We start from the raw sequence: 57671 nt of genomic DNA on the forward strand, positions 1-57671 counted from the left end.
TTAGAAAGGAAAAAATTGAGCGAAGCTTCGCAGACTCAAAAGAGCTGCACGGGCTTCGCTATTGCCGGTTACGGGGATTGAAGAAAGCAAGCGAACAGGCTCTCCTTACGGCAGCCTGCCAAAATATGAAAAAGATTGCAACACAATTAGCAAGGCTAGAAAAAGTGTGTTGCAATTCTTTAGGTTGATTACCTCCCTGTTGATTTCCGCGGAAGGCACGCAGACTCCTGCGGGAGTACGGGGCAGGGGAGACCCCGCAGGCGCTTCAGCGCCGAGGAGGCTCCCCGGCACGCCCGCGGAAAGCGAAGTGCCTGGAGCGCAAATCAACAGACATGTTGCAAAGCATATATATTGATAATATTATAACAAATTAACGCGGTGAATTGTTAAAGTAATTGTAGAAAATAAAAGCTGTCGAAAGTTTCTCGACAGCCTGAAACGCTCAATGTGAGCGTTTTTTTAAATCATCCTATTAACGGAAGTCCGCTTTAAATTCGCCAGTCATTTTTTGGTGGCCGTTGTTTTCTTCAAACAATTGCTCTTGTTCTAAGTCGAAACGGTTCATAATTGGTAAATCGTTTACTGAGAAGAGGTAAGAGTCTTCTGATGCAGAGTGTTCATACCAAGCCCAGTTTGGAACAACGAAGTAATCGCCTTTTTTCCAATCGAAGCGAATGCCATTAATGACTGTGTGACCTGATCCTTTGTGTACTTGGTAAACAGTTGAGTGTGTATGGCGTAAAGCCTTTGTTTGGAACCCATGTGGTAAATGCTGCATTCGAGTGCCAAGCGTCGGGTTCGCCGATTTACCTGTAGATGGGTTAATGTAATCTACTGCATATCCATGGTGTGGATTTGGATCGAATTCCATCAAGCCTTTAATTCCTTCTACCGTTCGATCCCATTTATAATTAGCAAGTGGAGCAACTGTGAATTTTTCATCACCAACAGGACGAACCATGCCGCCACGATAACGAATCTCTGAAAAGTTATCTGGAATATCTGGTTGTTGTAAACCATCCTCATAAGGTTCAAAGAACGTACCACCGATTGCGTAAAGAGTAGGGATATCTAAAGCATCCATCCAATACATCGGCTCTGTACCTAAATGGGCATGCCCATGCCATAAGCCCTTTGGAGTAATTAAAAAGTCGCCTTCTTCCATGAAAATACGCTGACCTTGTACGATTGTGTATGCACCTGATCCTTCAGAAATGAAGCGCAAGGCACTTTGTGAGTGACGGTGCGAGGGAGCTTGCTCACCAGGCAATAACATTTGAATAGCTGCATAAATCGTTTGAGTAGTAGATCCCCATCCCCAAGGTTCACGATAAGTTAAGCCAGGATTTTGGAAATAAATCGCACGACGTTCACCGCCGCGTTCTGGTGTGAAGATTTGAGCGGCTTCAGCCATTTTCTTTTTAAGCAATTCATCGCTCCAAAGATAAGCTTGTGCTTGAGGCTTTGGCGTTTTGTGCATAATTGCAGGAATTGCTTCCCAAAGAGGTCCTAAGTTGTATTGTTGAATATCTTTTGTGTAATCGGTTACAATCGAGCTTTTCATAAACTCTTGGACTTCAGGATTTGATTCAGCCATTTTACAATCTCCTTTATTATTCAAATTTTATAGAGAAAAGGGGAGTAGCGTATGCTGCTAGACCCCTTGCAAATCCTAATTAAACAGTGGCTAAGACTTCAGTTGTCTTTACTTTATTTTCAAGGGTACCAATTTGGTCGATTTCAATACGAACGACGTCTCCATCTTTTAAGAATTGCTGAGGATCCATTGCAAATCCAACGCCTCCAGGGGTTCCTGTTAAAACAACATCTCCTGGCTCTAATGTCATTAAATTGGATAAGAAAGCTACTAATTTTTGAACGGAGAATACTAGATTGGCAGTATTCGTTTTTTGACGTACTTCACCATTTACTTTTAGGACAACATCTAAGCCAGATGGATTTTGTAATTCATCTGAAGTTACTAAATATGGTCCCATTGGTGCACTGCCATCTACTGTTTTTCCTTGTAACCATTGAATAGTGCGGCGTTGAATATCACGATAGGTTACGTCATTTGTAATGGTATAACCTGCTACATAATCTAATGCATCTTCTTCGGAAACATTGCGGGCTTGTTTGCCAACAACAAATGTAAACTCTGCTTCATAGTCAAGTTTGTCAGAAATTGGATAGTGTGGTATATCGTCCTCAGGCCCTAAGATTGTATTAGCAAATTTTGCAAAAATAACTGGGTGGGATGGGAGTTCACGACCCATTTCTAAAATGTGCTCGCGGTAGTTGTGACCAACACAAATAATTTTGCCTGGCCGCCCGACAGGTGCTTCTACCTTAACTTCCTCGCGATTGTAAATCACTTTTTTATCAAAGCTTTCAGGATTAGCTAAAATGAAATCGATTGCATTTTGCGCTAGTTGCAGCGACTCTTTACCACCTTGGTATAACTCGTCTGTATTTTCCGGCACATATGCTTTAGCGATTGCTTCGTATCGGTATTTCCCTTCTGCTTTTAACTGTGCTTGGTACGCATAGTTTAAGTCGATTACTTGGTTGTCCACGATTGCCCCTGCACGAGTATGCCCAGCGACAGTAAAATTAATAAGTTTCATTGTTGTCCTCCTCGTTTTCACTAATTGTGAAACTAGTTCACTATTTATAAAAAATATTAATAGGTTTTGATAAGATTGTCAATATTATTTGTTTTCAGAAAAAATAAAATCCTATTATCATTTCATATCTCCTCAAATATCCAGGATTACAAAGTAAAAAGCATAAACTTCTATAGAAGAACTTCATGCTAAAACGCAGATGGAAGAGTAGGAGATTATTTTTTGAAACCATAATATTCTGAAATTTCCTTTGCGGTTTTGAGAACGTATTGTCCAATCGGATGGTCCGCTGATTTTGGTACTGTCTCAGTAATACCAACGATGGTAATGGCACCGAGCAGTTCATTGTTGAAATTTAATAAAGGGACACTAAAAGAAGAGACATGATTGATTAACGGTTCAGTTTTTGATGCAAAAAACAACTCTCTTGTTTTTTCCTTTTCACCTTCATATTGCTGTAATTCACTTTCATTGAGCTGGGATAATTCTTCTTCTTCCCATTCTTTCATGAGGACATCTTTTTCAAAAGCAGAAAAAACGACGCCAGTTGAGGAGGAGAGCGGCAAGTGTGTCCCCATTTGTGCTCCGATATTGATTCCATAATCTGCACTTAAAATATATGAAATGAGTGGGCCTTTTATCGAAGGAACAGCCAGTAGTACTGTTAGGCTCGTGTGCTCGGTGATCTTTTTGAAATAGGGTATAACCACTTCAATTAAAGAAGTTTGACCTAAAGCAATATTTCCTAACTGTACTAATTTATGTCCAAGCGTATACGTGTTTGTATGAGGATTACGATTGATTAATCCAAATTGGCATAGTGTTGCCAAATATTTATATAAATTACCTTTTGTCATAGAAGTTCGGTTTTGAATATCAGTAAACTTTAGAGGCTCTTTATCCATTGCTAAGATTTCTAATATGTTTAAACCAAGTTGTAATGACTGAATACCTGTAGCTTTCGTTTCAATTGTCATAATGATCCCCCTCTTTTCAGTTGGTTTTGGATAGTGTAGTAGATAAATTGATTAAAAGAAATTTCAGAATTTAAAAATTTTTGTATTGACGAAATAGTGAAAGATGATTTAAAGTTTACTTATCAAGAACATTGTTCACTATTTGTAGAAGATAATAACTTATTTAGGAGGAATTTTCAATGACTAATGTAAGCGATATTATTGTAGTAGGTGGAGGAATCGGTGGTTTAGCCGTAGCCCTATCAATCCAGGAATCTGGTAAATCAGTAGCAATATTTGAGCAAGCACCTGAATTTGGAGAAGTAGGTGCAGGGATTCAGTTAGCACCAAACGCGTTAGAAGTGTTAGACCGCCTAGGAGTAAAGGAAGAAATTTTAAAGCATGCGGTAGTACCAAAACGTCTTGTTCTAAAAGATGTGTATACTGCAGAAGAGTTAGCAACTCTTAATTTAGGGGAAGATTTCCAAAAAGAATTCGGTCAGCCATATATCGTATTGCATCGCTCTGACTTACACAGAGTTCTTTATGAAGCATGTCAAAAAAGCAGCAATATAAAATTCTTTACAAACCAAACCATTCAAACCGCAGAGCAAAATGGTGATACTGTAACCATTGTCAACCAAAATGGTGAAACGTTTAGTGCGGAAGCAGTAATTGGTGCGGATGGGGTAAAATCAAACATGCGTAAGCTATTGATTGAAGATGAACCAGTAAACTCTGCGTATGTAGCTTACCGTGGAACGATTCCAATTGAAGAAGTGGCTAATAACTCAAACTTAGACTTAGATGATGTCATCATGTGGATTGGGCCAAACCTGCATTTAGTACAATATCCAGTTCGTCGTGGAGAGCTTTACAACCAAGTAGTGGTATTTAAATCCTATGATGCTACTGTAGAAGACTGGGGAAATCCAGAAGAACTTACACGTCGTTTTGAAAATAGTCATCCAAAAGTGCAAAACGCATTAACTTACATTAACCGTCAATTCCGTTGGCAAATGTATGACCGTGAACCAATCGACAATTGGACAAAAGGCAACATTACACTATTAGGGGATTCTGGTCATGCTATGCTTCAATATTTAGCTCAAGGCGGTGTTCAAGCATTTGAAGATGCATTTGTCCTAGGTGCGAAATTAAAAGAACATAATACTTACGAAGAAGCATTTAAAGCCTACCAAGAAATGCGAATTCCACGTTCTGCAATGGTACAAACAACAGCACGTAAATGGGGCGAAATCATTCACGCGGAGGACCCAACGACCATTTCACTTCGCAACTTTATTTTCCAACAACACAAACCAACTGATTACAAGATTGTTGATTTCTTATATGGCTATTTCAATAAAAATTACCAACGTGTCGATTGCTAATTTACAACTTTACGCAAATCAAAATGCGTTAGAGCTAACTCTAGCGCATTTTTAATCTATTCTTATAATACTATTTAGCACGAAAGTGTTGAAAGTTCACAATAAGTGAATTGAAGGGGGCGTATTCTATGACAACAGCAGTACTGAATGAAAAATTGGAAACTTTTAAAAAGAGTATAGATGATATTGTAGCAGTAGTGAAAAATACGGATGAGGCGACACTTTATGTTAAACCTTCTGAAAAAGAATGGTCCCCCATGCAAATTGTTTCTCATATTTTAGAAGCGGTAGATTTTTGGGTAGCCGATTTGGAAGCATTGTTAGTTGTTCCAGGTGCAAAATGGGGACGGAATCATGAACATGTACGTCGTTTAGCTGCAGTAGATGGAAACATTGTTTCTCGTATTAAGAAAGAGTATGCCATAACTAAACTACTAAACTTAGTACCGAAGGTTGAGGCAGCACTTGCTAGAGTTAAAGAAGAGGATTTAATAAAAACAGCTCCAAGTTATAATCCAAACTTTGACGGAAAACCGTTATCATTCTTAGTCGACCATTTAATCGTTCAGCATGTAACAGGTCATTACGGGCAAATGGTACGTCATTTAGAAAAAGTTCGATAAACAAAACTATATAATAACTTCCTTTAAAGCTCCTAATTTTGCAGGCTCCTTTTACTTTCATATGTAACAGGGGCTTTTTCTTTTTAAAGACGAAGAAGATATGCTTTGAACAGCTCGAAAATATTACAATTTTATGAAAACTATTATTAAGACATAGTTTAAATGAATAGGAATGATATAATTTTCATGTCTACTACAATTCCTTTTTGAATTCCTCGTTTTCATCACAATTGATTCTACAGTTTTATGATTCTATAATGATTTTTCCAATTTATCCTTTCTACATTTTGTTATCTTAAAAAGACTTCCAATCAGATGTTAATGCAGATATTGAATTGCTTTTTAGTGAAGTTACAAACGTGAAGCGAAAAGTGAATAAACTTGAACATTCCAAAAGGTATTTGGATCAGTTTCCGGATAAAAATGAAGGTTAATTCTTTGGAATTATGAACATAACTTTACCTGGGTTAATGAAAGGATTGATGATATGATGGGAAAACCAGAAACCGTTGAAAAGATAGTAGTGTTTGAACAGTCTGTAACCAAAACAAAAAAATTTCGGCTTGATTATCCTGTGTCTGAAGACTTAATGCGGGTTATGGTAAGTGACGTTTTTAGGGATTTTATGATTTATGCTTTTGATCTATATTATGATAATGAAAATCTGTCATTGCTTAAGGAATTTGTGGCGGAACATAAACCTAAGGCGGAAAAACAGCAAGGATTACTCGACAATTTGTTTTGGTGGCGGTTAATGTATGATTCCGGATCGCATCAAGTGAATAGCTGTTTTGATGATTATATTTCCGATAAACACTATACGCTCAGAGACAAGCCTTTCATTAAATCTTGGCTAAGGGAGTGTAATAAGGTTGTACCGAAATTCTATTTTATTGGCCATAAATATAATGATCGTTCCTTTGTGGCTATTGATATTCTAACTCATGAATCTCTGGAAATCATTGTGTATGATCCAACTGCTATCCCTCCTAAAGAAGGAGAAATCGCCATGGGGACGCTAATCCCGTTAGGCGGCGGATTATATTTCCCAATTGTTGATTTTTATCATTTCGATTATGAGGCAAGAGAAGCAATAGCCAGCTGCCTGCATCACCATTATGAAAAACATTTAAAAACTTCATCAATGAAAGAGGCATTTTTCCACGTAGTATCCGTTATGCTGCAAATAGAAAGAATGATCTTCATGAAAAATCAGGAAACATTCTCTTCAAAATAAATTCTTCAATTTAAAAAATCCTTTACTCATCACATCTCATCTCAGATTATGAATCCTTACATTTTAGCAAAGAAAAATAAAAGAAAGGGAATACAAAATTTAACAACTCGTTCATAAATTGGTAATATCTTCTGGACATCCTATCATCTTAAGGAAATCATGACGAATTACGCAGATAAGGTTAAAGAGTTAAATCTTTTTCCAAATAAAGAAGGTAAGATTTTTTTTCTGTGACCGGTCAAAAGAAAATTAGTTCTGGTTGGAGAGACTTAATACCTGGGATGCCCTTTTTATAAAAAAAAGGCATCATCCAATTCTCTGGATGGTGCCTGATTCTTTTAATACACTGCATATCAAAAAAGCTCATTTTAAAAATAGTTTAATGATAAAGTACTGAATCAAACTTAAAAACGCTAAAAGGGAAAAATTATAGAGACTAAATTTAATAATATATTTTTTACTCTCGGTTGGATTTGCCTGAATGAATAGTTTGTAAGAAATCACACTGGCTAATGATGCAATAATGGTCCCTAGTCCTCCAATATTCACTCCCAATAATAAAGGTTTCCAATCTGTTGTGAATTCTGCCAGGAGGATAGAAGCAGGGACGTTACTAATAAATTGGCTTAAAAATATCGAACTAAAATAGACGGAAGTAGTGTCTTTCAAATTTGCACTGGCAAATGCTTGTAATGTGTTTGAATTGGAAATATTTCCGATAAAGATAAAAAAACAGATAAAGGTAAACAGCAGCAGATAATCAATCTTTATCAATAATTTTACATTCAAAATGATCACGGATATGAATGTAACCACGAAGGCAATCTGGTAACTGACCATTCCAAAAATAGAAGCGATGATTATTGCTAGGATTAATCCCCAGACAGCTGGTTTTTTCCAATCGTCTAATAGCATGGGAGTAAGAACTACTTTCAAGTCTCTATTTTGCATTCTTTTTATAAGGATATATATAGAACATATCCCAAGGACAGCCATGAATAGGACGGTCGAAAAAAAGGACAATGGCTTGATTCCATAATGAGAATAAATGAACAAATTTTGCGGATTTCCCATTGGTGTTAAACTGCTTCCAATATTGGCTGCAATAGTTTGCAGGATAATTGTCTCCATCATGGGAATTTTGGTTTTTCTGCTAATAACAAGAGTCAAAGGTACAAAAGTAAGCAGTGCTACATCGTTCGTCACAAACATTGAAGTGAAAAAACATAACAAAATTAATATGGCTGAAACGGAACGGCTATTATTACATTTATTAATGATAGCTATTGCGAATTTATCAAGAAATCTAAGTTCTTCCAACGCCTTTATGGTTAGCATCAGGCTAAATAAAATAAATAGCACTTGAAAATTGATATACTCCAATTTTGGAGGATAAATTAAAGAGCTTGTCATTGCTAAAATAAGTGAAATGGTAAAGACAATGTCTTTTTTTAGAAAACTAAATTTCAGTTTGATTCTTTTGTTTTCTTGTATTAGTACAGATTCTTTCACAACACACCACCGGTAGTAGATAGAATATAACAACTATATGATTCTAACATTTACAGTTATGTTTGGAAACCTATCGATGATAATACCTAAAATTAGTTATGATTTATAACAAAAATATGTTGGTATTGTCTAAAATGTAAATGGTTCTAAATTCTATTTGATTATACATATTGTTTAAATACATGGAGGTGGTAATGTGGAAACGATTCGAAATATGTTTGAGCATTTACATTGGTCTAATCATCGAATTCTAGAAACCTTGAAAAATATGGAAGGAGAGAACAAACAAGTTAAGAATCTATTCTCACATCTGCTTTTGGCAGAACATGTGTGGTTTACTAGGTTAAAAGGATCGGACAGTTCCAAATTACCTATTTGGGCAGATGTCAGTTTAGAAGCCTGTGCAGAACTTGTTAATCAAAATCTGCAAAACTTTAAAGAATTTCTTTCTGGCTTATCCAATTCTGATCTCGAACAGATCGTTTCATACAGAAATAGTAAAGGCAAAGAGTTTCAAAATTCGGTAAGGGATATCCTGACCCATGTTGCATTACATAGTCAATATCACCGAGGACAGATCAATCTACTTCTGAGGGCTAATGAAAGCGAACCTGTTAATGTAGACTTTGTTACTTTTAGGAGATGAAGAGGGTAATAAATGGTGAAAGCCAGAAAGCCAAAAAAAGTTCCTGGTACCATCAAATTTGGATGGTACCAGGAACTTTTTTTTGGTGTTTACCTTTTTCACCAAACCAACTAACTTTGCTTTGCTTTCATATAAACCTCTTCGTAGGGTTGGATTACAACAAAGCCTTCACCTTCGAACCTCATTTGAATGGACTCACCGCTGCCTCTTCCAAGAAAAGTCTTTAAACTACGAAAATGAATAAGACATTGAAGTGAACTTAATAATAATGATATTCAGGCAGAAAAAGTGCTATTATTACCGGATCCAATTCTTTCTCCTGATGCAGGAAAATCTTTAAATTAGGTTTTTAAAGATACCTAAGACAAATATCGAAAAGGAGTAATGATATTGAATAGTGAAAATCAGTATGTTGCAGCTACGCTTTCACCTAATTTGATCAATGAAATTCAATCACTAGAAGAAAAAATAAGTGAGCAAGCTCATAAAAAAGTAGTGGTTATCGCGTACGAAAATGATGAAAATTAATTAATTAGTGATTTTCAGGGGAAATAGGACGCATATTTCTTTCTTTGCAAGGCTGGAATCAAATATTCGTAATAAAAAGCTAAAACCTTCATAAATTTGAAGGTTTTTCTTTATCGCAACATCTAAACTAACATTAATAATTTTAATCTCAATTAATGAATGAAAAGATAATTTGATTTCAAAAGTTTGGGTTTATTCGGGAATAAATACAATGATAAACTAGGACTTCCATTTTAGAAGGTCCTAGTTTAATTAAGGTTATCACTTCAAATACAATTTAGTTGGATATGCTCCACTAAAACAGGCGATACAGCGACTGCTCGTTTCTGCAAGATCTACATCTACCGCCTCTAATAACCCTTCCGTACTTAAGAAGGCTAATGAATCTGCTCCAATCACATTTCCCATTGCTCGTTCATGTTCATGTTTGTTAGCAAAAAGTTCTTCTTTGGTCGGCATATCCACTCCATAAAAACAAGGATTTTTTACCATAGGGGAACTAATTCGTACATGGACCTCCTTGGCACCTGCCTGACGAATCAATTCAACAATTCGCTTGCTTGTCGTTCCGCGAACAATCGAATCATCAACAAGCACGACCCGCTTATCCTCGAGAATTTCACGCACAGCACTTAATTTTAGACGAACGGCCAAGTCCCGCAATTCTTGGGTTGGTTCAATAAATGAACGACCGGCATAGGGGTTTTTGATGATTCCCATTTCATATGGAATTCCTGCTTGTTGGGCATAACCCATTGCTGCAGGGACACTCGATTCTGGAACGGCAACGACAACATCAGCTGGTGTCGGATGTTCTTTTGCTAAAATTTGGCCTAATTCTTTACGTATGGCTAATACACTTCTTCCATGAATCACACTATCTGGACGAGCAAAATAAACAAATTCAAAGGAGCAAAGGGAAACGTCACCTTTTGCAGCAAATCTGCCTGTTTTTATTCCCTTCTCGTTAACAAGAAGCCATTCGCCCGGTTCAACATCCCTCCAGAACTTAGCATCAACCGCATTTAGCCCACATGTTTCTGAAGACGCGATAATGGATTCACCAATTTTTCCAAGGCTAAGGGGACGTAACCCATGACGATCTAGGGCAATCAGCATTTCTTTATCGGTCATGATCAGCAAAGCAAAGGAACCGTCAATCCGCTTCAGGACATCCGGTCCAGCTTCATTAAAATATTTTTTACTGGAACGGGCTATTAGGTGAGCAATAATTTCCGTATCAGTTGTTGTCTGAAAGATGGCACCCTGTTGCTGGAGAACCTTCCGTTCGATATTGGCATTCACTAGGTTCCCGTTATGGGCAACGGCCAAATCGCCCTCACTGTACTTAAAAACAAGAGGTTGTGCGTTTTGTAGTAAACTTGCACCAGAAGTAGAATATCGTACATGACCGATGGCCATATTTCCCCTTAGTCCATCAAGGATCTCACGTGAAAATACTTGGGTAACTAATCCCATTCCCCTGTGATACCTGAATGATTTTCCATCGCTAGCCACAATTCCTGCACTCTCTTGGCCACGGTGTTGAAGGGCATGTAGTCCATAATATGTTAAATCGGCCGCTTGGGGGTGATTAAAAACTCCAAATACACCGCATTTCTCCTGCATTTCTGAATCCATTTTAGTATTCCTCCCGTTGATGTCATTTCATTATTTTTGGCGAAAGCAGAATTTTTATCCTTATCTCTCATATCTAGTTGATTTGTATTGGTTTTATAAAAAATAAAAGTTTTTTTTGATTAAAAAAAGTAAAGGAGTCTGTTTCAGGAAAACCTAAAATTATGAAAAATTTAAAAAGGATCAGGGAGGAGAAATACTTTGACATTAATTAAACCCACCTCAACCATTGGTATCTTAGGGGGAGGCCAGCTTGGAAGAATGATTTCAATTGCTGGTAGAAATATGGGATATCGCTTCATTACCTTGGATCCGACACCTAACTCACCCTGTGGACAAGTTGCAGATTTTCAAATCACAGCTCCATATTCTGAGCTTAAAGCAGTTAAAGAACTAGCAGATTCCTCAGATGTTATTACTTATGAATTTGAAAATGTAGATTCTACTATAACCTCCATGTTAGAAACTACATCCTTTGTACCTCAAGGAAGCGAGCTGCTCAAAATAACCCAAAATCGGATTCGGGAAAAATCCACGTTAAAGTCCATCAATGTGCCAGTAGCTCCTTTCTTGGTCATACAATCGGAGAATGACATTGAAACGGCTATCGATTGTTTGGGATTGCCTTTCATAATGAAAACAGCTACCGGGGGATACGACGGGAAAGGGCAATGGGTAATAAAAAAAAGGGATGAAATTCCAATTGCAAAGGAGGCTTGGAATAAGGCAGGGATGGACATGATCATCGAACAATTTATCCCGTTTAGTAAAGAATTATCAGTGATTGTTGCCCGAAATATTAAAGGTCAAACAAAAACTTTCCCAGTAGCTGAAAATGTCCATATTAATAATATCCTGCATCAGTCTTTCGTTCCTGCTAGAATCACCGATGAGCAAAGGATTCAAGCGGAAACTACAGCATTGAAAATAGCAGACTCCTTACAAGTAGTTGGATTAATTGCGATAGAGATGTTCCTTACGAATGATGGTGAAATTATCGTGAACGAGTTAGCACCAAGACCTCATAATTCCGGGCATTATTCAATGGACGCATGTATTACTTCTCAATTTGAGCAACATATTCGAGCAATATGTGGACTGCCCTTAGGAGATACTACCCTTTTAACTCCGATTATAATGGTTAATATTTTAGGTCAGCATCTAAGGCAAGTGCTAGATAAAATAGAACAGCTTCCTCCAACAGCCAAACTACATTTATACGGCAAAAAGGAAAGCGTAGAAAATCGGAAAATGGGTCACATTAATTTTTTAGGTTCAACTCTCGAGCAAATAGACGAGCAAATTAAGGATCTTGGAATTTGGTCATAAGGATACGCGGCTATTTTAGTTGTCCGGCTAAAAACATAACCAAACAGTGAAAAGAGTGAAAAATAATGGAAAAATTAGAACAGCTTTATGAAGGTAAAGCGAAAAAAGTGTTTAAAACATCAGAACCAGGAAAGTATTGGATTGAATATAAAGATGATGCCACTGCCTTCAATGGCGAGAAAAAAGGTCAAATAGCAGGAAAAGGAACTCTAAATAATGAGATTAGTGCCATTTTCCTAAGTTTATTAAAAGAAAAAGGCGTGGATAATCATTTTATTAAAAAGATTTCATCAACAGAGCAGATTGTTCAGCAAGTAGAGATTATCCCGATTGAGGTTGTCGTTCGAAATATAGCGGCGGGCTCACTTGCAAAAAGGCTGGGATGGGAGGAAGGGAAGGAACTCCCAGAAACAATTGTAGAATTCTACTATAAAAATGATGAGCTGGGGGACCCTTTGATTAACAATGATCATATTGCCATTCTTGGGCTGGCTAAAGAGTCTGAAGTAGCAGCCATTCGAAAGGAAGCATTAAAAATCAATGATATTATGAACGAATATCTGTTAAACAAAGATATTATCTTAGTGGATTTTAAATTAGAGTTCGGAAAAACCCCAGCAGGAACTATTATCTTAGCAGACGAAATCTCTCCGGATACGTGTCGATTTTGGGATGCCCATACAAAGGAAAAGTTAGATAAAGATCGGTTTAGGCGGGATTTAGGGAACGTTGAGGAAGCCTATCAAGAAATATTAAGAAGAATTGGGGGTAGTGTCAATGTTTAAAGCAACGGTATATGTAACCTTAAGAGAAAGTGTATTAGATCCTCAAGGGAATGCCGTTCATGAGTCGCTGCATTCACTAGGATATGATGAGGTTGGAGATGTACGAATAGGAAAATACATGGAGCTTGAAATTAATAGCGATGATCAAAAGGCGGCAGCAGAACGAGTAAAGGATATGTGTGAGAAGCTGTTAGCCAATACGGTGATTGAAGACTTTCGGTTTGATCTTACTAAGCAGGAAGGATAGGAGGGGAATAAGTTGAACTTTGCGGTACTGGTTTTTCCTGGCTCAAACTGCGATGTGGATATGTATAAGGCTGTTTTAGATACGATTGAACAGTCGGTCGAATATGTATGGCATCTAGAAACGGACCTATCAAAATATGATGCGATTCTTGTTCCAGGGGGATTTTCCTATGGAGATTATTTGCGGCCAGGGGCTGTTGCGAGCTTGTCTCCTGTCATGGAGCAGGTGAAAATTGCGGCTGAAGAAGGGAAATTGATTCTTGGTGTCTGTAATGGATTTCAAATACTTACTGAAGCTAATCTTTTGCCAGGTGCTTTAAGAAGAAATCAACGGTTAAAATTTCATTGTGACACCATTGATTTAAAAGTAGAAAACAACCAAACTCCGTTCACATTAGACTATCAGGAAGGTGAAACGATACGTATTCCCATTGCCCATGGCGACGGAAATTATTATTGTGATCAAGAGACATTGGATCAATTAGAAAAGAACAATCAAATCGTATTCAGGTATAAAGGGACGAATCCAAATGGGTCGATTTCTGAGATTGCAGGGGTAATCAATGAGAGAGGAAATGTATTAGGTTTAATGCCCCACCCGGAACGTGCAGTTCATAAATGGCTGGGAACAGATGACGGAAAACGTATGTTTTCATCTATCTTAAGTTACTGGAGGAAACAACATGGTACAGCATAAAGAACCAAATCCTGAGCAAATCGCCCAGCAGAAGGTCTATCAGGAAATGGGATTAACCGATGAAGAATTTGATAAAGTAATCGAAATTCTCGGGCGGAAACCAAATTATACCGAAACGGGCATATTTAGTGTCATGTGGTCCGAACATTGCAGCTATAAAAATTCGAAGGTAGTGCTCAAACGATTTCCAACTTCCGGCCCGCATGTCTTGCAAGGCCCTGGAGAAGGAGCAGGTATTGTTGATATCGGTGATAATCAAGCAGTCGTGTTTAAAATTGAAAGCCACAATCATCCTTCAGCCATTGAGCCCTATCAAGGTGCTGCAACGGGGGTTGGCGGTATTATTCGGGATGTTTTTTCCATGGGTGCCCGCCCGATCGCTTTATTGAACTCTCTTCGTTTTGGTGAACTTGATAACCCGAAAACCAAATATATCTTTGAAAATGTGGTTGCGGGTATTGCCGGATATGGTAACTGTATGGGCATTCCGACGGTTGGCGGAGAGATCTACTTTGATTCCTCCTATGAAGGGAATCCCCTTGTTAATGCCATGTGTGTGGGTTTAATCAGCCATGATGAAATTCAAAAAGGCGTGGCTAAAGGGATTGGTAACCCTGTCATTTATGTTGGAGCTGCTACCGGAAGAGACGGCATACATGGAGCGACATTCGCTTCAGAAGAATTGAGTGAAAATTCCGAAGCGAAACGTCCAGCCGTCCAAGTGGGCGATCCTTTTATGGAAAAATTGCTGCTGGAAGCCACTCTTGAATTGATCGCCTCTGGTCATGTGGTCGGGATACAAGATATGGGTGCAGCAGGGTTAACCAGCTCAAGCTCTGAAATGGCCAGTAAAGCGGGAAATGGTGTTGAATTGGATCTTGATCTCGTTCCACAGCGTGAAAAAGGAATGAATGCCTACGAAATGATGCTCTCCGAATCACAAGAAAGAATGCTGGTTGTTGCGAAAAAAGGAAAAGAAGGGGAAGTAAAAAAGATATTTGATAAATGGGGACTCCACTCTGCTGTGATTGGCCGGGTGACTGATGATAATCAACTCCGTTTACTGCACAAGGGAGAGGTTGTTGCGGAAATCCCGGCAGACAAGCTGGCAGAAGATGCGCCCGTGTATTGTAAGCCATCGAAAGAGGCGCCATATTACGAACAATATTCATCATTAGACACAGCTGAAAGTATTGAAGAGCCAAAGGATTATCATTCTGTACTAAAGCAGCTGCTAGCATCGCCTACGATTGCCAGCAAAGAGTGGGTATATCAACAATATGACTATATGGTTAGAACTAATACAGCCGTCCTACCTGGATCGGATGCGGCTGTAGTTGCTATCCGTGGTACACGAAAAGCCTTGGCGATGACAACGGATTGCAACGGAAGATATGTATATCTTGATCCGTTTGTTGGAGGAGCTATCGCGGTAGCAGAAGCAGCGCGTAATGTCGTTTGTTCCGGTGCGGAGCCTTTAGCTATTACCGATAACTTGAACTTTGGAAGTCCAGAAAAGCCGGAAATCTTCTGGCAGTTTGAAAAGGCAGCGGATGGGATTAGTGAAGCGTGCCGTCAACTCAATACTCCGGTTATTGGCGGAAACGTCAGCCTATATAACGAAACAAAAGGAGAAGCTATTTTTCCAACACCAACCATTGGCATGGTTGGGTTAATTAAAGATATTGACCATATTACTACTCAGGAATTTAAAAAAGACGGAGATGTAATCTTTTTAATTGGGGAAACCCAAGCCGAAATAGGCGGGTCGGAATACCAAAAAATTATGTCAGGAAAGATCGAAGGGCGCCCGCCCCAGTTAAACCTTGATTTGGAAATAAAGATTCAAACCTTTACCCTTAAGATGATTCAAGAAGGATTAGTCCAGTCAGCTCATGATACGGCGGAAGGCGGTTTAGCAGTAGCAATAGCAGAAAGCTGTATTGGTGGGAAGTTGGGAGCAGAAATCAAGTTAACCGATGAACTGCGAGCGGATTTAAGTCTCTTTAGTGAAACTCAATCTCGAATCATTCTTTCCGTTTCTCCGGAACATGCGGAGAGGATAAAGGAAATGGCGCAACAGCAGGAGGTGCCTATAAATGAAATCGGAAGGGTGAAAGGTCAGGAAATATCAATTACACATAATGGAAAGACCGTTATTTCTCAACCGATTACTACATTGGAAGAAGCCTGGAAGAATGCGATTCCTAACATTATGCGTTCGGGATTATTAAAAAAGCTCAATATGCAGGAAATCTCTGCAAGTTTACCGTAAAGGAGAGAAACGAATGAGTGATGCTTACCGACAAGCTGGAGTCAATATCGATGCGGGCAATGAAGCCGTTGAACGAATGAAAAAACATGTAAAAAAAACTTTCCGTCCAGAGGTTCTAACGGGATTAGGAGGGTTTGGGGCTCTATTTAAACCAGATTTAACGAAGATGGAAGAACCTGTTTTTGTTTCTGGTACGGATGGAGTAGGGACCAAATTGAAAATTGCTTTTGCCATGAACAAGCATGATACGATTGGAATCGATGCGGTTGCCATGTGTGTGAATGACGTCATCGTCCAAGGGGCCGAGCCGCTTTTTTTTCTAGATTATTTAGCCTGCGGGAAGATCATTCCGGAAAAGATTGAATCCATAGTTAAAGGAATTGCAGATGGTTGTGTGCAGGCGGGGTGTTCACTAATTGGCGGGGAAACTGCGGAGATGCCGGGAATGTATCAGGACGAGGAATATGATATTGCAGGCTTTACCGTTGGTATGGTAGATCAAAAACATGTCATTGATGGTTCGGAAGTAAAAGAAGGTCAAGTTCTAATTGGTTTAGCTTCAAGTGGAGTACATAGCAATGGTTTTTCACTTGTCCGAAAAGTTCTATTGGAGGATGCTAAGTTCTCATTAGGTGACTATGTGGATGAATTGGGGGCTGAACTGGGAAGTGTATTGCTTGAACCAACCAAAATTTATGTAAAATCCATCCTTTCAACTGTTAGAAGATATAATGTCTATGGTCTTGTTCATGTAACGGGAGGAGGTTTTTATGATAATATTCCACGAATTCTTCCAAAAGGCTTTCAAGCTGAAATTAAGGAGGGATCTTGGAAGGTCCCAGGAATTTTTTCCTTTATTCAAAAATCAGGCAAAATTTCAGATTATGATATGTTTCGTACCTTTAATATGGGAATTGGAATGATATTAGTCGTAGATTCTGCAGACACCACAGCTATTATCGAGCACCTGCAAACGTTGGGTGAGGATGCCTACGTAATTGGTACAGTGCAAAAAGGTACTGAAGACGTCGTATTCAAGAAGGAGTAAGTATGAAAATTGCAGTTTTTGCTTCTGGTACGGGTTCTAATTTTTCAGCGATTCTAGAATTCATTCATTCGAAAAAAATCAATAACGTTGAAGTGGTTTTACTGGTCAGTGACCGTCCGGAAGCCCTTGCAGTCCAGAAAGCAAGGGATGAACGGATCCCGGTGTTTACTTTTTTGGCTAAGGATTATCCAAACAAACAATCTTATGAAGTAGAGATTCTTGACGAGTTAACACAAAGGGAGGTTGATTTTATCGTATTGGCTGGCTATATGAGACTGCTTGGGAATGTATTACTCCAGGCTTATGATCGGAAAATCATTAATGTCCACCCGTCTTTATTACCAGCCTTTGCAGGAAAGGATGCCATTGGTCAAGCGCTCAATTATGGGGTAAAGGTGACAGGGGTCACGGTCCATTATGTCGACGAAGGAATGGATACAGGTCCTATAATTGCCCAACAAGCAGTCATAATCGATTCAGACGAGACAAGAGAAACCTTAATTAAAAAAATTCAGGAGCAAGAGCACAGATTATTACCAGAAGTGATCCAAAGACTGGCGAATAGGGAGGCAGCGAGATGAGAAAGGCTAGATGCATTGGATTTATTGAAGGAAAAGAAAAACCTGGAGGTAAAACGAAATGAAGGTGTTAGTCATAGGGGGAGGAGGCCGTGAGCATGCGATTGTATGGAAACTGTCTCAAAGTCCTAAAGTTACTCAAATTTATTGTGCTCCGGGAAATCCTGGGATTGCAGAGTTAGCAACATGTGTTTCAATCGCGGTTTCAGATATAGAGAAATTAGCCGCTTTTGCTAAAAAGGAACAAATCGATCTTACTTTTGTAGGACCAGAAGAGCCTCTCTCATTGGGGATTGTCAATTATTTTAAAGAACAGGGATTAGCGGTATATGGCCCTTCAAAGGAAGCGGCATTGATCGAGGGAAGTAAGGCGTTCGCTAAAGAATTAATGATGAAGTATGAGATTCCAACAGCTAAATATGCTGCGTTTACAAACTATGAGGACGCACTAGCTTATGTTCGCAGCGAAGGGGCACCAATTGTGATCAAAGCGGATGGCCTAGCTGCAGGAAAAGGTGTGGTTGTAGCAAAAACACTGGAAGAAGCTGAGGAAGCACTTAAAAGTATGCTAAAGGAAGTTACGTTTGGTTCGGCAGGAGCGAGGGTGGTAGTGGAGGAATATCTTGAGGGAGAAGAAATGACTCTGCTTGCTTTTGTGAATGGGACTATTGTAAGGGCAATGGTTCCGGCACAGGACCATAAGCCGGTATATGATGGTGACCAGGGACCAAACACCGGAGGAATGGGAACTTATGCGCCGTTACCACATATTGATTCATCAATGGTTGAGCGGATTATTCATGAAATCGTCGAACCAACGGCAAAAGCGATGGCAGCGGAAGGCTGTCCTTTCGAGGGGATTCTATATACCGGTTTGATGCTGACAAAATCAGGTCCAAAGGTCATTGAATACAATGCACGCTTTGGCGATCCGGAAACACAAGTAGTTCTCCCACTGCTAGAAACAGATTTACTTGATATCTTGCTGGCAAGTCTCACTGGAGAATTAGAAAAGGTAGAGGTGAAATGGAAAGTCAAGGCCGCAGTGTGTGTCATTATGTCTTCAGCCGGCTATCCGGGCCCATATGAAAAGGGTCAAGTAATTAACGGATTGGACCAAGTAGCTTATCCGACAATCGTCTTCCATGCCGGTACAACGGAAAAGGAAGGCGCGATTGTAACAAATGGCGGACGAGTTCTTGGAATTACTGCGATTGGAGAAAATCTTGGACAAGCAAGAGAATTAGCTTACCAATCAGTAGAAAATGTATCTTTTATAGGTGCTCATTACAGAACAGATATAGGATCTAAGGCATTCCGTTAACTAATATCTACTTTTAAAGAAAACACAAGGGTAATCACCACGAGTAATAATTTTGATGTGGGCTAGGAGCAGGTACTACGCTATTCTATTCTTTTACCAAATGGAAAGCCTGTTTATAAGCAGGCTTTTTTGTATTTTAAGCGAAAATACAATCCCAACTGTATCAATAATGTCTATAAATATGTCCACCCCAGATGTACAAATGAACCAAAGTGTCTTTTTATGGTGCCTGACACCGAAGCGGTGTCATCGAAAATCCAATCTATTGGAACTGCTCTAATACGCGGAAAAAATCAATCGCGAATTGGTAAAAGAGATTTTCGGAGGGTGCTAGGTCTCTATATTTTGGAGTGATTAAGCCGACTGTTCTTTTCACTTGAGGGGAATCAATCGGTATTTTTACTGTAAACCGTGGAATGGAGTCATGAACGGTGCTTTCTGGTAAAAGGCATACCCCTATGCCTGCTGAAACTAGTCCCTTTAATGCATCTAAATCCTCTCCCTCTGAGGTAATATTTGGTACAAATCCTGCTTCTTTGCATGCCTCGACTGCAATTTTTTGGAGAATATACCCTTTTGGGAATGAAACGAAGGAATCGTTTCGTAACTCACCTAGATCTAATCTCTTTCGGTCGGAAAGTGAATGGTTTGCAGGAAGCAAAGCAGAAATGTTTTCTGTAAATAAAATCTTTGCTTCAATATCAGGATCTCTGGTTGGGACAGGGCCAATAAACGCTATATCAATTTCTCCATTTTTAACGGCATCAATTAAGTATTGATAGGAGCCCTGACGCAAATGGAAAACAACGTTTGGTTGTTTTGTTCTAAAAGCAGAGATAACCGTTGGTAGCCAATAGCTTGCTAAACTTGTTGGATAACCAATTTTAATTGTGCCGGATTGAGGATCTAAATATTCATCAATCTTTTCTTTTGCCTCATCAATAAATTTTACCGCCTTTTTTATATGAGTTAAAAAGATCATTCCGATCTGGGTTAACTTAATATTTCTTCCGGTTCGTTCAAATAGACGAACACCAAGTTCATCTTCAAGCTTGGCAATCTGAAAACTTACCGCGGATTGGGCTACATTTAGATTTTCAGACGCTTCTGTTACATGTTGGCGTTCAGCTACCTCCATAAAATACCGTAATTGACGCAATTCCACGCTAATTCCCTCCATTCATATTAAAATCAGATTGATTTAATCTTAATTATATATTGTTTATATGTATATTTAAACATAAAATTACTTCATACTGATTTATCGGAAAATTAAGAACGGGGGAGATAATAATGACATATCAGCAACTACCAAAAGCACAAGGTCTCTACCGCCCAGAATATGAACATGATGCATGCGGAATTGGATTATATGCCCACATTAAAGGGTATGCAACTCATGAGATTGTAAAAAAAGGACTAAGCATGCTTTGTAAGCTAGACCATCGCGGGGGACAAGGAAGTGATCCATTCACAGGAGATGGTGCCGGTCTCATGGTCCAGATTCCAGATAGCTTTTTCCGCAAAGCCCTCCAGAATGTGCAATTACCTGAAAAGGGTCGCTACGGGGTAGGGATGCTTTTTTTCTCAAATAATGATTCAGAAAGAGAAAATATAGAATCTTATATTAATAAAATGATTGAACAAGAAGGACAGACGGTTCTCGGCTGGAGGACAGTGCCTGTCAATGCTGAAACTATTGGTGAAACAGCCAAGCAAAGCCGCCCGTTCATCCGTCAAGTATTTATTGGCGCAAACGAGGGACTGTTGGATGAATTATCTTTTGAGCGTAAATTATATATCATTAGAAAACAATCAGAACTATGGGCTAAGGCATCGGATTTACGTTTTTATTTTGCCAGCCTCTCAAGCAGAACAATTGTATACAAAGGTTTATTAACACCGGAACAGGTAGACAGGTTTTACCTTGATTTACAGGATAAGAGTTTTGTATCGGCTTTCGCTTTAGTGCATTCCCGCTTTAGTACAAATACGTTCCCTAGCTGGGAAAGAGCTCATCCAAACCGCTACCTGATCCATAATGGGGAAATTAATACACTTCGCGGTAATGTCCATTGGATGAAGGCGCGTGAAAAGCAATTTGTGTCGGAAGCATTTGGTGAGGACCTGCAAAAGGTGCTCCCAATCTTAGATACAGATGGAAGTGACTCTTCGATTTTGGATAACGCACTTGAATTCTTGGTGTTAGCTGGTCGGAAACCTGCTCATGCTGCGATGATGCTGATACCTGAACCATGGTCAGAAAACCCGCATATGACAAAGGAAAAGAGAGCTTTTTACGAGTATCATAGCTGCCTGATGGAACCTTGGGATGGTCCAACAGCTATTTCCTTTACGGACGGCAAACAAATAGGGGCAATATTAGATCGGAACGGCCTTCGTCCAGCTCGTTATTACGTTACTGATGATGATTATATTATTTTTTCGTCAGAGGTTGGCGTCATCGATGTCGAACCCGAGAAAGTATTATATAAAGAACGTTTAAGCCCAGGCAAAATGCTTTTGATTGATTTAGAAGAGGGCCGAATTATTTCGGATGAAGAAGTAAAATCCGAGATGGCTGAAGCTCTTCCTTATCAACAATGGTTAGATGAGCAACTGATTCGATTAAATGACGATGGACAGAACGAAGAAGAGGTTCTATCGGATTTTCTGGTTCGCCAGAAATCATTTGGCTACACATACGAAGATATATCAAAATATTTAGTTCCTGTTGTGAGCGAAGGAAAAGATCCAATTGGAGCAATGGGTAATGATATGCCATTAGCGGTTTTATCTGACCGTGCTCAATCCTTGTTTAACTACTTCAAGCAATTATTTGCTCAAGTAACCAATCCGCCAATTGATTCACTTCGTGAGGAAATTGTCACATCAACGATGACATTATTAGGGGCGGAAGGAAATATATTGAATCCTTCAGAATTAAACTGCCGCCGAGTTCAACTGGATACACCGGTAATTACCAATAGCCAACTGGAACAGCTAAAATCATTGGATTCAGTTGATTTTAAGAGTAAGGTAATTGACATCCTGTTCGCTGATGATATCGAAGGTAGTCTTGACAGGATTTGCCAAGAGGCGGATGCTGCCATCTCTGAAGGTGTAAGTCTACTAATCTTATCTGATCGTAACATGAATCAGAAGGAAGCTGCGATTCCTTCCTTATTGGCTGCAAGTGCCCTTCATCAGCATCTGATTCGTGAAGGCAGTAGAACGAAAGCAAGCATCATTATTGAATCTGGGGAAGTACGTGAAGTTCATCATTTGGCCGCTTTAATTGGCTATGGTGTTGATGCCATCAATCCGTATCTTCCGTTCGCAACATATAAGCAGGCTATCTTAGATGGAAGCTTACCATTCACATATGAGGAAGCAATCAGCAAGTATGTAAAAGGAATGTCTGAGGGCGTTGTAAAAGTCATGTCCAAAATGGGAATTTCAACCGTTCAAAGCTATCGCGGTGCGCAAATTTTTGAAGCAGTTGGAATTAGTGGAGATGTCATTGAACGTTACTTTACTGGTACAGTTTCTCAGCTCGGCGGTATCGGTTTAGATACGATTGCCGAAGAAGCAAAAATGCTTCATACAGTGGCTTACGCAGATTCTTATGATCAAACATTAGATTCAGGAAGTAACTTCCAGTGGAGAAAAACAGGGGAACATCACGCGTTTAACCCTGGAACCATTCATACCCTGCAATGGGCTTGCCGTAAAGGCGATTACGAATTATTTAAAAAGTATTCCAAGCTAGCAAATGAAGAGAGAATTGGATTCTTACGGAATTTGTTCTTATTTGATGAATCGAGAACGTCTTTACCAATCGAGGAAGTAGAAACAGTCGATTCCATTGTTCGTCGTTTTAAAACAGGAGCAATGTCATTTGGATCCATTAGTAAGGAAGCGCATGAAACCTTGGCAATTGCGATGAATCGCTTGGGCGGAAAAAGCAACTCTGGTGAAGGCGGGGAAGATTCAAGCCGCTTTATCTTGGATGAAAATGGCGATAATCGCCGAAGTGCTGTGAAGCAAATTGCTTCAGGCCGTTTCGGAGTGAAAAGTCACTATCTTGTCAATGCTGATGAGCTTCAAATTAAAATGGCACAAGGGGCAAAGCCAGGTGAAGGCGGACAGCTGCCTGGAAACAAAGTTTACCCATGGGTGGCAGATGTTCGTGGTTCTACACCAGGAGTCGGGCTGATTTCACCGCCGCCGCACCATGATATCTACTCGATTGAAGACTTGGCACAGCTGATTCACGATTTGAAAAATGCGAATCGGGATGCCCGAATCAGCGTTAAGCTCGTATCCAAGGGCGGAGTAGGAACGATTGCGGCAGGTGTTGCGAAAGGTGCAGCTGATGTTATTGTAATCAGTGGTTATGACGGCGGAACAGGAGCATCACCAAAAACAAGTATCCAACATACGGGATTACCATGGGAGCTTGGACTTGCCGAAGCACACCAAACGCTAATGCTTAATGGCTTGCGTGAACGTGTCGTCCTTGAGACAGACGGTAAATTAATGACTGGAAAAGATGTCGTAATGGCTGCCTTATTTGGGGCCGAAGAGTTTGGTTTTGCGACTGCACCCCTTGTCGTGCTCGGATGTGTCATGATGCGCGTATGTCACTTAGATACTTGCCCGGTTGGAATTGCTACACAAAATCCGGAGCTTCGTAAAAAGTTCACAGGAGAAGCTGATTACATCGTAAACTATATGCGTTTTGTTGCCCAAGAAGTACGTGAACTAATGTCTGAGCTTGGCTTTAGAACCGTTGACGAAATGGTAGGCCGTACAGATGTTTTGAAAATGAGTGACCGTGCAAAAGCACACTGGAAAGCAAAGGATCTAGATTTAACTCCATTGCTGCATCAACCTGAAGGAGTTCGTACGTTCAAGACTCCACAAAATCATAAAATTGATGATTCACTTGATATTCAAAAAATCTTGCCGGCGGTTCAACAAGCATTACAAGATCGAATTCCAGTAGATGCGAGCTTCCCGATTTCGAATGTGAATCGTGTCGTTGGAACAATCGTCGGAAGTGAAGTATCGAAGCGTTACGGTGAAGAGGGACTTCCTGAAAATACGATTACTCTTAGATTTACTGGATCTGCAGGTCAAAGTTTCGGTGCCTTTGTTCCGAAAGGCGTGACATTAGAGATTTCGGGTGACGTAAACGATTTCCTTGGAAAAGGCTTATCGGGCGGAAAGTTGATTGTGCAAGCAGACGAATCTTCTAAACTATCGGCAGGCGAAAATGTAATCGCTGGGAATGTTGCTTTATATGGTGCGACAAGCGGCGAAGCGTATATTAATGGACGTGCCGGTGAACGTTTTGCGGTCCGTAATAGTGGTGTGAACGTTGTGGTCGAAGGAATTGGTGACCATGGCTGCGAATATATGACGGGCGGACGCGTTGTTATTTTAGGTGATGTTGGCAAAAACTTTGCGGCAGGGATGTCTGGCGGAATTGCGTACGTATTAGCAGACGATCAAGATGCCTTTAAGAAGTTATGTAACCAAGAGATGATTGAGATTGAATCTTTAACGAAAAACGATGCGAATGAACTTAAGCAAATGATTCAAAATCATTTCTATTATACGAACAGTGTGAAAGCAGGCTGTGTTCTAGAGAACTGGGAAAATCATGTGAGAAAATTTAACAAAGTCATTCCAAAAGACTATAAACGCATGTTGGACCAAATTCAGAAGCAAAAGGAAAAAGGCCTAACTGATGAAGAAGCGATTATGAGTGCGTTTTTAGCCAATTCTTCCAAACAGAAAAATACACCTAAACAGCCAGAAGCTGTACTACGCTAAGAAAGGGGAGAGGAAGATGGGAAAAGCAACAGGATTTATGGAATATAATCGAGAAAAAGGAAAAGAACGAAATCCCCTTACGCGTTTAAGCGACTGGAAAGAGTATTCAGCTCCCTTCTCGGATCAAACCTTAAGCAGACAAGGAGCACGGTGCATGGATTGTGCCACTCCTTTCTGCCATATAGGAATGGAAATTCAGGGAGCAACATCAGGCTGTCCGATTCATAATCTTATTCCAGAGTGGAATGATTTGGTTTATCGCGGCCGTTGGAAAGAAGCACTCGATCGTTTGCTAAAAACGAATAACTTCCCTGAGTTTACAGGGCGAGTTTGTCCAGCTCCGTGTGAAGGTTCATGTACGTTGGCTATTACTGATCCAGCGGTAACGATTAAAAATATTGAGCAGGCAATTATCGATAAAGGTTTTGAAAATGGCTGGATCACGCCTCGTATTCCAGTTTCACGGACCGGGAAGAAAGTAGCGATTATCGGTTCCGGCCCTGCAGGATTGGCCAGTGCAGATCAACTAAATCAAGCAGGTCACTCAGTAACGGTTTTTGAACGTTCAGACCGTGCTGGTGGATTACTTATGTATGGCATTCCAAATATGAAGCTTGATAAAGAAGTGGTGGGGCGTCGAATCAGCTTATTGACCCAAGAAGGTATCAAGTTTGTTACCAATACCGAGGTTGGAAAAGATATTTCGGCTGAAGAACTGCAAGCACAATTCGATGCCGTGATTCTATGTACAGGTGCGCAAAAACAGCGTGAACTAGTGATTGAAGGTCGCGAGGCGATAGGGATTCATTTCGCAATGGAATACCTATCTAAAGCGACGAAGAGTTATTTGGATACGAATTTTGAAGATGGTCAGTTCATCAATACGGAAGGTAAGGACGTCATCGTCATTGGCGGTGGCGACACAGGAGCGGACTGTGTAGCCACAGCCCTGCGCCAAAACTGCCGAAGTGTGGTTCAGTTTGGTAAACATCCTCAGTTACCAGAGACTCGTAATTCAGGTAATATGTGGCCAGCCTACCCTAATGTTTTTACTATGGACTATGCCTATAAAGAGGCAGAAGCAAAGTTTGGTGAAGATCCACGTCAGTATTCTATCCAAACGAAGAAAATGGTGGCGGATGAAAACGGCAACTTAAAAGAACTTCACACCATTCAAATGGAAAAATTGAAAGACGATGAAGGTCGGTTCTATTTTAAAGAAATACCAGGTACAGAAAAAGTATGGCCCGCTCAATTTGTGTTTATTGCGATTGGATTTGAGGGAACGGAGCAGCCGCTTTTAAGCCAATTTGGTGTAAAAGCTGCCAATCAAAAGATTGAAGCAGCATACGGTGAGTACAGAACAAACGTAGAAAGTGTATTTGCTGCGGGAGATGCAAGAAGAGGGCAAAGTCTTATTGTCTGGGCCATCAACGAAGGACGTCAGGTTGCACATGAAGTGGACCGTTATTTGATGGGGAAATCCTTATTACCAAAATAATTGTAGAGTTTAATCAAAGACCTGATTCATCACATTATTGAATTCAGGTCTCTTTTTTATGAGTTAAAGTACAAGTTCCTGCGAAATAGATGTTTATTAATTGACAATGTTTATTATTTAAAAATAAAGGCGAAGTAGAAGATTTTTAAATTAATTAATCAAAAAATAAAGAATGCACTTTAGAAAGAAAAAAACTAGCCTTTTTTAAGGTTAGTTTTGCTGTTCTAAAATAATAATTATTTGGTTAATTGATTTCGATCCTCAATCTGTGGTGGTTCTTCCATCCAGCCATTTTTGATCATAATCTTTCCCCCATCTTGAGCAAAAGTGAAAATATTTTTTGCATTAAAAGACATTTTAGCCGGCAAGTCACTCCGTAAACAAAATCCACTGCCTAATGCATTACTTCCGAGCCCAAATGAAGCTAACAAATTGGTATTGTACATCATCAATTTGTCAGAAAATGGCGCAGTTTTTGACGCTGTTGCTTTTCCAGCATGAGTAGCTGGGGGCTCAATATAACTTTTGCGTAAGAATTCACCTAAATCTATTTCGATTTTTTGGGACAATTCCATTCCTTTGGTAAGATATTTTTGAACCTCTTTATCAGAAGCAACTTGAGCGAATCCAATCATTAATTGCATCCCTACAAGGTTAGTTTCAATTGCATGATGGATAAGAGAAACTTCAACAGTATTCAGGGATCTAGATTCACTAAACCAAGTAAACCCATCCATATAATTTTTATCCTGTACAAAATTTACCTGTTTTGGCATTGATACAAAAGGTGGACGTACTAGTACCCCTTTTTCTAAAAGGAATTGCGTTGCTTGGCTGTTCATTGATTGTGATTCAGCTGTCATTCCGATAAATAAATCTTCAATATCCTTTCGATAGGACATGCCTGTGAAAAGTGCATAAAGGCTCATTTCCACTTTAGTCATCAAATGTAAATACATAATATCGAACATAAAATCAAATAACTTTGGAACGCTTTTATTTACATCGTTTTCTGTAAAACCAATTGGAATTACTGCGCCTTCTTGTTGAAAAATACTTTTAATCATCTCAATGTTTTTGGCGGCACCATTATAATACGACTGTAACAGTTGTTTTCCTTCAAGATCGGAGTGCTCGATAAAATGTTCCAATACTCTAAGCATCATGGTTTTTTCTTGATAAGCCATCCACAAATTTGCTAATTCTGATGAAGTAATAGGTGCTCGGCTCGAAGTCGTCATGCTAAACCCCCCTAGTTTTATTATTATAATGTAACCATTAGGAAATTATTTTATGAAATGCTACAGTGTGCTTCTTCTAAAAAATGAATAAAATTAAACTAAATTTTTTAATTGCCAAAAACAATTTTCGCGAATTTAAAAGGCTATAGTGGAAATTATTAATATTGAGTTATTTTTTGTTGACTTTATAAACTGTAAATATTAAAATTACATTAATCTTCTTGAGGAGGAAGCATTAAAGTGAATAGTGATTTTACGATAGCCGTCCATAGTTTAGTCTATTTAGCTTATTTACCAGATCATATGGCAAGCAGTGAGTCAATCGCTACCAATGTTTGTACAAACGCCGCACGGATTCGGAAAATCATGAGCTGTTTGCGAAATCATGGATTTGTTAAAACAAAAGAAGGTATCGGCGGTGGTTATATTCTCGACTGTAACTCTCAAGAGGTATCATTGGCAGATATTTATCGGATAGTTTCACGCGGAAGCCTAAAACCAAACTGGTGCACAGGTGATCCGGACCAAAAATGTGTGATATCGTCTAATACCCAGGTGGTTATGGATCAAATTTTCAATGATGCTGAATTGTATTTTGAAAAATATTTAGAGAATATTACTCTTAGTACTGTTTTAGAAAAAATTAAACGTTGCACATGATTTAGTTTTTTCTTTCATGTATTCTGTATATTATTTTATTACAGTATGACACGATATTGATGATATACTTTTTTTAAAAACCAAACTGTAACTTTTTTTATAACATTTAAGGGGTGTAGATGACGATGGCCGATAACAATCGATTTGAAAATGGGGATTGGGTACATGGAAGGTCAAAAGATGGAGAACTGATTCAAGGGTATGTTGAAACCGTAGACTCTCACAAAGAAATGCTTCAAGTAAATGTGGTCGACAGTGACAATGAAAAAGTGATTGGAAAATCGATTTGGATCCTAAATAAACGGGCTGAAAAGCTGCCAGAGTTAACAGGTAGAAATGAAAGTGAGCTTTTAGCTTTAATAGATTTAGCTTTACTTTTTAAAGATGAGCAGTGGTTTATGGAATTATCTGCGAAATTAGCATCTAGTAAAAAAATTCCAAAAGTGAATAATAAGAAATCTGAATATAAAATCAGTGGAAACAGAATTAGGGATTTAGATGCAAAAAGGTAATTATTAAATATTTGTCTGAGAGAAAAATAAAGTTTTTAAAAAATATAGCTATGTTAAACTTGTATGTTGATTTCCGCTCCAGGCGCTCAGCGCCGCGCGGGCGGTCCGGGAGCCTCCTCGGCGTTTTGCGCCTGCGGGTGTCTCCCTTGACCCTCTTTTCCCGCAGGAGTCTCGCGCCTTCCGCTCCAATCAACATAGTGCCAAAATTCACAATGAGCCTAAAAAGAGCCAAAAATATTAAATTAAATTGGAGGAAAAAATAATGGCTATTTCACACGTTACAGATCAAACTTTTGCTTCAGAAATGAAAGAGGGTTTGGTGTTAGTAGATTTTTGGGCGCCATGGTGCGGCCCTTGTAAAATGATTGCACCTGTATTGGAGGAAATCGATGCTGAAATCGGTGATAAAGTTGGGATTATCAAACTTAATGTAGATGAGAACCCAGAAACAACACGGGCATTTGGCGTCATGAGCATTCCAACGTTGATTCTTTTCAAAGACGGTGTTGAAGTAGAAAAGGTTATCGGCTTCCAACCAAAAGAAGCTTTGACAGAATTAATTTTAAAGCACACTTAATATGGTAGGAATTTGCTTTGAACGAAACGGTAAACTATAGGATGAAGTTGTAGATTGGGCAAAGTAATTTCCAATTTAAAAATTAATGAACAAGGTGGAGGAGTAAAGTATGATGAATGTAAAATATGCACCATTATTTGAGTCATTTACGATAGGAAAGGGGATTCAATTAAAAAATCGCATTGTCATGGCACCCATGACCAATTTCTCATCAAATCCTGACGGGACCGTCTCAGATGCGGAGGTCAAGTATTATCAACGACGTTCCAATGGTGTCGGAATGGTCATTACAGCATGTACCTATGTGACCAGGAATGGTAAAGGATTTCATGGTGAATTTGGTGGAGACCGAGATGAGATGATCCCAAGTTTGCGTCGTGTGGCATCAGCGATTAAAGAGAAGGGCGCAAAAGCGATTTTGCAAATCTTCCATGGCGGACGCCAGGTTCCACCTGAATTAGTAGATGGTGATGTGGTAAGTGCTAGTGCAGTTCCTTCAGAAGTTGCAGGAAAACCTGTACCCCGGGCATTGACTGAAACAGAGATCGAATCCATTATTCGCGATTTTGGAGAAACCACTCGACGAGCCATTGAAGCAGGTTATGATGGTGTTGAATTACACGGTGCCAATGGGTACCTGATTCAGCAATTCTTTTCCCCTCATTCTAATCGTCGTGTAGACCGATGGGGTGGGACTCTTGAAAAACGTCTAACTTTTCCTCTAGCGGTTATTGATGAAGTAAAAAGAGTTGTTGCTGAATATGGGAAAGAGCCTTTCTTGGTTGGCTATCGTTTTTCCCCTGAGGAACCTGAAACACCTGGGATCACAATGGCTGACACACTCGCACTAATAGATACACTTGCAGAAAAAGACCTTGATTACCTTCATGTTTCATTGCAGGATTTTAGATCAACACCTAAACGGGGAGTTGAGGATACACGTTCACGTCTTGAAATCATTCAGGAGCTTGCAGGTGACCGAGTTCCAGTAATCGGTGTCGGTTCGATTTATACAGCTGATGATGCCTTAAAAGCATACGAAACAGGAGTCCCTTTAATCGCATTGGCACGTGAACTAATTATTGATCCTGAGTGGGTGCAAAAAGTGGAACAAGGTAGAGAATCTGAAATTGTCACCAAAATAAATAAGAATCATCAGCACGAACTGGAAGTACCAGATCCCCTTTGGCAGGCCATTATTCATTCACCTGGATGGTTTCCGGGAGTAGAATAGATCAGTTGATTACTTGCTAAACGAATAAAAGTAGCTTATCTAATTTTGATAAAATAAGTATCCCTGTCAGCTTTCTGGTTTGTCGAAAAGAAATAAGTGAATTATAATGACAACAGTGAATGTACTAGAATTTGGAGGGAAAAGAATGAAATTTCCTAATGATGCTGATGGAGATGCTTTACGAAGTCTATATAAAGAGGGATTAGATTTTAAAAAACAACAATCAGTGGAATTTTTTGTTGCTGTACCTGATCAAACAACAGGAGAAAAATTAACACAAGTACTAAAAGAAGAAGGATTCAATTGTTTCTTAGATCAAGACGACGAAACTGACGAGTGGGCATGTTGTTGCTCTAAAAGGATGTTATTAAATTATAATGAAATAGTTAAAATCCAGAATAATTTAAATAACTTAAGCAAACCACATGGTGGTTATTCTGACGGTTGGGGTGTTTTTGTAGATTAAAAGGATTGAGTGAGGTATTTATAATTTTAGCGTTGTAGTGTGATAGTAGTCGATTTTTTTTGAAGATATAAAAATAATCTGGATCGGACATGTTGCTGCATGTTCGGTCTTTTTAATTCTAGGACTTATTTTTTGTGAAATATTTCACAAAATGTTCAATAATAGGGCGGATAGGATAATGATTTATCATGTATATTATCACTATGTTCATGTTGTTTATATATTTAGGGGGATTACTGATGAAAAAGATATTTCAGATACTATTAACACTGGGGCTTATTATGACACCATTTTATGCACATGCTCATGTGAAGTGGTTCACAAAAGTAGTGCCACATAAGGAGTCTATTGATCATATATTATCACCGATGTTTATATTTTTAACGCTAGTTGCGGCCATTGTTTTAGCTGCATTAACCTTGATCATTCCGAAAATGACTGAATGGGGACCAGTGAAAAAACTGGAGGATAGACTCTCCAGTTTAAGAAAGTATTCTCGGTATCTACTAAAATACGGGACCGCTATTGCACTAATAATTCAAATGGTAAATGGAACACTTTTTGCGCCTGAGTTTCATGTTAGCAGCACTTATATTATTGTATTGACGTGGATTACCATTGGATTATTATTGATTCCGCATCATATCTCGACAAAAATTGGTGCTTCGATTTTATTAGGATTATTTATTTATGTTACCATCCATCATGGCATTTTTTATATGTTAGACTACGGATTTTATGTAGCTATCATTGGTGTTTTATTAGTAGGAAATACAAAGCTGGAGCAGGCAGGGTTTCCATTTCTCTATCTAGGAACAGGACTATCGCTTAGCTGGGTAGCTGTTGAAAAATGGGTTTACCCAGGTATGGCATTAGATATAATCACAAACCATCATGTACCTACATTTGGCTTTGAACCAGGATTATTTGTTGTGATGGCCGCATTTATAGAGTTTGTCGTTGGTTATTTATTGGTTGTCGGTATTTTAAATCGAGTGCTTGGTTTTGTAGTAACAGGCATTTTTATCTCAACCACGATGCTCTTTGGAATGACAGAAGTCATTGGCCATTTCATGATTCACGTTGTTTTAGTCATCTTCATTATTGAGGGGGTTTCATTCTATAACCCTCCCATTAAAATGCATAAATCAAAAACAGATCAGTTTATCTTTGTATTTTTAAACTTCATTTTTGTTCTTGCGACCTTTCTATTGATTTACTATCGTTTCGCATAAAGAGCTTTGTAGATGTAAGCTAGATTGAATGAAGAACGAGTGGAATTTTATTGGACATAAATAAATGAAAAAGCCCTTGGCCCAATCAGCTATTTAGATTGGTCCAAGAGCTTTAAACTTGATACGGCTGGGGAAATATGAAATTCCTTCCCAATCTCAGGTAGTAATGTTGTTTTAAAAAACTATGCTAGAAAAATTAATAGATTGAGAGTTAATGGTAAATTCGAATAGTGCAAACACATCCAGCAATTGGATTGTGCCGTGGGTTTATTTCGGTGTTAAGAAAAATTTCCTTGTTATTAATTTGTAAATCACAATTAAACTTCTTTTACTTGAAATTAATATTGTCCCACATTTACTTTATGTGGTAAAATCTGAATATTATAAATTTTTAAAAGTTTATGATGATGATAAAAGAAACCGTTTTCTTTATCTTGCGAGATGAGAATACATATATAGTGGTTTGATTTGGGGAGGAATAACAGATGAAAAAGAGTTTAGCGTTATTATTTTGTGGGGTATTATTGTTGCTTTCGGCATGTGGAGGGGGAAGTAAGGAAACTGGCGGACAGACAAAGGACAAAAACGAGAAAGTGGTGAAAATAGGCATTACGCAAATTGTTGAGCATCCGTCACTTGATGCTGCACGAGAGGGTTTTATCGCGGCTCTAAAGGATGCCGGCTATGAAGAAGGGAAGAACTTGAAGCTTGATTACCAAAATGCCCAGGGAGATATGAACAATAATATGTCTATTGCCCAAAAATTGGTTGCAGACAAGAATAACCTTATTTTGGCTATCGCCACCCCTAGTGCTCAGGCGGTGGTTAAGCAGACGAAGGATATTCCAATATTGTTTACCGCCATTACTGATCCAGTTGGGGCCGAACTTGTCAAAAGCCTGGAAAAGCCAGGCGGGAATGCAACAGGCACATCTGATACGCACCCAGATGCGATAAAGAATACGATTGCTGCAATTAAAACATTTATCCCCGATGCCAAGAAGGTAGGCATCATATATAACAATGGTGAACCCAACTCTGTTGTAAATGTTAAACACGCGAAAACCGCAATAGAGGCAGCAGGGCTGGAGGCGATTGAAACAACCATAACTGCTAGTACCGAAGTAAAACAAGCAGCCGAGTCAATGGTAGGGCGTGCGGACGTATTATACATTCCAAAGGACAACACCGTTGTTTCTGCCCTAGAATCGGTTATAACTGTAGCCAACGCCCAAGATATCCCAACCTTTGTCGGTGAAGGCGATTCTGTAAAACGTGGAACCTTCGCATCTTATGGATTTGACTATCACGATCTAGGCTACTCTACCGGTAAAATGGCTGTGGAAATTCTCAAAGGAAAGAAACCTAACGAAATTCCAGTTGGCTTCCCGGAAAACCTTGAGCTGTTTATCAACAAAAAAGCTGCTAAGGAGGAAGGAATCACCTTAACAGAGGAGATGCTGAAGAACGCGAAGATAGTAGGAGAATAAAATCTATATTTCTTTATAACTGAGAGGTTCCTTGGAAAGGAAATATATTTCTCAAAAAGCACTTGCTCGTGTTAGTTAAAGGTACCGTTTTGAGGTGCACGAATACAAATTGACTCACGAAATGGCATGCGAATTGACGCATGCCATTTTTTTGTTTTATAACTTTAACTTATTACAGACATTAAACCCCAAATAATTCAGCGAATTTAGCTTGATCAAATCCTAGGATGAACTCTTCGCTATCTTCGTCTTTGATAATGGTTACTGGTGTAGCAGAAGCACCTAGTTCAATAAGTTCTTGCAGATATTGATCGTTTTTACGAATATCTTTTTCTTCGAACTCAATCCCATTTTCTTTTAACCATAGTTTTTCCGCATGACAAGGTGGGCACGTCTCTTGGGAATAAATAATCACTTTTTTCATTTTACGACCTCCACTTCATAATAGTTATTCTACACTGAATTCTCTTTTTCTGTGTACATTTATATTCTTTAGTTCAATATTCAACGGAATCTACATTTAATTAAAAACGAACATTTTTTAATATTTTTTTATCAACGTTCGTGTTTTATCTTAAAATATTACTTGATTCATGTAAATTAATAAGTTAATATAGTCAAATAACAAACAATGTGAGTGAGGTGAAAAATATCTTATCTCAAGAAAAGAAGTGGAACAGGATATTTCGTGAAAACTCACAGCAGTACAATTTAAATCATTACTATTACTCTATTTACTTAGATGGATCAATTGAAAACCAGTTCATCTGATGTCACCCACATTTGAGAACAGTTGCTAATTTTTATTTTATACTACGATTTAACAAAAATAATACTATTGTAATATATCTAAATATTCTTTATAATACTATTAATTAGAAAATAGTTTAGTTGATTAAGTGGAGATTGAACTTATACATCTAAATGGCCAATGAATGTTGCAATATTATCTTAAACAAGTGGGGGAATATATCTTGAAAAAACTAATGAACATGTGGAATCAAATGAGTCTAGTAAAACAAATAATTGTAGGTTTAATTATTGGTGTTATCATGGCTGTAACGATCCCAGAAGCAGCAAAACCCGTTGTGATATTAGGTTCTTTGTTTGTAGGTGCTTTAAAAGCAATAGCACCAGTTTTGGTTCTCTTCTTAGTTATGTCAGCCATCGCTCAACACAAGAGTGGTCACCAAACGAATATGAAGTCCATCATTTTCTTATACCTTCTAGGAACCTTTTTAGCTGGATTAATTGCTGTTATTGTAAGCTTTATTTTTCCTGTAGGTTTAACACTTGCAAAGGGTGCTGAGGAGTTGGCAGCTCCTGGTGGTGTGGTAGAGGTGCTCAAAGCATTACTGATGAACGTTGTAGATAACCCAGTGAAGGCCATATTTAATGGGAACTATATTGGTATTCTAGCTTGGGCTATAGTCCTTGGTGTGGCTTTGAAAAATGCTCCGGATACGACTAAAACAATGATTTCTAATTTTTCAGATGCAGTATCCAAAGTAGTTACATGGGTCATAAAGTTTGCACCATTTGGGATCATGGGCCTAGTCATAGAATCTATTACGACAAATGGAATTGAATCTTTACTAAGTTATGGAAAATTACTTTTAGTTTTGATAGGCTGCATGGTCTTTGTGGCACTTGTTGTTAATCCAATCATTGTGTTTGCGGCCATTCGTCAGAACCCATACCCGCTTGTTTTTAAGTGCATAAAGGAAAGCGGTATTACAGCATTTTTTACACGTAGCTCGGCTGCAAACATTCCAGTCAATATGAGATTATGTGAAAAACTAGGATTAGATAAGGATACCTATTCTGTATCAATTCCACTAGGCGCCACCGTCAATATGGCTGGTGCAGCTGTTACGATTTCTGTTTTGACACTTGCAGCGGTTCATACATTAGGAATTCAGGTGGATATACCTACAGCAATCATCCTCAGCGTACTCTCAGCTGTATGTGCTTGCGGTGCTTCAGGGGTTGCTGGTGGTTCCTTATTACTTATTCCTCTAGCATGCAGCTTATTCGGAATTCCAGCAGATGTGGCTATGCAGGTAGTTGGGGTAGGCTTTATCATCGGAGTTTTACAAGACTCTTTCGAAACGGCGCTGAACTCATCCACAGACGTCCTATTCACAGCGACTGCTGAATTTAATAAGATGCGTAAAGAAGGAAAAAACATAGATATCCAAAAAGCATCATAATAAAGTGAAAACCCTCTATCAGCGGATAGAGGGTTTTCACTTTATTATATGACTTATTTCTTATCCAAGAAAAATGGTCAACCTATTACATACTCTAATAGCTCGTGTCAGACATCTTTTTGTAACGAACATTATACATTTTTTTGTATATTTATAAATTGGAAAACCCATATAGATTGAAAAAACTTCCTTCTAATGCCTAAAACATGAAAACGCTTACTAAAAAAACAGCATAAATATTCAAAAAATTTACTAAAAAAGATTGTCAAACTATGTTTTTTAAAATATAATCTATTTATTGATGTAACAAAATATAACATGAAATTGCGAGGTAATATAACATGACAAAAACATTATTTTCAAACGCACCTGGAGTTGCAACAACTTTAGAACAAATTAAAGAAACGATCAACGAAAAAAGTGTTGAACTATTACACTTGCAATTTGTAGATATAGAAGGGATTTTAAAGCACGTTACTGTAACAGTTGAACAACTAGAAGATGTCGTAGAAGGTAAAATGATGTTTGATGGTTCTTCGATTAAAGGTTTTTCACCTATTAATAAATCTGACCTTTATCTTCAACCAGATTTAACTACTTTTGCGGTTCTTCCTTGGACTGTTGAAGAGGGTTATGCGGAAGCACGATTCTTATGTTCTGTTAAGAACCCAGACGGAACAATGTTTGAAGGAGATACAAGAAATGTGCTGAAGAAAACGGTGGATCGTGCTGCCGATCATGGTTACACCATTTCAGTTGGTCCTGAGTTAGAGTTTTTCCTTTTTAAAACGGATGAAAATGGGTATGCAACGGAAGAACTTAGTGATAAAGCAGGCTATTTCGAGCCATCTCCACATGATCTTGGCGAGCGCGTTCGTTTAGAAATTTACCGTGCCTTAAAAGCAATGGGCTTTACGATTGAAGCATCTCACCACGAAGTTGCAGAAGGTCAACATGAAATTAATTTTAAGTATGCTGATGTATTAACGGCAGCTGACCTATCAACTACCTATAAATGGGTCGTCAAGACGGTTGCGAAGAAATTCGGTTTGCATGCTACATTTATGCCGAAACCAGTATTTGGAATCAACGGTTCTGGAATGCATGTCAACATGTCTTTCTTTGAAGGAAGTGAAAATGCCTTCTTCGATCCTTCAGATGAGTTACAATTGTCGGACAAAGCCTACCAATTTATTGCTGGTGTTCTAGAAAACGTGAAGAGCTTTACGGCTGTAACAAACCCGCTAGTCAACTCTTACAAGCGTTTAGTGCCAGGCTATGAAGCACCTTGTTATATCGCTTGGTCTGCTTCTAACCGTTCAGCACTAATTCGTATTCCAGCCAAGAAAGGTTTGGCGACACGTGTGGAATTACGCTGTCCAGATCCATCCGCAAACCCTTACTTAACGTTTGCTGTTATTGCTGCAGCAGGTTTAGATGGAATCGAACAAGGATTAGAAGCGCCAGCTCCAATTAATGAGGATATCTTCCATATGACGGAAGAGGAAAGAGCCTTCCTGGGTATTGATAACCTGCCTGGTAGCTTAGCAGAGTCAATCAAAGCATTAGAATCAGGTGAGATTGCTGCTAAAACACTAGGAGAGCATGTATACAGCGAGTATGTTTCATTGAAGAAATCAGAATGGGATAGCTACCGTACAGCAGTTCACTCATGGGAAATCGATAACTATCATACAAAATTCTAATTAAAAAAGCGGGACAACAGGGCTGGTTAAAGCCCTAGTTGCCCGCTTTTTTTATTTGTATACAAGTAATGAAAAGAACAGCCTCTAATAAGAGACTGTTATCCAGTATTGGTTTCTTGCACAAATTAATAATTCCAAGCTGGATTAATCCTGAATGCTATTTCACTTACAGTGATGCCACGCCCTCTTGAATACGTATAATCCGAAGATAAGGAATGCTAGGAAACCAATTACAGCGATAAGGAAGTTTAGAACGGTAACAATTAGACCACTTAGGCCGATTACTCCAAGCAACATAGTGACCCAGCCCAATACTACAAACAATAACCAAATGGCACCTGTTAAAAATCCAAGAAAAATTCCAAAAATCCCATAGCAAGAATGATTAGGACTCATATAAATTCACCCCCTGTCTGTCTATGGTTGTTCGATATTAATGTATGCAGTTGCTTGACAACTTGTTTATGCAAACACGAAAAGCGGGCTCAAAAAAGGCGCTAAGAAAAAGTTTCTGACACTTTTGCACTAATTGTGTTTATATAGTAGTAGAGGAAAACGTTATTGGGATTGGGCCAAAAGAATACTATCCCTTCATACATAACGAACAATAAAATGGATTGTTAGGAGAAAGGAAGATTTCTATGAAATTAAACACAAAACTATGTGACCTACTGGATATTGCCTATCCAATTATCCAAGCTGGAATGGCTGGAGGTCCTACAACCGTGGATCTCGTTGCTAGTGTATCTAACGCTGGTGGGTTAGGGACTTTGGGTGCGGCCTATATGAAACCGGAGGAAATAAGAAAAGCTATCAGGGAAATTAAGGATCGGACAACAAAGCCATTTGCCGTGAACTTGTTTTGTACAAATTTGAAAGATCAATATGAAGGAGTAGAAGAGTCACAGAAGGTACTTAATGACATTAGAGGGAAATTAGGGATTGAATTCACAGAACAACAACTCGTAACAAACAACTTTTTTGAGGAACAATTTGAAGTATTAATCGATGAAAACGTACCTGTCATTTCAACTGCATTCGGTGTCCTTCCCAAAGGTCAAATGACAATCGCAAAGCAACATAACATCATCATTACTACCATGGTAACCACCGTTCGTGAAGCGAAACTTGCTGAGGATAGTGGGGCAGATATTATCATTGCCCAGGGGAGTGACGCTGGTGGTCATCGAGGAACTTTTGAAATTGAAAAAAACACCCATGGTGCAGCAATCGGAACCTTTTCACTTGTTCCTCAGATCGTGGATGCTGTTACGGTGCCGGTTGTTGCTGCAGGGGGAATAATGGATAGTCGCGGCCTAGTTGCCTCATTAGCTTTAGGTGCGCAGGGGGTGCAAATGGGGACCGCTTTCTTAACGACCCTTGAGTCGGGAGCACATCCTGTATATAAACAATCACTAATCAACAGTACAGAAGAAAGTACGGTTATAACGAAAGTATTTTCCGGCCGTCCAGCGAGGGGAATCAACAATGCTTTTATTCAAACGTACCATGACGCCAATATCTCTCCAGCTGATTTCCCAACCCAAAATACCCTGACAAATGATATTCGTAGAGAAGCAACTTTGCAAAATAATCCCGAATATATGTCATTATGGGCAGGTCAGGCAACAAGACTATTACAAAACGAAGTATCCGCTAGTAAAATTATCCATGAATTAGTTACAGGTGCCACACGTTTACTATCTTTCAAATAGTTTGGGACAATCCATGCTTCTAAAACTCGTTGAAAAGAGTGTATGGATATTTCGAATTCCTACCATTGTAGCGTTGAATATAGTAAAATAAGTGAGGATTAAAAAATTAACTACAGAAATTGAAATAGTGTGGAGGATCTAAAGTGACATACCAACAAAACAAAAGATTTAAACTTTTTTCATTGAATTCAAATCAAAAGCTAGCAGCAGAGATGGCAGAGCTATTGGGCTGTGAGTTAGGCAAAAGTTCAGTATCTCATTTTAGTGATGGAGAGATTCAAATCCATATAGAAGAAAGTGTTCGAGGCAGTGAAGTATATATCGTTCAATCTACTTCCTACCCTGTTAATGATAATATTTTGGAACTCCTCATTATGATTGATGCCTTAAAAAGAGCATCAGTTGGAGTAATCAATGTTGTCATTCCATACTATGGGTATGGACGGCAAGACAGAAAGGCACGTTCGCGCGAGCCAATTACGGCAAAACTAGTCGCTAACCTTTTAGAAACTACTGGAGCAACTAGAATTCTTACAATGGACCTCCACACATCACAAATTCAAGGTTTCTTTGATATCCCTGTTGAACATCTATATGGTGTTCCAATCCTTGGACAGTATTTTCAGGAAAAGGGATTGGAAGATATTGTTATTGTGGCGCCTCATAACGGCAGCATCGGCAGAGCGAGGAAAGTGGCCAACCTATTACATGCTCCAATTGCTCTGATCGATAAAAGAAGATTTGAAGAAAATGGTGTCGAAACCACTAATGTAGTTGGTAATGTTGAAGGAAAAAATGTGATTATTATTGACGATTTAATTGATACAGGAGAAACTATTACGTTAGCAGCTAAGGCACTAGCAGAAAATGGGGCTAAGGCAATCTATGCAGGATGTACTCATCCTGTTTTTACAGACAAGGCGATCGAAAAAATTGAAGCATCACCAATTAAGGAATTAGTGGTGACGAATACAATTCAGTTACCTGAAGATAAAGTCATTAGCAAAATCAAAACGATATCAGTCGCTCCATTGCTAGTAGAGGCAATCGATCGGATTCATAATGAAAAAGCAGTAAGTCCGTTATTTGAATAAGTTTATTATTTGAAGCCAACTATATATTTTGTTGGCTTTTTTATTTGTAAGAGAATGTAGTTAGATTATGACCAGATATTAAACCCTGGTATTGGTCAGGATTTATGAATCTAAATAATTTACAATGATTTTTAAAGTGATATTATTGTAAGAGTGAATATTATTTTAATAGCTTGTTTTAATACCAGATACTAATATCTTTGGGTATTTCTTACAGGCAGAGTTCCATAGGGAACCCACTAATACTATCAAGATTGGAGTTTGATTAAAGTGGAATTGAAATCATTGATCGCACCAGAACACTTTAATTTAGCAAGTGAAATCTCAAAGCATGCCTCAGATAAAATTGCCTTGCGATGGGAAAATGAACTTGGGGAAACAAAAACGATTTCTTATGCTCAGTTAATCACGAAAGCAAATAAACTTGCCAATGGGTTAACTAAATTAGGATTAGAGAAAGGTGATCGGGTTGTCGTAATGACCACTCGTCTTATTGAATCTTACGTCATCTACTTAGCATGTTTAAAGGCAGGGCTTGTCATTAGTCCTACTTCAGAATTGCTTCGGGCAAAGGATTTAGTTTATCGCTTAAATCATTCTGAAGCTAAAGCCGTCATTTCATATTCTGATTTGGTAAAAGAATTTGAAAATATTAACGAGGAAACACCGTTTTTACAATATAAAATCGCGTTCGGTCAAGAAGTACCCAATTGGCTCTCGTTAGAAGCGTTAATCGAAGAGGAATCAGAAACCTTTATCGATGTAGAAACACTGAGTGAGGATTATGCTTTTTTAGCTTATACATCTGGGACAACCGGGCAGCCAAAAGGGGTTGTCCATAGCCATGGTTGGGGATATGCTCATTTAAGAATTGCCGCTTCAAAATGGCTGAATATTAGTGAAGAGGATCTGGTTTGGGCCACAGCTTCCCCAGGGTGGCAAAAATGGGTCTGGAGTCCATTTTTATCGATATTGGGTTCAGGGGCAACAGGTTTTATCTATCATGGCAGGTTCAATCCTCATAAATATTTACGGCTTCTTCAAAATAACAAAGTAAATGTATTATGCTGCACACCTACTGAATATCGGATGATGGCGAAATTAGATGACCTTTCAAACTTCGTTCTATCGCCATTACATACTGCTGTTTCCGCAGGAGAGGCACTTAATCGTGAAGTCATCGATGTGTTTAAAAATCAATTTAACATCCTGATTCGGGATGGGTACGGTCAGACGGAGAGTACGTTACTGATTGCCAACTTAAATATAGATGAGAAAAAATTAGGCTCAATGGGGCAGCCGCTGTTATCAGAATTTATTGAAGTGGTTGATGAAAATGGCCAACCTGCTCCTATAAAGGAAGTTGGGACGATTGCAATTAAAAGCGATTTTCCAGCATTATTTAAACAGTATTATAAAAATCCTGAGACAACGGCGGCTTCTTATAATAATCAATACTTTTTAACGGGTGACCGGGCATTTAAAGACGAGGATAACTATTATTGGTTCCAAGGAAGAAAAGATGATGTAATCATCAGCTCTGGCTATACGATTGGACCTTTTGAAGTGGAAGATGCTTTAATGAAACATAAATCGGTGAAAGAGTGCGCGGTAGTCGCTTTACCGGACCCAATCAGAGGAAACATTGTCAAAGCATTTGTTGTATTGAAAGAAGGGATTTCCGGTACAATGGAGCTAACCAAGGAATTGCAGGGATTTGTAAAAAAATTAACGGCGCCATATAAATATCCACGGGTGATTGAATATATCGAGGCACTACCTAAAACAGATTCAGGAAAAATTCGTCGGATCGAACTTCGAACGCAGCGATAATAGAAGAAAGGCAAATTTGAGATTCTGACAGCCCTTGGCGAGAGTCAAATTAAAACACTATACTCTCTTCCAATTCGTGGTATAATAATCAAAGTTCATTTTACAAATATTGTCGTTGATTTCCAATAATCCATTAAAGAAGTGTCGTGTAATGAATAAATTAGAACTGAATATTAGGCATAGAACGGTATCTATATTAGATAAGTATTTTACTGGCGAATCGATAGATTACAAGAAAATATTTGCAATCATCTTGCCCCTTTTTGTAGACCAGGCCTTTTTAATCTTAATGAGTTTATTAAATACAGCGATGATCAGTTCTGCAGGAGTAGCTGCAGTCAGCGCGGTGAGTATGGTAGATTCATTGAATATTTTCTTGGCCAATGTATTTATTGCTGTGGCAACAGGTGGTACCGTTATTGTGGCCCAATATAAAGGCAGCGGTAACTCAGCGATGGTGTCTAAAACAGCTACCCAAGCGATATCTGCCTGTACCATATTTTCAGTCCTAATCAGCGCTCTTGTAATTATTTTTCATACACCTATCCTAAACATGTTATTTGGTAAAGCGGAAGCAGACGTGTTTCAAAACGCAAGAATCTATCTCATCGGCAGCTGTCTTTCATATCCGTTAATCGCGATCTTTCAAGCGGTGACGGGGGCCTTAAGAGGTGTCGGAGAGACAAAACCTTGCTTAAATTTATCATTAATCATGAATTTAACGAATACGATTCTAAATGTTATGCTTATTACGATTTTTAAAATGGGTGTGGAAGGACTCGTGGTTTCAACGATTCTAGCACGAGTTTTGGGAATGGTTGCTTCATTAATTTATGTCTTAAAATATAATGAGACGATCCGTTTTCGGATAAAAAGTGCATTCAGAATAGATATGTCTATTCTCAAGAAAGTGATGTTTATTGGTCTTCCGTTTGCTGCAGAACAGATATTTTTCAATGGTGGAAAACTGTTAACGCAAACGTTTATTGTTCAATTAGGCACCCTTTCAATGACAGTATATGCTATCGGTAATGCCATTGCTTTGTTATATCAAATCGGACCAAATGCACTCGGCATTGCAATTGTTACGATTGTTGGGCAGTGTGTTGGACGAAGGAATATAGAGGACGCTAGGAAATTCATTTATTCGTTGATTGGACTTTCCTCCATCTTCTTTGTTGTTGCAGATCTTATATTATTGCCATTGTTTCCGTTATTGATAAAATTGTTCAACCCACCTGATGAAATTGTTCCAACCATATTTACACTTATCCTGATATCTGCCATTGCCCAGCCAATCTTGTGGTCACCAAGTTTTATTATGCCATCAGCACTACGAGCAGCTGGCGATTCGAACTTTACTTCGATTGCTTCTTTGCTGTCGATGTGGTTATTACGGGTGGTCCTCGGTTATATTTTAGGTATTACCTTAGGTTTTGGGATTATCGGTGTTTGGGTAGCGATGATTGTAGAATGGGGTGCACGTGGAGTCATCTTTGCATGGCGATTTAAAGGGAAAAAGTGGTACGCGCATAAACTTGTGTAATAAATTCATATAGAACCTCCTCAACATGCATTTGAGGAGGTTTTTTCATATAATCATCATAGATAATGTTTGAAGGAGGATCATCTTGGAACAACAAGGAGTCATTTCAATTGGAGAAGCATTTGTAGATTTTATTTCAATAGACCGAACCAATACCCAATATAAACAACTATTAGGCGGCGCTACTGTTAACGTGGCCGTCGGTATAAGGCGACTCGGTATCCATGCTTATTATTTATGTAAACTTGGAACCGATGAAATTAGTCAATTTGTAGAACAAGAATTTAGGAAAGAAAATATCAATACTTCATTTTCTGTCCACTCGCCGAGTAAAAAGATTTGCGGTGTCTATGTTCATATTAATGCAAGCGGTGAGCGGTATTTCCATACTTACGTCAACGACACTCCAGATGAAGTATTAACTGAAGACGAATTAAGAAAGGGAGTTTTTGAACAGGCGAAGATCTTTTATTTTGGATCAGGAACTCTCTTTCATGAAAAAGCAAAAAAGACAACAGAAGCTGCGCTAAAATATGCCAAAGATTTCAGCAATATGATTGCTTTTGACGCTAATCTTCGTCTAAAGCGCTGGGTAAATGAGCAGCATTGTCGTCAAACTGTTTCTTCTTTCCTTAAATATGCACATCTAGTGAAACTGGCGGAAGATGAGCTGAACTTTTTAACAGAAACAAATTCAATAGAGGCTGGATTAGAAAAAATATCTAAATGGAAGATTCCCTATCTGTTTATAACGATGGGGAGCAAAGGTGCATGTGCTGTGATAAACGGGAACAAAGTTTTCGTTCCTGCTCCAGCGGTAAATGCCATTGATACGACCGGTGCAGGTGATGCATTTATGTCAGCGCTATTGTATTGTTTTCACGAAAAAGGTATGCCGGTTAAACTATCTCAAATAAAAGAGTACCTTCAATTTGCAAATAGAATAGGAGCAGCAGCGACAACAGAAATCGGCTCCCTATCTGCTAACTTTAACAAAAAAATCTGAAGTCTACGATCAAGTTGAAGATAATAAAACGCCACTAGTTGCTGAGTCCGATATTGATATGGACTCAGGCTTTTTATTATTGGATGTTATTAAATGCTATTGTTGATTTTTTTATGGAGTTAAAATGGTAATAATTGGTTCCTTGGCTACAAAAATCTAAAGTGGAGAAAATGAATCCAATGAGGCTTATTGGATACAATAATTTAATAAAAACTCCAAAAATGATTCCAGGAGCACTTATTGTCAACTTCTAATTCAAAAATACCATAAGGAGAGGAACTAGCCTGGTGAGGGAATTATAAATATGAAAAAATAGAAACAGGAATTTGGGAGGTAGTTTATATAGGACTTGGTGGGATTTAAACCCACAAAACACATTGCAACCTTTGTGTAAGGGTTGCAAGTTGCTCTATTCATTGAGCTACAAGTCCTATCTATAATATGTACCAAAAATAAGTTATTATTCCTTAGTTATAACAAATTTTTTTAGTAAACTATACTAATGTTGCGCAGTTAGCAATTTTCAAAATAATGATTAACTATTAGGTCCATCTAATGTATAATATTTTCTACAATGATAGAGAGGAATTACCATGAACTCATATATAAAAGATCAAATTGAAGTGTTTCAAGAAAAAAATCAGAATCGTGGATGCCTATTAGTTAGCTGCCCAGATCAACCTGGAATAGTTGCGGCGATATCAAAGTTTTTGTTTTCCTATAATGCAAATATTATTGAATCCAGTCAGTATTCCACCAATCCTGAGGGTGGCACCTTTTTCATTCGGATTGAATTTGAATGCCCGGGACTAAAGAATAAAGCAAAGGACATGGAGAATCAGTTTGCTGAAATTGTTAAGGAGTTTTCGATGGAATGGAGCTTTACGCATGTTTATCATGTGAAAAAAGCGGCAATCTTTGTATCAAAAGAACTTCATTGTTTGCTCGAGCTTTTGTGGGAATGGCAAAGTGGAGACCTAATGGCTGATATCGCCCTTGTTATCAGTAATCATGAAACAGCAAGAGAGGTTGTCGAAGGACTAAACATCCCGTTTTATTACGTTCCAGCCAATAAAGATATTCGTGGACAAGCCGAAGCAACGCAACTTAAGCTACTAAAAGAGTATGACATTGATTTTGTGGTATTGGCCCGATATATGCAAATCTTGTCCCCGAAATTTGTCGAAGAAAATCCCAACAAAATTATTAATATTCACCACTCCTTTTTACCAGCCTTTGTGGGTGCAAGACCCTATGAGCGTGCTTTTGACCGCGGTGTCAAATTAATCGGAGCTACCTCTCATTATGTGACCAATGACTTGGATGAGGGACCAATTATCGAACAGGATATCAGTCGGGTCGATCATCATGATAATGTGGACAGCCTTAAGAAAATTGGCCGAAGAATTGAAAGAAGCGTATTGGCTCGAGCGGTAAAATGGCATATTGAAGACCGTATTATCGTTCATCAAAATAAAACAATTGTTTTCTAGTAAATCCCTTCGATAGGGATTTTTTTTCTGCCCAATCATTTGATTGGGCTATTTGTGCGAGATTTTAAAAAATGGATTTAATCTATTTTTCCAATCAAAAACTAGGACTATTGGAAAGCGTTGTGAATATACATTTAAAATACTAGGGGGATGAGGAAAATGGAAAATCAAATTAAGATTAACGATAATGGTCCACTAGCTGTAAGTGGGGACTTTCAAATCATGGATGCCGAAGGAAATGAATATCCGAAGAAGGCAAAAGTGTATCTATGCCGTTGTGGACTTTCCAACAAAAAGCCGTTTTGTGATGGATCACATAAGAAAGGCGGATTTGAAAGCAGCCCAAGAGTGACTGACGGAAAGTAATGGTGTCAGGCACCACTCTTTCCAGGGTTCTGTAGCACTTTTGGATTCTGTAGGTGCAGCCAGGATGGGCAAACACATCTTGGGTGTTTTTATTTTATTGAATTTCATAATCCAAGACTGTTTATTGCGGACATGGTGAATAGTTGATAATATATTATCAGGTATGTGTCATCATGAAGTTTGTACGCCAAAGGAATTCAACTTAATAACTAAGTGTATTATGAGAGGCGGTAAATAAAATGACAAAAGGTAATAATGAGAAAATAACGGTAAAAGCAACAGTTCATGCACCAGTAGAAAAAGTGTGGGAATATTGGACAGAGCCAAATCATATAACGAAATGGAACAATGCTTCAGATGACTGGCACACGCCAATTGCTGAAAATGATTTAACGGTTGGCGGGAAATTTCTCACAAGAATGGAAGCAAAAGATGGCAGTTTTGGCTTTGATTTTGGTGGGATTTATGATGAAGTGAAATTAAATGAGGCTATTTCTTATACCATGGGGGATGGAAGAAAAGTTGATATTACTTTTAAAGGTCATGGAAATGAAACCCAGGTAATCGAAACTTTTGATGCAGAAACCACCAATTCAATTGAGATGCAACAAGCAGGATGGCAGGCCATTTTAGATAATTTTAAAAAATATAGCGAGCAATAATCAAATCGAAAAGATTGTTTTCAAGTGAATCCCTTTAATAGGGATTTTTTGGGGAAAATAGAGAGGAGAAAATCAGTTCAAGGCTGATTTTCTCCTTTTTATTTTGTGATGAAGATGAACTCACTTTACTACCTTTGTGCATGCTGTTTCAACAATGACGGGTACCACTCTCAATAAGTCGATAACTCCTAAATTCTAGTTTCTTTGTGGTTTCCAGCTGGATTAATTCTCCATGTTCCAATTGAATCCTCTTTGAAAATAGTGGTCCATCATATACAAAGGTATGATATTCACCGGATTCTCCCATCGGACAAATAGTAGTCTGTTGAACATCCTGTTGGAACGATTCATCTATGATTCTACCAAGCCACGTGTCATCTAATACATCTTCCCGTACGCGGATCACGATTGCTTCATAACCAGAATGGACAAACTTATCCAATGATTGTAAAGAAGCTTCCTTTTTCATCCATAGTGGATACAGGGCATCGACATCTGCAGCGATAGCGACTTTTTCTCCCCATTCCCTGTGTTCATCTAAATATAGATCTCCGTAGGCTATTCCCGTTACATTATATTGATTTTTCAAGGAAAGCACTTCTTCGACAAATTGACTTGTATAGTTTTCGTATGTACATTCGATAAAATGAACAGGTAGGTTTAAAGCTTCACCTTGTAGTTTTATCATTTCTGTTTGCTCTCCATGGCCAAATGTTCGCCCAAGTTCTTTGGGAACAGTTGTAACCAAGCAAACAACCTCAAATCCGTGCGAAATTAAAGTATCTAAGGCCATGCAACAATCCTTTCCACCACTCCAAGATAAAGCTATTCGTTTTTTCAAGATTCATCATCTCCCCTTAATGATATTTTCATATTTGTCATAATGATATTTTATCATAAAGATTAATAACCCGAGCTCGGTGATGGGAATCCAAGTAAAACATTAAGTGATACGTTTTTTCATTATACAATTTTAAATAATTTATTCAAAAAAGTATAAAAATTATCAATCATCTGATATAACTGAATTATCGATAAATTTTACTGGTTTATTATTCATAAATGAATAATTTTTATTTGATTGGAATTCGAGAAGGGAGGGTTATTTGTGAATGATGAAATAAAAGTTTGGAATGAAAATGAAGCCATTCTTCATTCATTGCAAGACGATATTTTAGTGACCGATACAGATGGCATTATTTTGAAGGTGAGTGAAGCAACCGAAGGTATTTATAACATGAAGACAAATGAAATGATCGGCCGATCCGTTTATGAACTTGAAAAAGAAGGGGTTTTTACACCGATTTTGACGCCGTTAGTCATTAAAGAAAAAAAGAAAATTACCCTTGTCCAAACAACTAATAATGGCGATAAGTTACTGGTTACGGGGATTCCTGTATTTGATGATAACAAAACGCTCGTCCGAATTGTCAGTTATTCACATGATGTAACAGAGTTACTTAACATGAAAAAATACTTAATTGACATCGAAGACGAAATGGAACGAGTGAAAAGTGAGCTTGAATTGCTGAGAAATCTTCAGTTTGATTCTGATGGGATGATAGCAACCAGTATAGAAATGAAAAAAGTCCTCCAACTCGCATTACAGGTAGCTGAAATCGATGTCAATGTGTTACTGCTGGGCGAAACAGGGGTGGGAAAATCACATATTGCTAAATTTATTCACAAGAGGAGTTCAAGGAGAGATGGACCTTTTATCGAGGTGAACTGTGGGGCCATACCCGAATCCCTTTTTGAGGCAGAGTTTTTTGGTTATGAATCAGGTGCATTTACAGGTGCAAATTCAAAAGGGAAGGTAGGGTTAGCGGAACTTGCTGAAGGTGGGACATTATTTTTAGATGAAATTGGTGAGTTGTCATTAGCAGATCAAGTGAAAATCCTCAAATTTATTCAGGAAAAGCAATTTTATCGTGTCGGTGGAACGAGGCTTCGAACCGTTGATTTCCGTATCCTAGCCGCGACAAATAAAAACTTAGAGAATGCAGTTGAAGAAAAAACCTTTAGACATGACCTCTATTTTCGCTTAAATGTGGTACCCATCACCATTCCGCCATTAAGGAAGCGGTCAACAGATATTATTCCGTTGATTGAACACTTTTTAGCATTTTTTTCAAAAAAGTACGGCCGGGAGCGCAGCCTTGATGAGGGTGTTATCCATCTGTTGTTAACACAAGAGTGGAAGGGAAATGTGCGGGAATTAATCAATTTAATTGAAAGACTGGTAGTCACCTCACCTAAACAGCTGATTGAAATTGAAAACTTACCTAATCAATTTCGAAAGCCTTTTCCTGATGTGACGTCAGTTGAAGAAACCAATCGCTCCTTGAATGAAATTCTTGAAAGCGTTGAAAAGCAAGTGCTATTAAAAGCTAGAAAACAGTACAAAACAACGATTAACATGGCTAAAGCATTAGGAATCAGTCAACCATCTGTATTTAGAAAACTCAGAAAATATGAAATAGAATAAAGAGTGGCATGAAACTTGCATTATATTTTAGTATTGAGTGGACCAACCAAGGGAGATTTCTTAGCAAGGCTATTCCTTATAAGGAGGGCGATACGAAGGGAAAGCGGTTCTTTATTGCTTATATTTATACAGAAATAATAAACGTAAATATTTTCAAATAACATTATAAGTGTATTTTTATTACTATTTGTGTATATTCAATTGATAATAGAATATTAGGAAAATATATTGACATAAAATTAACAAGTATTTATATTTAAGGAATATTATTCATTTTTAAATGACTTTAGTGGAGAAGGGGTGGATTATGAAAGTAACAGTAGGACCAGCTCAATATATTAGAAATAAGGGGTTATTAGAAGAAGCAGGACCATACATAAAAAACTTCGGAAACTCTGCCGCCCTTATTGGAGGCCATACAAGTAAAGAAATTGTAGAAGTTTCATTACGAAAAAGTTTGTCAGAGCATGGGATTTTATTGAAGCATTCCCTGTGGTATGGAGGAGAATCTTCCGAATCGAATATCGATAGATTAGTAGCAGACTTAAGAGAAGAAAAGATCGATGTCCTCATCGTGGCAGGTGGAGGTAAAGCAATTGATACGGTAAAAGCCGTTGCTTACCGGCTTAACAAACCTTTAGTTGCCATCCCAACAATCGCCGCAACCTGTGCCGCTGCCACACCTATTACCATTCTTTACAGCAATGAAGGTGAATTTCTCGGGATTGAACGAAAGTCAAAAGCTCCTGATTTAGTCTTGGTAGATTCGGAAATTATCTTGGAGGCGCCCGTTCGTTTTTTAATAGCCGGTATTGGCGATACATTGGCTAAATATTTCGAAACGAAATCCTCTGTGAAAAAAGCAACACCAACAGCCTTAAATCAGACGGCCATTGCGATAGCAGGTCAGGTGTACCAAACGTTGCTTCAAATAGGGAAAGAGTCTGTCAATGCTGTAAAAGCACAAACAGTGACAAAAGAATTCGAAAATGTGATAGATACCGTTATTTTAGTCAGTGGCAGTGTAAGTGGGTACGGCGGGGATGATTGCCGGACAGCAGGAGCGCACGCCATCTATTCCGGATTAACGATTTTCCCTGAAGTGCACCAGACCTATCATGGTGAAATTGTTTCCTTTGGTATTCTTGCACAGTTGTGTATGGAGAATACCAGTGATGATGAGTTGAAAACGTTAATAAGTTATTACCAGGAAGTAGGACTTCCTTTTACTTTAAAGCAAATGGGGATAACAAATTTAACAAATAGTCAGTGGAGAAGGCTTGGTGACATTACCGTTACTATTGAAGATATGGCGAATATGCCATTTGAAGTCACACCAGAAATGGTGATTGAAGCTATCCGCCGAGCAGATGAAATAGGAAATGGGATGTTAACTACTGGTGTTGCTGCACAGTAATGGTTCTTTATTCGTAGGCAGTCCATTTAAAAAAGAGCAACATGGTTGAAAAAACTTGATTCTATGAAGCTAGCTACACGAAAGAGAGATAATTTTTTTAATCAATCAAGGGGGAATTTAGGATGAAAAAATGGTTATTAGTTGTTTGCTCGTTGATGTTGTTATTCGTGTTAGCGGCATGTGGAAAAAAGGACGCGGCAAGTACTGCAGAAAATGGGAAGTCGTCTGAACCTTTGAGAGTGACATTGCCGACATGGACAGGATATGGCCCATTATTTTTAGCAAAGGAAAAGGGCTTTTTCAAAAAGAATGGTATTGATGTGGATCTTTCCATTGTTGAAGGATTAGGTGAACGTAAACAAGCGTTAGCAAGCGGGAAAATTGACGGGATGGCAACAGCACTGGATGTGCAAGTTTCATTAGCAGCCTCTGAAATCCCAGTTCAAGTTGTTTGGTTATTGGATGATTCATACGGCGGAGATGGCATCCTTGTAAAAAAAGGAATTAATAGTGTGAAAGATTTAAAAGGGAAACAAGTAGCATTTGAAGTTGGTTCAACAAGCCATATGCTAGCACTACAAGCCTTAAAACAAGGCGGATTAACGGAAAAAGATGTGCAAGTTGTCCAAATGTCTGCAGGCGATGCTGGTGCAGCTTTTGCAGCTGGTAAAGTGGATGCAGCCGTAACATGGGAGCCTTGGTTATCAAAAGGAGCACAAGCAAACGGAAAGGTATTGTTAACAACCAAAGATCTATCAGGAATTATTGTTGATACCGTCAGCTTTAAAGAAGATGTCATCAAAAATCGTCCGAAAGATGTGGAAGCTTTTGTAAAAGCTATGGGCGAAGCAATGACTTACTGGAAAGAACATGAAAAGGAAGCCAACGAAATTATGGCGAAAGGTTTAAAAATTGACCTAAAAGAATTTGAAGGAACGGTAACTGGTTTGAAATTCTTTTCAAAAGAGGATAACGTAAAATTATTTGGCACGGAAGGTGCAAAGGGCTCCATTTATCAATCAACAGAAAATGCGATTTCGTTTTACAAGGATCAAAAACTACTTAAAACAGAGCCAAAAGCAGAAGATGTCATCAATCCAACTTTCCAAAAGTAAAGAAGTTTCCTAGCAAAATTATTTTTGGATTCACTTTGATCAGCCTGACTCATGAGTTGTTTTTTCCCTCATCAGTTAGGCTTTTTTTCAAAATAAAACGCATAAGAAAATAGGTGAGAAAAAATGATAGCAAAATTGTTTACTCCTAATAAGGAAATTCCAAAAATGTTTTACACTTCGGCTGGCTTTTTAACATTTATTATTTTTCTATTGATTTGGTCTGTACTCAGTTACGGACAGTTTGTTAATCCTTTATTCTTACCAACTCCATCTGCTGTATTAGCGACAGCCGTCGATATGTTCATTAATGGTGAGATTCTCTCTGATATTGGAATCAGTTTTACAAGGGTTCTTTTCGGGTTTCTAGCTGCTGCCATTATTGGCATACCTCTAGGGATCTTAATGGGATCGCTGCGGATTATGGAGGGAGCATTTGAACCGATCATCGGATTCATTCGCTATATGCCGGCATCCGCCTTCATTCCCTTACTTATTCTTTGGATTGGACTTGGAGAGACCGAAAAAATGAGTGTCATTTTCTTAGGAACGTTTTTTCAGCTGACACTGATGATTATGGACGTTACGAAAAATGTTCAAAATGATTTAGTCGATGTTTCCTATACATTAGGCGCAAAGAAGGCACAGGTGTTCACAAAGGTAATTCTGCCTGCTTCATTACCGGGAATTGTTGATACGCTTCGTATTACATTCGGATGGGCGTGGACATATTTAGTCGTCGCTGAAATCGTTGGTGCATCTAGTGGTTTAGGATATATGATCATGCAGGCATCACGTTTTCTGCAGCCGGATAAAATCATCGTGGGCATTCTAATTATTGGTTTACTGGGGCTGATTACAGATATTCTCTTTAAAGCTATATACAAGGCTTCGTTTTCTTGGATGAGAAAGGATGGTTTCTAGATGGTTACACCTGGATTAAAAGTGAAAGAAGTAGAAGAAATAGTTGTACCAAAACAGAGAGAATCTCTTGTTTTAAAAACGGGTACCCCAAAGTTAGAAATTAAAGAGGTAGGGAAAGTCTTTAAAACAAAAAAAGGTGAAACAACCGCATTAGAAAAAACCTCCTTTTCGATTGAGGAAGGGGAATTTGTCACCATTTTAGGACCTTCAGGTTGTGGTAAATCCACCGTGTTACGGATTGTCGCAGGTTTAGAAGATGCAACGTCAGGAAAAGTTCTTCTTGATGGGCAGGAAATCAATGGACCTGGACCTGATCGAGGTATGGTGTTTCAATCGTACACTTTATTTCCATGGTTATCTGTCAAAGAGAATATTACCTTTGGACTAAAGCTAAAGGGTGTTTCTCAAAAAGAACGAGACGATATTGCAGGCCATTACTTACAATTAATCGGATTGGAAGGATTTGAAAATCATTTCCCGATCCAATTATCCGGCGGGATGAAACAACGTGTTGCGATTGCACGGGCGCTGGCAAACGATCCGAAAATATTATTAATGGATGAGCCATTTGGAGCATTGGACGCCCAAACTAGAAACATTATGCAAGAAGTGCTCCTGAAAGCATGGGAAGAGTCCAAAAAGACGATTTTATTTATTACGCATGATGTCGATGAATCGATCTTTTTAGCAGATTCCGTTTATGTGATGACTGCAAGACCAGGTCGTTTAAAGAAAAAGATCCCTATAACACTAGAGAGACCTAGAGATTTTGGTGTAAAAGCTACACTCGAGTTTGCCGAATACAAAGAAGAATTATTGTCGCTGATTCGAGATGAAAGTTTAAAAGCGATTAAATAACTCACGTCACTAAACTGATAATAATAGAAGAAACCCGTAATTTCGAGAGAAAAGGATTACGAATAGGGAGGTCAAAGTATGGAGAACAAATGGGATCACCTCGTGAAAAATATGCCAAATCTACTTGCACCTAGCATGGCGAAGGACCATCCAAATCTACCAGTTGTTAAAGAGGAAGGCTGCTATTACTTTGGAATGGATGGAAAGAAGTATCTTGATTTTACATCCGGGATAGCCGTAACAAATGTTGGGCATCGTCATCCAAAGGTGGTGCAAGCCATAAAAGATGCAGCAGATGGATTGATGCATGGTCCATCTGGCGTGATAATGTATGAGTCGATTTTACGTTTAGCCGATGAACTGGCCAATATTTTACCCGGAGACCTTGATTGCTTTTTCTTTTCCAATAGTGGGACGGAAGCAATCGAAGGAGCTCTTAAACTAGCAAAATATGTAACGAAACGTCCGTATGTTATTTCCTTTACTGGTTGTTTTCATGGCCGTTCGTTAGGCGCATTAAGTGTGACTACATCTAAAAGCAAATATCGAAAATTCATGCAGCCATCCGGTCTTACCTATCAGGTTCCTTATGCAAATGTAAAAGAATGCCCAGAAGGTCTAGACCCTGAAGCATATGTAATCGAAAAATTAGAAAAAGATTTCGCCTCTTTATTTAGTCATCAAGTAACACCGGAAGAAGTCGCATGTGTGATTTTAGAGCCTGTTCTTGGTGAAGGCGGTTATATTGTTCCAACGAAGGGCTGGTTAAAAAAGGTTCGTGAGATTTGTGATCGCCACAATATCTTATTGATATTTGATGAAGTTCAAACAGGATTTGGCCGTACAGGTCAATGGTTCGCAGCGCAAACCTTTGATGTAACCCCAGATATTATGGCAATTGCTAAAGGAATTGCCAATGGTCTTCCGCTTAGCGCGACGGTCTCTTCCAGTGAATTAATGAAACAATGGCCACTCGGAAGTCATGGGACAACGTTTGGCGGAAATCCAATTGCATGTTCCGTTGCACTAGCTACCTTGGAAGTAATGAAAGAGGAAAACCTACTTGAAAATACTCGAAACATGGGAAGCTATGCCGTTCAGCAGCTAGAACGAATTAAAGAACGTCACCCTGTTATTGGAAGCATCCGTGCTGTGGGCTTAATGATTGGAATTGAGATCATTGACCCTGTGACAGGTGGACCGAATGGGGAAGGATTGTTAAAAATTCTTGACCTCGCGCTTGAAAAAGGTGTTTTATTCTATTTATGCGGAAATCATGGGGAAGTCATTCGCATGATCCCACCGTTAATAGTCACTAAGGAACAAATTGATGAAGGGCTGCAAATGCTTGATGAAGCATTATCGGAGTATGAAGCGACATTGATGCAGCCAGTAAAATAATAATCAGCAAACAGAATGATAAGCGTTGAGATTTTTCTCTCATCGCTTTTTATTTTGTCTTGTATAGGAAAAATAGTTTATTATAAAAATATTATGTAAACTAATATATTTTTAAGAAGAGAAAATTGTACAAGGATATTAGCGAAATAATGGTATACTGTTATTTATTTAGTAGCAACCTTATCGGGCATTGGATGTTAAAATTAATATATCTTATTCCTTTGTGGTTACTTGTTTGGAGTTGAAAATTTTGAGACGTTTATTTGCAAATTGGTATGATTTTTTTATGAATCCGTTGGAGAAAAAGAAGTTTAAGAGGATTCGTAAGGAACTTCTTTCAAAGGCAACAGGAAGTGTCCTAGAATTAGGGTCGGGTACAGGAATTAATTTTCCTTTATATGAATCCTCAGAAAAAGTGACTGCGATTGAACCGAGTCAACATATGATTGAGCGTTCCTTATCGAAACATAAGCAATCACTAGTCCCAATAGAAATCGTGCAGGCAAGTGCAGAAAAACTGCCTTTTGCTGCAGATACTTTCGATACAGTAGTGGCAACACTTGTATTTTGTACGATTCCAAATCCGGATATAGCCATTATAGAGATGAAACGAGTATGTAAGCCTGAAGGTAAAATTCTACTATTTGAGCATGTAAAAATGCAAAATCAGTTTTTATCCACACTCCAGGACTGGTTAACTCCCGCTTGGAAAAAAATCTGTGATGGATGCTGTTTAAATAGGAATACCTTAGACTTACTAATTTCTCATGATATCTCAATAATAAAGGTGCAAAAATATTATCGTGATTTATTTGTTTTTGCTGAAGCCAAAAATAATAAGAAAGCATAGTTTTTTCAAGAGTCTCCATATTGGAAGGCTGGCTCTAATGTTGGCTAAAAACAACATTAGAGCCAGCCAGTCTCGTTTTCTTATCTTTTATTGATTTAACGCTCCTGGGGTCAACCCCCAAAATTTAATCCTTGATTTCAACATTCCCATTGTCATCAATTTCGATAGTTGTATAGCTTTTGAAGACGTCCATGTTGGTGATATCATGTTGAACCACGCTGGCAAAGCTCTCCATGTAAGGCTTATACACCTCAGGGTCTTTGACGAGATGATAAAAATTCACTCTTTTTTCATCTTTCATATCCGTCATCCTCAGTAAAAATCGGTCGCCAAATTGCCCTTTAAACCAACCTCTTGCTTCCTCATGACTATTGAATTTAGGCATTTGGTTAGGATCAATTGTAAGATCTTGATTCATTAACTCGTTCACCTCTTTCCAATATATTGCCTCTTCTAATATTCCCCATTGGCATAAAAATTATTGAGTATTAAAAGTTGAAATAAAAATTCAACGGTCACTTCATTTATATGGTAAATTTAAAGAGTGAGAATCAATATTACCGCTATAAAATAGGCGTAGTTTCTATGAACTAATAGATGAACCAAATGTATGGAGGAAAGGTTTATGGCACTTGTAAAATCAGTCACAATCGATGGCGAGAGTATTCATGTATTTAGAAATGCGGTTTACATCTTTGAATCGAGCTCAGGCTTTACCTTAGAATTGGATCTGATTGTAAGTGAGGTTGTTGTAAAAAAATATAAAACCGTTGAAAATCTAATT

52 protein-coding genes, 1 tRNA gene and 1 pseudogene (1 of these 54 running past the window's edge) are annotated in these 57671 nt (G+C 38.5%); 41 read left to right on the forward strand and 13 right to left on the reverse strand.

The features are described 5' to 3' along the window. Positions 1 to 188, forward strand: a 188-nt coding sequence (locus tag J7E63_RS24220; protein WP_215009856.1) for a transposase, incomplete at its 5' end; no start/stop codon positions are given. A gap of 284 nt (positions 189 to 472) precedes the next feature. Here J7E63_RS24220 and J7E63_RS24225 read toward each other — a convergent pair. The 3 genes from J7E63_RS24225 to J7E63_RS24235 form a co-directional block, all read right to left on the reverse strand. Further along, positions 473 to 1597 (reverse strand): cupin domain-containing protein, encoded by a 1125-nt coding sequence (locus tag J7E63_RS24225; protein WP_215017241.1) that lies wholly within the window; start codon positions 1595 to 1597, stop codon positions 473 to 475. A gap of 79 nt (positions 1598 to 1676) precedes the next feature. After that, positions 1677 to 2627 (reverse strand): fumarylacetoacetate hydrolase family protein, encoded by a 951-nt coding sequence (locus tag J7E63_RS24230; RefSeq protein ID WP_215017243.1) that lies wholly within the window; start codon positions 2625 to 2627, stop codon positions 1677 to 1679. A 215-nt stretch (positions 2628 to 2842) separates the two neighbouring features. Next, entirely contained in the window at positions 2843 to 3604 is a 762-nt protein-coding gene (locus J7E63_RS24235) for an IclR family transcriptional regulator (RefSeq protein ID WP_215017245.1), read from the reverse strand. Positions 3605 to 3783: 179 nt separating this feature from the next. On the opposite strand from J7E63_RS24235, the gene J7E63_RS24240 reads away from it, so the two are divergent. The 3 genes from J7E63_RS24240 (at position 3784) to J7E63_RS24250 (ending at position 6837) form a co-directional block, all read left to right on the forward strand. Further along, positions 3784 to 4977: an FAD-dependent monooxygenase gene (locus J7E63_RS24240; RefSeq protein ID WP_215017247.1), complete on the forward strand. Its 1194-nt coding sequence runs from the start codon at positions 3784 to 3786 to the stop codon at positions 4975 to 4977. A gap of 128 nt (positions 4978 to 5105) precedes the next feature. Next, positions 5106 to 5600 (forward strand): DinB family protein, encoded by a 495-nt coding sequence (locus J7E63_RS24245; protein WP_215017249.1) that lies wholly within the window; start codon positions 5106 to 5108, stop codon positions 5598 to 5600. Between the two features lie 487 nt (positions 5601 to 6087). Continuing rightward, positions 6088 to 6837 carry a hypothetical protein gene (locus tag J7E63_RS24250; protein WP_215017251.1) on the forward strand — a complete coding sequence of 250 codons (750 nt, stop codon included), beginning with the start codon at positions 6088 to 6090 and terminating at the stop codon, positions 6835 to 6837. A gap of 363 nt (positions 6838 to 7200) precedes the next feature. Here the strand turns inward: J7E63_RS24250 and J7E63_RS24255 are convergent, their stop codons facing one another. Next, a complete protein-coding gene (locus J7E63_RS24255; RefSeq protein ID WP_215017253.1) occupies positions 7201 to 8349 on the reverse strand; it encodes an SLC13 family permease in 1149 nt (382 codons plus the stop codon). A gap of 196 nt (positions 8350 to 8545) precedes the next feature. Between J7E63_RS24255 and J7E63_RS24260 the strand changes: the two genes are divergently transcribed. Next, entirely contained in the window at positions 8546 to 8995 is a 450-nt protein-coding gene (locus tag J7E63_RS24260; protein ID WP_215017255.1) for a DinB family protein, read from the forward strand. A 110-nt stretch (positions 8996 to 9105) separates the two neighbouring features. Here J7E63_RS24260 and J7E63_RS29820 read toward each other — a convergent pair. Continuing rightward, positions 9106 to 9225 (reverse strand): annotated as a pseudogene (locus J7E63_RS29820) (AIM24 family protein); the annotation flags it as partial. Between the two features lie 160 nt (positions 9226 to 9385). On the opposite strand from J7E63_RS29820, the gene J7E63_RS24265 reads away from it, so the two are divergent. Continuing rightward, positions 9386 to 9523, forward strand: a complete 138-nt coding sequence (locus tag J7E63_RS24265; RefSeq protein ID WP_215017257.1) for a hypothetical protein — start codon at positions 9386 to 9388, stop codon at positions 9521 to 9523. Positions 9524 to 9784: 261 nt separating this feature from the next. On the opposite strand, the gene purF is transcribed toward J7E63_RS24265, so the two are convergent. Then, complete coding sequence (gene purF / locus J7E63_RS24270; RefSeq protein WP_215017259.1) at positions 9785 to 11164, reverse strand: amidophosphoribosyltransferase; 1380 nt, start codon at positions 11162 to 11164, stop codon at positions 9785 to 9787. A gap of 198 nt (positions 11165 to 11362) precedes the next feature. On the opposite strand from purF, the gene purK reads away from it, so the two are divergent. The 8 genes from purK (at position 11363) to purD (ending at position 19443) form a co-directional block, all read left to right on the forward strand. Beyond that, positions 11363 to 12490 carry a 5-(carboxyamino)imidazole ribonucleotide synthase gene (gene purK, locus J7E63_RS24275; RefSeq protein ID WP_215017261.1) on the forward strand — a complete coding sequence of 376 codons (1128 nt, stop codon included), beginning with the start codon at positions 11363 to 11365 and terminating at the stop codon, positions 12488 to 12490. A 65-nt stretch (positions 12491 to 12555) separates the two neighbouring features. Further along, entirely contained in the window at positions 12556 to 13275 is a 720-nt protein-coding gene (gene purC, locus J7E63_RS24280; RefSeq protein WP_215017263.1) for a phosphoribosylaminoimidazolesuccinocarboxamide synthase, read from the forward strand. After that, positions 13268 to 13522: a phosphoribosylformylglycinamidine synthase subunit PurS gene (gene purS / locus J7E63_RS24285; RefSeq protein WP_168244331.1), complete on the forward strand. Its 255-nt coding sequence runs from the start codon at positions 13268 to 13270 to the stop codon at positions 13520 to 13522. The genes purC and purS overlap by 8 nt, the downstream gene beginning before the upstream one ends. Before the next feature lie 12 nt (positions 13523 to 13534). Continuing rightward, positions 13535 to 14218, forward strand: a complete 684-nt coding sequence (gene purQ / locus J7E63_RS24290; protein ID WP_088088194.1) for a phosphoribosylformylglycinamidine synthase subunit PurQ — start codon at positions 13535 to 13537, stop codon at positions 14216 to 14218. Then, positions 14205 to 16493, forward strand: coding sequence for a phosphoribosylformylglycinamidine synthase subunit PurL (gene purL / locus J7E63_RS24295; RefSeq protein WP_215017265.1), 2289 nt, complete (start codon positions 14205 to 14207; stop codon positions 16491 to 16493). Before purQ ends, purL begins: the two co-directional genes overlap by 14 nt. 13 nt (positions 16494 to 16506) lie before the next feature. Next, entirely contained in the window at positions 16507 to 17541 is a 1035-nt protein-coding gene (gene purM, locus J7E63_RS24300) for a phosphoribosylformylglycinamidine cyclo-ligase (protein WP_215017267.1), read from the forward strand. Positions 17542 to 17543: 2 nt separating this feature from the next. After that, the gene (gene purN, locus J7E63_RS24305; protein ID WP_215017269.1) at positions 17544 to 18122 is read left to right on the forward strand and encodes a phosphoribosylglycinamide formyltransferase; all 579 of its coding nucleotides are present in this window, start codon (positions 17544 to 17546) and stop codon (positions 18120 to 18122) included. A 58-nt stretch (positions 18123 to 18180) separates the two neighbouring features. After that, complete coding sequence (gene purD, locus J7E63_RS24310) at positions 18181 to 19443, forward strand: phosphoribosylamine--glycine ligase (protein WP_215017271.1); 1263 nt, start codon at positions 18181 to 18183, stop codon at positions 19441 to 19443. A 262-nt stretch (positions 19444 to 19705) separates the two neighbouring features. Here the strand turns inward: purD and gltC are convergent, their stop codons facing one another. Further along, the gene (gene gltC, locus J7E63_RS24315; RefSeq protein WP_215017273.1) at positions 19706 to 20608 is read right to left on the reverse strand and encodes a glutamate biosynthesis transcriptional regulator GltC; all 903 of its coding nucleotides are present in this window, start codon (positions 20606 to 20608) and stop codon (positions 19706 to 19708) included. A gap of 128 nt (positions 20609 to 20736) precedes the next feature. On the opposite strand from gltC, the gene gltB reads away from it, so the two are divergent. Then, a complete protein-coding gene (gene gltB / locus J7E63_RS24320; protein WP_215017275.1) occupies positions 20737 to 25287 on the forward strand; it encodes a glutamate synthase large subunit in 4551 nt (1516 codons plus the stop codon). A 16-nt stretch (positions 25288 to 25303) separates the two neighbouring features. Further along, positions 25304 to 26788 carry a glutamate synthase small subunit gene (gene gltD / locus J7E63_RS24325; protein ID WP_215017277.1) on the forward strand — a complete coding sequence of 495 codons (1485 nt, stop codon included), beginning with the start codon at positions 25304 to 25306 and terminating at the stop codon, positions 26786 to 26788. 236 nt (positions 26789 to 27024) lie between these two features. On the opposite strand, the gene J7E63_RS24330 is transcribed toward gltD, so the two are convergent. After that, positions 27025 to 28029: a DUF3231 family protein gene (locus J7E63_RS24330; protein WP_215017279.1), complete on the reverse strand. Its 1005-nt coding sequence runs from the start codon at positions 28027 to 28029 to the stop codon at positions 27025 to 27027. Between the two features lie 240 nt (positions 28030 to 28269). Here J7E63_RS24330 and J7E63_RS24335 point away from each other — a divergent pair, with 240 nt between their 5' ends. The 7 genes from J7E63_RS24335 (at position 28270) to J7E63_RS24365 (ending at position 34203) form a co-directional block, all read left to right on the forward strand. Beyond that, on the forward strand, positions 28270 to 28689 hold the full coding sequence (locus J7E63_RS24335; RefSeq protein WP_215017280.1) for an RrF2 family transcriptional regulator: 420 nt from the start codon (positions 28270 to 28272) through the stop codon (positions 28687 to 28689). A 119-nt stretch (positions 28690 to 28808) separates the two neighbouring features. Then, the gene (locus tag J7E63_RS24340) at positions 28809 to 29201 is read left to right on the forward strand and encodes an IDEAL domain-containing protein (RefSeq protein WP_215017282.1); all 393 of its coding nucleotides are present in this window, start codon (positions 28809 to 28811) and stop codon (positions 29199 to 29201) included. A gap of 262 nt (positions 29202 to 29463) precedes the next feature. After that, the gene (gene trxA / locus J7E63_RS24345; RefSeq protein ID WP_215017284.1) at positions 29464 to 29778 is read left to right on the forward strand and encodes a thioredoxin; all 315 of its coding nucleotides are present in this window, start codon (positions 29464 to 29466) and stop codon (positions 29776 to 29778) included. A gap of 109 nt (positions 29779 to 29887) precedes the next feature. After that, entirely contained in the window at positions 29888 to 31012 is a 1125-nt protein-coding gene (locus J7E63_RS24350) for an NADH-dependent flavin oxidoreductase (RefSeq protein ID WP_215017286.1), read from the forward strand. A 145-nt stretch (positions 31013 to 31157) separates the two neighbouring features. Continuing rightward, positions 31158 to 31478 carry a ribonuclease E inhibitor RraB gene (locus J7E63_RS24355; RefSeq protein WP_215017288.1) on the forward strand — a complete coding sequence of 107 codons (321 nt, stop codon included), beginning with the start codon at positions 31158 to 31160 and terminating at the stop codon, positions 31476 to 31478. Positions 31479 to 31717: 239 nt separating this feature from the next. Further along, entirely contained in the window at positions 31718 to 32713 is a 996-nt protein-coding gene (locus tag J7E63_RS24360) for a hypothetical protein (RefSeq protein ID WP_215017290.1), read from the forward strand. 485 nt (positions 32714 to 33198) lie between these two features. Continuing rightward, positions 33199 to 34203 carry an ABC transporter substrate-binding protein gene (locus J7E63_RS24365; RefSeq protein WP_215017292.1) on the forward strand — a complete coding sequence of 335 codons (1005 nt, stop codon included), beginning with the start codon at positions 33199 to 33201 and terminating at the stop codon, positions 34201 to 34203. Between the two features lie 181 nt (positions 34204 to 34384). Here J7E63_RS24365 and J7E63_RS24370 read toward each other — a convergent pair whose 3' ends face one another. Then, a complete protein-coding gene (locus J7E63_RS24370) occupies positions 34385 to 34627 on the reverse strand; it encodes a glutaredoxin family protein (protein ID WP_088088174.1) in 243 nt (80 codons plus the stop codon). A 562-nt stretch (positions 34628 to 35189) separates the two neighbouring features. Between J7E63_RS24370 and sstT the strand changes: the two genes are divergently transcribed. Then, positions 35190 to 36416 carry a serine/threonine transporter SstT gene (gene sstT / locus J7E63_RS24375; protein WP_374193793.1) on the forward strand — a complete coding sequence of 409 codons (1227 nt, stop codon included), beginning with the start codon at positions 35190 to 35192 and terminating at the stop codon, positions 36414 to 36416. A gap of 341 nt (positions 36417 to 36757) precedes the next feature. Further along, positions 36758 to 38122 carry a type I glutamate--ammonia ligase gene (gene glnA, locus J7E63_RS24380; RefSeq protein ID WP_215017296.1) on the forward strand — a complete coding sequence of 455 codons (1365 nt, stop codon included), beginning with the start codon at positions 36758 to 36760 and terminating at the stop codon, positions 38120 to 38122. Positions 38123 to 38284: 162 nt separating this feature from the next. Here glnA and J7E63_RS24385 read toward each other — a convergent pair whose 3' ends face one another. Beyond that, complete coding sequence (locus J7E63_RS24385; protein WP_214718130.1) at positions 38285 to 38518, reverse strand: ABC transporter; 234 nt, start codon at positions 38516 to 38518, stop codon at positions 38285 to 38287. A gap of 245 nt (positions 38519 to 38763) precedes the next feature. On the opposite strand from J7E63_RS24385, the gene J7E63_RS24390 reads away from it, so the two are divergent. The 5 genes from J7E63_RS24390 (at position 38764) to J7E63_RS24410 (ending at position 45316) form a co-directional block, all read left to right on the forward strand. Beyond that, complete coding sequence (locus tag J7E63_RS24390) at positions 38764 to 39837, forward strand: NAD(P)H-dependent flavin oxidoreductase (RefSeq protein WP_215017299.1); 1074 nt, start codon at positions 38764 to 38766, stop codon at positions 39835 to 39837. A 143-nt stretch (positions 39838 to 39980) separates the two neighbouring features. Further along, positions 39981 to 40931: a ribose-phosphate diphosphokinase gene (locus J7E63_RS24395; RefSeq protein WP_215017301.1), complete on the forward strand. Its 951-nt coding sequence runs from the start codon at positions 39981 to 39983 to the stop codon at positions 40929 to 40931. Between the two features lie 270 nt (positions 40932 to 41201). After that, complete coding sequence (locus J7E63_RS24400; protein ID WP_215017303.1) at positions 41202 to 42764, forward strand: acetate--CoA ligase; 1563 nt, start codon at positions 41202 to 41204, stop codon at positions 42762 to 42764. 151 nt (positions 42765 to 42915) lie between these two features. Then, positions 42916 to 44310 carry an MATE family efflux transporter gene (locus J7E63_RS24405; protein WP_215017305.1) on the forward strand — a complete coding sequence of 465 codons (1395 nt, stop codon included), beginning with the start codon at positions 42916 to 42918 and terminating at the stop codon, positions 44308 to 44310. A gap of 85 nt (positions 44311 to 44395) precedes the next feature. Continuing rightward, positions 44396 to 45316, forward strand: coding sequence for a carbohydrate kinase family protein (locus J7E63_RS24410; RefSeq protein ID WP_215017308.1), 921 nt, complete (start codon positions 44396 to 44398; stop codon positions 45314 to 45316). Positions 45317 to 45660: 344 nt separating this feature from the next. Here the strand turns inward: J7E63_RS24410 and J7E63_RS24415 are convergent. Next, a tRNA-OTHER gene (locus tag J7E63_RS24415) sits at positions 45661 to 45747 on the reverse strand. 162 nt (positions 45748 to 45909) lie between these two features. Here J7E63_RS24415 and purU point away from each other — a divergent pair. The 3 genes from purU (at position 45910) to J7E63_RS24430 (ending at position 47837) form a co-directional block, all read left to right on the forward strand. Continuing rightward, the gene (purU, locus tag J7E63_RS24420; RefSeq protein ID WP_215017312.1) at positions 45910 to 46809 is read left to right on the forward strand and encodes a formyltetrahydrofolate deformylase; all 900 of its coding nucleotides are present in this window, start codon (positions 45910 to 45912) and stop codon (positions 46807 to 46809) included. Positions 46810 to 46968: 159 nt separating this feature from the next. Next, a complete protein-coding gene (locus tag J7E63_RS24425; RefSeq protein WP_308162005.1) occupies positions 46969 to 47175 on the forward strand; it encodes a CDGSH iron-sulfur domain-containing protein in 207 nt (68 codons plus the stop codon). A 239-nt stretch (positions 47176 to 47414) separates the two neighbouring features. Further along, on the forward strand, positions 47415 to 47837 hold the full coding sequence (locus J7E63_RS24430) for an SRPBCC family protein (protein ID WP_215017316.1): 423 nt from the start codon (positions 47415 to 47417) through the stop codon (positions 47835 to 47837). A gap of 148 nt (positions 47838 to 47985) precedes the next feature. Here J7E63_RS24430 and J7E63_RS24435 read toward each other — a convergent pair whose 3' ends face one another. Beyond that, a complete protein-coding gene (locus J7E63_RS24435; protein ID WP_215017318.1) occupies positions 47986 to 48678 on the reverse strand; it encodes a Dph6-related ATP pyrophosphatase in 693 nt (230 codons plus the stop codon). A gap of 267 nt (positions 48679 to 48945) precedes the next feature. Here J7E63_RS24435 and J7E63_RS24440 point away from each other — a divergent pair, with 267 nt between their 5' ends. From J7E63_RS24440 to J7E63_RS24470, 7 genes are all read left to right on the forward strand, one after another. Continuing rightward, positions 48946 to 50325: a sigma-54 interaction domain-containing protein gene (locus tag J7E63_RS24440; RefSeq protein WP_308162006.1), complete on the forward strand. Its 1380-nt coding sequence runs from the start codon at positions 48946 to 48948 to the stop codon at positions 50323 to 50325. Between the two features lie 307 nt (positions 50326 to 50632). Further along, positions 50633 to 51742 carry an iron-containing alcohol dehydrogenase family protein gene (locus tag J7E63_RS24445; protein WP_215017320.1) on the forward strand — a complete coding sequence of 370 codons (1110 nt, stop codon included), beginning with the start codon at positions 50633 to 50635 and terminating at the stop codon, positions 51740 to 51742. 122 nt (positions 51743 to 51864) lie between these two features. Continuing rightward, positions 51865 to 52857, forward strand: coding sequence for an ABC transporter substrate-binding protein (locus J7E63_RS24450; RefSeq protein WP_215017322.1), 993 nt, complete (start codon positions 51865 to 51867; stop codon positions 52855 to 52857). A gap of 123 nt (positions 52858 to 52980) precedes the next feature. After that, complete coding sequence (locus J7E63_RS24455; RefSeq protein ID WP_215017324.1) at positions 52981 to 53778, forward strand: ABC transporter permease; 798 nt, start codon at positions 52981 to 52983, stop codon at positions 53776 to 53778. Further along, positions 53779 to 54636: an ABC transporter ATP-binding protein gene (locus tag J7E63_RS24460; protein WP_215017326.1), complete on the forward strand. Its 858-nt coding sequence runs from the start codon at positions 53779 to 53781 to the stop codon at positions 54634 to 54636. It abuts the gene before it with no gap. Positions 54637 to 54714: 78 nt separating this feature from the next. Continuing rightward, a complete protein-coding gene (locus J7E63_RS24465) occupies positions 54715 to 56037 on the forward strand; it encodes an aspartate aminotransferase family protein (protein ID WP_215017328.1) in 1323 nt (440 codons plus the stop codon). Between the two features lie 250 nt (positions 56038 to 56287). Beyond that, entirely contained in the window at positions 56288 to 56887 is a 600-nt protein-coding gene (locus tag J7E63_RS24470; RefSeq protein WP_215017330.1) for a class I SAM-dependent methyltransferase, read from the forward strand. Positions 56888 to 57011: 124 nt separating this feature from the next. Here J7E63_RS24470 and J7E63_RS24475 read toward each other — a convergent pair whose 3' ends face one another. Then, positions 57012 to 57305: a hypothetical protein gene (locus J7E63_RS24475; protein ID WP_215017332.1), complete on the reverse strand. Its 294-nt coding sequence runs from the start codon at positions 57303 to 57305 to the stop codon at positions 57012 to 57014. A 207-nt stretch (positions 57306 to 57512) separates the two neighbouring features. Here J7E63_RS24475 and J7E63_RS24480 point away from each other — a divergent pair, with 207 nt between their 5' ends. Beyond that, on the forward strand, positions 57513 to 57671 hold the 5' end (the start) of the coding sequence (locus J7E63_RS24480) for a hypothetical protein (protein ID WP_215017334.1). It continues 345 nt past the right edge of the window; the window shows 159 of its 504 coding nt (coding positions 1-159); it begins with the start codon at positions 57513 to 57515; its stop codon lies off the right edge, out of view.

The organism is Bacillus sp. ISL-75 (assembly GCF_018613095.1).

Bases quoted from the DNA above. Each gene is read 5' to 3' on its own strand.
- sstT (WP_374193793.1), top strand. From the start codon at position 35,190: ATGAACATGTGGAATCAAATGAGTCTAGTAAAACAAATAATTGTAGGT.
- J7E63_RS24475 (WP_215017332.1), bottom strand. From the start codon at position 57,305: ATGAATCAAGATCTTACAATTGATCCTAACCAAATGCCTAAATTCAAT.
- purD (WP_215017271.1), top strand. From the start codon at position 18,181: ATGAAGGTGTTAGTCATAGGGGGAGGAGGCCGTGAGCATGCGATTGTA.
- J7E63_RS24235 (WP_215017245.1), bottom strand. From the start codon at position 3,604: ATGACAATTGAAACGAAAGCTACAGGTATTCAGTCATTACAACTTGGT.
- J7E63_RS24225 (WP_215017241.1), bottom strand. From the start codon at position 1,597: ATGGCTGAATCAAATCCTGAAGTCCAAGAGTTTATGAAAAGCTCGATT.
- J7E63_RS24365 (WP_215017292.1), top strand. From the start codon at position 33,199: ATGAAAAAGAGTTTAGCGTTATTATTTTGTGGGGTATTATTGTTGCTT.
- J7E63_RS24445 (WP_215017320.1), top strand. From the start codon at position 50,633: ATGAAAGTAACAGTAGGACCAGCTCAATATATTAGAAATAAGGGGTTA.
- J7E63_RS24460 (WP_215017326.1), top strand. From the start codon at position 53,779: ATGGTTACACCTGGATTAAAAGTGAAAGAAGTAGAAGAAATAGTTGTA.
- glnA (WP_215017296.1), top strand. From the start codon at position 36,758: ATGACAAAAACATTATTTTCAAACGCACCTGGAGTTGCAACAACTTTA.
- gltD (WP_215017277.1), top strand. From the start codon at position 25,304: ATGGGAAAAGCAACAGGATTTATGGAATATAATCGAGAAAAAGGAAAA.
- purN (WP_215017269.1), top strand. From the start codon at position 17,544: ATGAAAATTGCAGTTTTTGCTTCTGGTACGGGTTCTAATTTTTCAGCG.
- J7E63_RS24430 (WP_215017316.1), top strand. From the start codon at position 47,415: ATGACAAAAGGTAATAATGAGAAAATAACGGTAAAAGCAACAGTTCAT.
- purM (WP_215017267.1), top strand. From the start codon at position 16,507: ATGAGTGATGCTTACCGACAAGCTGGAGTCAATATCGATGCGGGCAAT.
- J7E63_RS24360 (WP_215017290.1), top strand. From the start codon at position 31,718: ATGAAAAAGATATTTCAGATACTATTAACACTGGGGCTTATTATGACA.
- J7E63_RS24250 (WP_215017251.1), top strand. From the start codon at position 6,088: ATGATGGGAAAACCAGAAACCGTTGAAAAGATAGTAGTGTTTGAACAG.
- purS (WP_168244331.1), top strand. From the start codon at position 13,268: ATGTTTAAAGCAACGGTATATGTAACCTTAAGAGAAAGTGTATTAGAT.
- purC (WP_215017263.1), top strand. From the start codon at position 12,556: ATGGAAAAATTAGAACAGCTTTATGAAGGTAAAGCGAAAAAAGTGTTT.
- J7E63_RS24385 (WP_214718130.1), bottom strand. From the start codon at position 38,518: ATGAGTCCTAATCATTCTTGCTATGGGATTTTTGGAATTTTTCTTGGA.
- purF (WP_215017259.1), bottom strand. From the start codon at position 11,164: ATGGATTCAGAAATGCAGGAGAAATGCGGTGTATTTGGAGTTTTTAAT.
- J7E63_RS24240 (WP_215017247.1), top strand. From the start codon at position 3,784: ATGACTAATGTAAGCGATATTATTGTAGTAGGTGGAGGAATCGGTGGT.
- J7E63_RS24350 (WP_215017286.1), top strand. From the start codon at position 29,888: ATGATGAATGTAAAATATGCACCATTATTTGAGTCATTTACGATAGGA.
- J7E63_RS24340 (WP_215017282.1), top strand. From the start codon at position 28,809: ATGACGATGGCCGATAACAATCGATTTGAAAATGGGGATTGGGTACAT.
- J7E63_RS24245 (WP_215017249.1), top strand. From the start codon at position 5,106: ATGACAACAGCAGTACTGAATGAAAAATTGGAAACTTTTAAAAAGAGT.
- J7E63_RS24405 (WP_215017305.1), top strand. From the start codon at position 42,916: ATGAATAAATTAGAACTGAATATTAGGCATAGAACGGTATCTATATTA.
- purL (WP_215017265.1), top strand. From the start codon at position 14,205: ATGGTACAGCATAAAGAACCAAATCCTGAGCAAATCGCCCAGCAGAAG.
- J7E63_RS24390 (WP_215017299.1), top strand. From the start codon at position 38,764: ATGAAATTAAACACAAAACTATGTGACCTACTGGATATTGCCTATCCA.
- J7E63_RS24355 (WP_215017288.1), top strand. From the start codon at position 31,158: ATGAAATTTCCTAATGATGCTGATGGAGATGCTTTACGAAGTCTATAT.
- trxA (WP_215017284.1), top strand. From the start codon at position 29,464: ATGGCTATTTCACACGTTACAGATCAAACTTTTGCTTCAGAAATGAAA.
- J7E63_RS24455 (WP_215017324.1), top strand. From the start codon at position 52,981: ATGATAGCAAAATTGTTTACTCCTAATAAGGAAATTCCAAAAATGTTT.
- J7E63_RS24370 (WP_088088174.1), bottom strand. From the start codon at position 34,627: ATGAAAAAAGTGATTATTTATTCCCAAGAGACGTGCCCACCTTGTCAT.
- purU (WP_215017312.1), top strand. From the start codon at position 45,910: ATGAACTCATATATAAAAGATCAAATTGAAGTGTTTCAAGAAAAAAAT.
- J7E63_RS24425 (WP_308162005.1), top strand. From the start codon at position 46,969: ATGGAAAATCAAATTAAGATTAACGATAATGGTCCACTAGCTGTAAGT.
- gltB (WP_215017275.1), top strand. From the start codon at position 20,737: ATGACATATCAGCAACTACCAAAAGCACAAGGTCTCTACCGCCCAGAA.
- J7E63_RS24465 (WP_215017328.1), top strand. From the start codon at position 54,715: ATGGAGAACAAATGGGATCACCTCGTGAAAAATATGCCAAATCTACTT.
- J7E63_RS24450 (WP_215017322.1), top strand. From the start codon at position 51,865: ATGAAAAAATGGTTATTAGTTGTTTGCTCGTTGATGTTGTTATTCGTG.
- J7E63_RS24230 (WP_215017243.1), bottom strand. From the start codon at position 2,627: ATGAAACTTATTAATTTTACTGTCGCTGGGCATACTCGTGCAGGGGCA.
- J7E63_RS24330 (WP_215017279.1), bottom strand. From the start codon at position 28,029: ATGACGACTTCGAGCCGAGCACCTATTACTTCATCAGAATTAGCAAAT.